The organism is Streptomyces sp. NPDC001157, from assembly GCF_053598255.1.
In genome coordinates, this window is the sequence record NZ_JBSFJW010000003.1 from 1 (window position 1) to 55,978 (window position 55,978).

Below are 55,978 nucleotides of genomic sequence, written 5' to 3' on the forward strand. Positions count from 1 at the left end.
GGCTGGTCTTTCAGCCCGTCCGGCGTTTGAGGACGAGGCCGTTCAGGCCGAAAGCGGGGGTCTGGGGGCGCAGCCCCCAGGGACGGGACGGGTAGGGGCGGCGGGGGCGAAAGATCAAGTCCCGGGCGGGCTGCGGTGCACCGCCCGCGCCAGACGCGTCGCCGCCGCCGCGCGCGGGCGGCTGTCGGGCCCCCGCCGCCGCGGATGCACCGCATTCGCCAGCAGCACCAGAAACGTGTCCGTCGCCGGATCCAACACCACCGACGTTCCCGTGAACCCCGTGTGCCCAGCCGCCCCCCGCCCCGCCAGCTCCCCCATGAACCACGCCTGGTCGACGGCAAAGCCCAGCCCCGGCGGAGCCAGCAGCAGCTCGACGAAGTCCGTACCCAAGATGCGGGCGGGCCCGTAGGAACCCCCCGCGAGCAGAGTCCGGCAGAAGACCGCCAGGTCACGCCCCGTCGAGAAGAGGCCCGCATGGCCGGCGATGCCGCCCAGCGCCCATGCGTTCTCGTCGTGGACGACACCGCGCACCATCCCGCGGTCGGCCTTCGCCCACGGCCGCCGCTGATCCTCCGTCGCCGCCGCCCCCGGACAGGGCCCGAAATCGGTCGACAGCATCCCCAGCGGACGGGTGATCCCGTCGTGGATCAGGACGTCCAGGGTGCGGCCGGAAACCCGTTCCAGAACGAACTGGAGCAGGAGGAAGTTGAGGTCGGAGTACGTGTACGTCCCGGGCACCCCGATCGGCACCTCCGCCCGCAGCCTCTCCAGCCGCTCCGCGTCGTCGGCGCAGTCGTACAGCGGGAGTTCGGGCCGCAGCCCGGAGGTATGGGTGAGCAGCTCCCGCACGGTGATGCCGTGCCGCACCGCCGCGCGGAACTCGGGCAGATACGCCCCGACCCGCGCGTCGATGCCGAGCGTGCCGCGCTCGATCTGCTGCACGGCGGCGACCGCGGTGAACAGCTTGGTGAGGGAGGCCAGGTCGACGGGTGTGTCGACGGTCATCGGAACCCGGTCCGGGGGCGGAAGTTCGACGCCTCGGTCCGTTTCGGGGTCGTAGGCCGAGTATCTGACGGCCCACCCCGCCGCCTCCTCGACGGCGATCACCGGGCCGCGCCCGGCGACGACGACGGTGCCCGCGGCCCAGGGATGGTCCCCGGTGGTGAGGTCGTGGACCTCCTGGACGAGGTGGTGGAGTTCGCCGGGGTCGAGTCCGGCCCGTTCGGGACTGTCCCTGCGCAGTCTCGGTGCGCTCAGCTCCCCGCTCCTTCCACGCTCGTACGACCTGTGTCGTAAGGCTCGCTGCGAGGTCGGCACATTCCCACGAAGCAGCCCAGTGCCACCAGCGCCGCGGCCAGTTGGACGACGGCCATCGGGACGGCGGTGTGCTCTCCGGCGATCCCGACCAGCGGCGAGGCGACCGCGCCGATGAGGAACGAGGAGGTGCCGAGCAGCGCGGACGCCGAGCCGGCCGCGTGCTTGGTGCGCATCAGGGCGAGGGCCTGGGCGTTGGGCAGGGTCACCCCCATCGCGGACATCAGGACGAAGAGGGCCGCGGCGACGGGCGCAAGGCCGACCTTGCCGAAGACTCCGGTGGACATGAGCAGGAGGGCCGTCGCGGCGGCGATGACGACGAGCAGGCCCGCGCCCAGCGCCCGGTCCAGGCGGACCTTTCCGACCAGCAGCTTTCCATTGATCTGGCCCACGGCCACCAGCCCCACCGAGTTCAGGCCGAACAGCAGGCTGAACGTCTGCGGGGAGGCGCCGTAGATCTCCTGGATCACGAAGGGGGAGGCGGATATGTAGGCGAAGAGCGCCGCGAACGCGAAGCCGCCCGCGAGCATGAACCCGGTGAAGGGAAGGTCGGCGAGCAGGCGCCGCATGGTGTGCAGGGCCTCGCCCACTCCCCCGCCGTGCCTCCCCCGCTCTCGGCTTCGCTCGAGCGGGGGGACCCCCATCCGCGCCGCAAGCGTCTCGGGCAGCCTCGCCCAGACGAGCCCGGTCAGCACCGTCCCGACGACCGTGAGCACCACGAACACCCCCCGCCAGTCCGTCACCCGCAGGATCTGGCCGCCGATCAGCGGCGCGACGATCGGGGCGACCCCGCCGATCAGCATGAGGGTGGAGAAGAAGCGGGCCATCGCCACGCCGTCGTACAGGTCGCGGACCACGGCGCGTGCGATGACGATCCCAGCCGCGCCCGCCAGCCCCTGCGCGAGCCGGAACGCGACCAGCGACTCGACGGTCGGCGCGAGCGCACACAGGACGGTCGAGACGACGTAGGCGACCAGGCCGATCAGCAGGGGGCGCCGGCGGCCCCACCGGTCGCTCATCGGGCCGACCACCAACTGACCGAGCGCCATGCCCAGCAGACAGGCGGTGAGGGTGAGCTGGACGGTGGCCGCGGGTGCGTGCAGGGAGTGGGTGACCTCGGGGAGCGAGGGGAGGTACATGTCCATCGCCAGCGGGGGCGTCGCGGTGAGGCCGCCGAGGATCAGGGTGACGAGCAGTCCGGTACGGGGGACGGTGCGGGCGGCGGGCGGTTCCGATGCCGGTCCGGCCGCCTGCTCTATGTGTGGTGTCGACACATGCGGAGTCGACGCCCCCTGCTCGGGCATGTGCCCCTCCCTCTCCGATCTCTCCGGATTCTCCGGATTCTCCGGGTGATGCGCCCCCTATGGTCTCAGCTCGCACACAGTGCCGAATGTCACTTGCGCGTCAGGCCACTCGAACCCGGATGGCGGACGGTCTCGTCCCGCATGCCGGACCCTCGCCTACGCTGCGGGCCCATGAATGCCATGGAGACTGAGAAGCAGGGGACCGGCGGGCAGTCGAGGATCGCGGTGGTGACCGGCGCCGGCTCCGGCATCGGGCGGGCGGTTGCCGTGGAGCTGCTGCGTGCGGGCTGGTCGGTGGCGCTGGCGGGGCGGCGCCCCGGGACGCTGGAGGAGACGGCGGCGCTGATGCCGGGCGGCGCCTGTCTCGCCGTACGGACCGACGTCTCGCGGCCGGAGGAGGTGGCCGCGCTGTTCGCCGCCACCGTCGAGCGGTTCGGGCGGGTGGATCTGCTGTTCAACAACGCGGGGACGTTCGGTCCCGGCGGGGTGCCGGTCGAGGAGCTGGAGTACGAGGCCTGGCGGCATGTGGTGGACACCAACCTCAACGGGGCGTTCCTGTGCGCGCAGGCGGCCTACCGGCAGATGAAGGAGCAGGACCCGCAGGGCGGACGGATCATCAACAACGGTTCCATCTCCGCCCATACGCCTCGGCCGCACTCCGTCGCCTACACGGCGACCAAGCACGCGCTGACCGGTCTCACCAAGTCGCTCTCGCTGGACGGGCGGCCGTACAACATCGCGGTCGGGCAGATCGACATCGGCAACGCGGCCACCGACATGACGGCACGGATGCAGACCGGCGCACTGCAGGCCAACGGCGAGATCGCGCCCGAGCCCGTGATGGACGTCGCCGACGTGGCGCGCACGGTGCGGCACATGGCCGAGCTGCCGCTGGAGGCGAACGTGCAGTTCGCGACGGTTCTGGCGACCGCGATGCCGTACGTGGGCCGGGGCTGAGCGCCGCGGCAGGCCCTCAACTCATCAACTTGCACAACCGGAATTTGAGCGTCCGCACCATTGCAGCCGGTTGTGGACCTATGCTCAAATCTCCTACACAAGAGCTTCACACTTGGGGGAGTGAGGTTCCGTAGGCCGGCAGTCCATGCCGAGGGGGGATGGCAGCCGTTCCACCGCACCGGGTGGGGGTGGATCTCGCGTGGGACCGCGAGGTACGCACCGGTGGGTGGAACGGCTGCCACATACGTCAGTTGGCGTGCCTGCCGCCGCCCTTGCCGCGTCTGCGCAGCGCCCAGACGCCGCCCGCCAGCAGGGCGATCGTGCCGCCCGCGCCCTCCAGCAGCCGCCAGGCCGAGGGGTCCCCTGACCCCGCACCCGGGGCGCCGGCCGCCGCCTGGGCCGTCTTCCGGGTGGGCGTCGCCCTGGCCCCGCCCTCGCTGAGCGGCTCGACCAGCGTGCCCACCGGCTCGGCCGAACCGCCGTGCGTGAAGCCCCAGTCGAGCAGCGCGGCCGTCTCCTCGTAGACGGCGTTGTAGCCGCTCTTGGGGTGCATCACGGTGGCCAGCAGGGTCCGGCCACCGCGGGTGGCGGCACCGGTGAAGGTGTTGCCGGCGTGGCTGGTGTAACCGTTCTTGACGCCGATCAGTCCGTCGTACGTCTTCAAGCCCCACGCGCCGGTGAGCAGGCGGTCGGTGTTCTGGATCTGGAACGTCTTCCTGCCGCCGGCCGGGAAGTCGGCGATCTTGGTGTGGCAGTACTCCCGGAAGTCGGCGTTCTTCAGTCCGTGCCGGGCGAAGAGGGTGAGGTCGTAGGCGGAGGACAGCTGACCCTTCTGGTCGAAGCCGTCCGGGCTGACCACATGGGTGTCCAGAGCCTGCAGATCCTCGGCCTTGGCCTGCATCTCGGCGACCGTCTTCGCCACTCCCCCGTTCATATGGGCGAGCACATGCACGGCGTCGTTGCCGGAGCGGAGGAAGACGCCCTGCCAGAGCTGCTCGACGGTGTACGTGATCCCGGGCTTGACCCCGACCAGGCTGGAGCCGGCCGGAATGTCGGCCAGGTCGGCGTCGGTCACCTTGTACCGCTCGGTCCGGTGGAACTTCTTCAGGACCGTGTCGGCGAACAGCATCTTCAGCGTGGACGCGGGCGGCAGACGCCGGTGCGCGGCGAACGAGGCGAGCACCTCCCCGCTCTCGCAGTCGGCGATGATCCAGGCACTTGCGGTGAGTTTCCCGGGCAGCCCTGTGGCGCCGCTCACCTGAATTCCCTTACGGGCGAGTCGCTCACCACCGACGACGGTGACGGCGGCGGAAGCGGGGGTCGCCGCGGCAAGCGGAATGGCGGCTGCGGCAAGGCCGAGAGCGGCACGCCGGGAGAGGGGGGAAGAACCGTGCACCCCGGGACGGTAACACCCATCCAACAGCGGTTTCCTGGCAGTACGCCGTCCACGGCATAGGAATTGCCTGTCTTACGGAATTCTGACCTGGCATCCGACATTCTCAGCTCTTACACATCCTTTACTCAGTTCGGCTCAAAGGTTTCTCCCTGGCTTGTGGCAGCGCCCACAGCGGGCGCCAAGAACCTTCGCGGAACGAGATGTTCGGCATCTATCTCAAGCGCGAACCGGGCCGCAGAAAGAAGGCGGCCCTGGTCGCCGCCCAGCAGGGCGTGTCCGCCGCGATCGGCGCGATCACCCTGAGCGTCACCGAGGTCGACGCCTCCTTCACCCAGGGCAAGGCGAAGTCTCGCCCCCGCGTCCACCGTCTCCGGCTCCCTGTCCACGGCGGTCGAGGGCGCGCCGGATCGCCCGTACGGACTCCTCGTCGTCGACCTTGCCCCAGCCGAGCGGAACGGTAGGAGTTGGCGCGCGTACGAAGGCAAGGGGGGCGGGGGTACGCGTGTACGTCCGGGTGTGCGCGTGTGACTTACGCCTGGCCGGTCTCGAAGCGGGAGATGCGACCGTCGTCCTCGATCGTGAAGTTCCAGCGGGTGCGCATCTCGCCCCAGGCGTCGTTGCGGTAGTGGGCGAGGAGGGCGCGGCCGCCCTGGGACTCGTTGTCGACGTCCAGGTGACCGTTGGAGGAGAAGATCTCCCGGTCGATCCACTCGTTGAGGTCCCGGTCGGAGCCGTCGTCCGCCATGGTCGCGTTCTCCGTGAGGAGGGCCAGGAAGGCATCGCGGTCGTGGGCGTTGACGGCGGTGACGAACGCACGGACGGCCGGGTCGCTGAGTTTGGCTGGCTGAATCGTCATGCCAGCAGAGTCACACCGCCCGCCGGGACCCGCCACCCGAACGGCTGCGCGGACGGGTCCGGGAGGTGTGAGGAGTGGGACGGTGGACACGCGGAGGGGAGTGTTCCTGTTTGTCCGGACCCGTTATATGTCCTTGTTGTCTGTCCCGGGAGAAATCATGAGCGCTTACGACCGGCGTGATCTGGGCCTGCTGCTGCTCCGGCTGGGTGCCGGCGGCGTGCTGGCGGCGCACGGCGCGCAGAAGTTGTTCGGCTGGTTCGGCGGACACGGCATCGAGGGGACCGGCCAGTTCATGGAGTCGGTCGGCTACGCGCCCGGCAAGGCGAGCGCGACCGCGGCGGGCCTCGCGGAGGCCGGCGGCGGCACACTGCTGGCGCTGGGCCTGGCCACCCCGGCGGCGGGTGCGGCGGCGGCCGGCGCCATGGCCGGGGCGTCCGCGGTGCACGCACCGAACGGCTTCTTCAACGCGGAGGGCGGCTACGAGTACGCGGCGACCCTCGCCCTGGCCGCCACCGGCCTCGCGGTCGCAGGCCCCGGCCGTCTCTCCCTCGACCACGCGCTCGGCCATGTCTTCGACCGCGGCTGGATGGTCCCGACGGCACTCGGTGTGACGGCGGCGGCCACGGCGCTGGTCGTGGGGGCGCGGAACAAGCGGCTGCAGGACAACAAGCAGCCGGAGGAGCAGGAGGCACTGTTCGCGGAGGAAGAGGCGCTGTTCAGGGAGTGATGCGGGCGGGCAGGCTGGGCCCATGACTGATCAGGCCCCTCCCACCGAGACGCCCGCCCTTCCCGAGCCCCCGGCCTGCCCCGACCTCTGGGCGGCCATCGACGACCTGTGGACCTGGCTCGACGCGAACCGTCCGCACGGCGGCAAGGAGGGCATGCTCCTGCGCATGCTCAAGCTGTCGGAGGAGGTCGGCGAGGTGGCGGAGGCGGTGATCGGCGCGACCGGCCAGAACCCGCGCAAGGGGGTCACCCACACCTGGGAGGACGTCCAGGGCGAGCTCTGCGATGTCGTCATCACGGCTCTGGTGGCCCTGCGCACGCTGACGCCGGACACCCGGGAGGTGTTCACCCGGCATCTGGCGAAGGTGACCGCGCGCTCCCTGGGGTCGTCGGCGTAGCACTGGGCAGCAACTGGGCGGCCTGCCACAGGAATTGAGCGGGCGGGGTGGCGTACCGCGGCTCCCGGTCCGGATACTGACGCCGTATCCGACGCGCAGGGAAACCACACTCCGGGGGCTGACATGGTGGCGACGTCGTACTGGGCGGGCGAGTCCGACGAGGAACTCCTGGACGAGACCGTCGGATCACTGCTGCGCCGCGCCGCCCGGCTGGCACCGGAGACGGTCGCCCTGGTCGAGGGCGTGCCGGACCCCGCCGAGCGCCGCCGGTGGACGTACGCCGAACTGCTCGACGAGGCCGAGCGCGCGGCGCGTGCCCTGCTCGGCCGCTTCTCACCGGGCGAGCGTGTGGCGGTGTGGGCGAACAACATCCCGGAGTGGGTGATCCTCGAACTCGCCGCCGCCCTCGCGGACATCACGCTCGTCACGGTCAACCCGGCCCTGCGTGAATCGGAGTTGCGCCACGTGCTCGGCCACTCCCGCGCGGCGGGCGTCTTCCTGCGCCGCGAGTACCGCGGCAACCCGATGGCCCGCACCCTGGACGGCATCCGCGCCGACCTCCCCGACCTGCGCACGAGCGTACTGTTCGAGGACTGGGCGGAGTTCTGCGCCGAAGGCGCGACCGCCCGCACGCTGCCCGAGGTCGACGCGTCGGCACCGGCCCAGATCCAGTACACCTCGGGCACCACCGGCATCCCGAAGGGCGTGATCCTGCACCACCGCGGCATCACCAACAACGCGCGGCTGGCCTACGTCCGCACCTTCGGGCTCCAGCCGGGCGAGGCGGCGCTCAACCCCATGCCGCTGTTCCACACCGCGGGCTGCGTACTTGCCACCCTCGCCTCGGTCATCAGCCTCGGCACCCATGTCCTGCCCCCGCACTTCGAGCCGGGCCTGATGCTCGAACTCACCGAGTCCGAACGCTGCGCGGCGATGGGAGGCGTACCGACGATGCTCATCGCCATGCTCGAACACCCGGCGCTCCCCAGCACCGACCTGTCGTCCCTCCGGTACATCCTGTCCGGCGGCGCCTCGGTCCCACCCGAACTGGTCCGCCGGCTCGAGCAGACCTTCAACGTCCCCATGGCCATCATCTACGCCCAGACCGAGGCCTCCCCGGGCATCACCATCACCCGCCTCGACGACACCCAGGAGGACCGCGCCCACACGGTCGGCAGGCCCCTCCCCCTGTCCGAGGTGAAGATCGTGGACGCGGCAGGAACGGTCGTACCGACCGGGACCACCGGCGAACTCTGCACCCGCGGCTACCACGTCATGACCGGCTACCTCGACGCCCCGGACGCGACCGCCGCCGCCATCGACCCCGACGGCTGGCTCCACACCGGCGACCTCGCCTCGATGGACGAGCGTGGCTACTGCCGTATCGAAGGCCGCCTGAAGGACATGATCATCCGCGGCGGCGAGAACATCTACCCGCGCGAGATCGAACAGGTCCTTGCCGAACACCCCGCCGTCGCCGAGGCCGCGGTCGTGGGCGTTCCCGACCCCGTCTGGGGCGAACGGGTCGCGGCCTTCATCCGCCTCAACCCGGATCACACGGCGGGCGAGACGGTGGGTGAGGGGGAGAGTGTGGTGGAGAAGGAGCTCTTCGACCACGTCCGCGCCCACCTGGCCCCGCACAAGACGCCCCGCACCTGGGTGTTCGTCGAGGCCTTCCCCCTGACGGGCTCCGGCAAGATCCGCAAGAACACGCTCCGGGAGGAGTACGTGGCGGGCCGGCTGCCTAAGTGACGTCGTTCAGAGCGGCGAGGGCGAGCCGACGATGGGTGCGGACCATCATGAGCCGGGCCATGAAGGGATGCACCCGCTTCACCACACCCCAATACAGCTTGGACCGCCAGGCGTTGGTCTTCACGGAGCTGCACAGCACCACGCACTCGGCATCGACAACGATCGACGCCCAGGCATCCAGCCCGCCCGCGCTGACCTCCATGAGCACCTCGCCACCCTCCCGCGCGACAACCGGAAAGGCATCGCGCAAGATGCCCGTCCAGGCGGCCGGATCCCGCGGCATCCCGGGCCGCAGTTCCATGGCGTACGCGTCCTGATAGTCGGGCCGTTCCAGAGCCGCCCTGATCAGCCGAGCCCCCTCGGGAAACCCCACCGCCACGGGCCTGTCCTTGCGCATCGCGCACCTCCATACGCTGGCGTATGGAAACCATACGGTAGCGTATGGAAATGGCACAACGGCAGCAGCAGACCAGGAAGCCCAGGCTCACTGCGCGCGACTGGGCGGACGCGGCCCTCACCGCCATCCGGGAGGGCGGCGGCCTCGCAGCGGTGGCGGTCGAACCCCTCGCCACCCGCCTCGGCACCACCAAGGGCAGCTTCTACTGGCACTTCGCCAACCGCGAGGCCCTGATCGAGGCGGCACTCGCCCGCTGGGTCGAGTCGAACACCGACGAGATCATCGCGGAGGTGGAGACGGACCCGGATCCGGAGCGCCGCCTGCGCGCTCTGTTCCAACGGGTCACCAAGCCGGGCGCGGCCGACCCCCTGGAGCTCTCACTCCTGGCCAGCACCGACCACCCGCAGGTGGCAGCTGCACTACGGCAGGTCACGGAGCGCCGGATCGACTACCTGACGGGGCTCTTCGCCGAGCTGGGCTTCGGGGAGAGCGAGGCGCGGCAGCGCGGCTTGATGGCGTACAGCTTCTATCTGGGGCACAGCCAGTTGGGGCATGCGGTGCCGGGTGTGCTGCCTTCGGTGGGGCAGTTTCCGGGGTATCTGGAGGGGGCGGTGGGGACGCTTTTGCGGCGGGAGTAGGTGCCATTCGTCGTCCACCAGGCCACCCGAGGCGAGGACGCGCATCGGGAACGGGCCCGCTTCCTCACCGAGGTCCGGCACTACGGGCCCAGTTCAGGCTCTCGCTTCCAGGCTTCCAGGCTTCCAGGGTCGGGGCGAGGGTGGGGCGTCGGCGGGAGCCCTGCCCCGGGGGCGCCGAGGATCTCGATCAGCGCGCGCACCACGTCGGCCGAGTTCGTCCAAATCCTGGTGGACGCTGGTCAGCGAGGGGCCGAAGGACGCGGACGTCTTACGCCCGGGCCCATGCCTGGTCAGCACCCTGGCCATGACTCCAGCACGCGGGTGCCCGGGGCACAGCTCTCGCTCAGTTCCTTGAGTTCGGCCGCCGGCAGCCTCTGCGCGGACCCGCGGCGGCTGTGGTCGAGCAGTTCAGACGCAGCGAGCAGCCACTCGGGCAAGGGAGCGACGCCGATGAAGTCGGCCAGGCGGGTCAGCTCTTCGTCAGTACGGTCCAGGAGGTTCTCATAGGAAAGCGTGCTGCGCTGGTCGGCGGGCAATTCGCCGAGGAACCGCATGCCTTCGGTGACGAGTTCCGACCACAGAGAGCCGAACGTCCGCAGAGGGATGTCCCGATCGCGTACGAGCGCGGGATCGAAGCGCTCGTCGAGCAGTGGAGCCAGGTCCGCGGGCAGCGCACGCACGTGCTCGGGCGTCAGGTCACCCATACTGTCGACGCCCGCCCGTGCCTTGATCTCGCGCAGCAGTGAGATCGTGCGGTATCCCGGATGGCGGCTCATGGACAGGGCGCAGTCCGGCCCGTCCCTGAACATGTGCACGAACCTCGCGTGCGGGAACGCGGCCCGCAGTCCTGGCGCCCACCCGGTCGAGTAGCCGGACCGCTCCACGACCGCGGTCCGCCCGAACCGCGCGCACAGCAGACCGAACAGTGCCCGGTGCTGCTCGGCGGCGGCCCGTTCGGGCCACCGGACCACCGCTGCCCCGAGTTCGTCGAGAAGCCCGTCCGGATCGTCCGTGAGATGAGGCAGCACCATGAGGGAGAGCGCGGGGATACCCGTGGTCTCCGCCGTGTACCTTCCCGGGCGACGCGTATAGAGGAACTCGGGCAACGGCAGCCCACTGCGGATCATTCGCTCGAAGTGCGGGGCGGGCCTGAAGAGCGCCTGCCAGAACTCCTCACCGGTCAACTTCCCTTCGGGGAAGGCCGCGTCACCCACCGAGGCCATGAACTCGTTGAGACTCAGTACGTCCGGGTGGGCGTTGAGGATGCGCGACAGCGCGGTCGAACCGCTGCGTCCCGTACCGATGACGAAGGTCAAGGAGCGCATGGTCACCTTTCGCATGGTCCGCCGATCACCCGTGAGGCCGTTCACGTGCCGCCAACTCGGTAACGGCGCCACTTTACGGCGCAGCGGGGTGCACGCCCACCAAAGCTTCCACGGCTGCCGCGCCCCCATATCGAGGACACCCTCAACGCGCAGCCGTCCTCGAACGAATCCACATGGCGCGCCAGGCTGGTCCGAGTCGGCCGTTCCGTGGAGCGTCTCATCCAGCGCGCCGCGTCGATCCCGTGCTTCCTCGTGCTTCCTGGGCGTCGGCTCGTTCACCTCGACCGCCGGTCTCCAGAAGTTCTTCAGTAGCGGTTCGGGGCCGAAGATTCTCATGGGCTTCGGCATCGCTGCCCTGGTCTGGATCGCCTACCAACTCACCACTCTGCTTCGCACCTGGCGGACAGCGTCGGCGCAGCCCATGGGTGAGCTGTTTGCGGTCCACCGTTTTCGTCTCGGCACCGCGCTGGGGGCGGCCACCACCGGGACACTCCTGCTGTGGCGCGGCTTCGGAGACGCAGGCCCCGACGGCAGGACGATCCACACCTTCCACCTGCTCGACGCGCTGAACACCTTCTTCGTGAGGCGGAGTTGTCGGCGCCCTCTCAGCCGAAGCCGCCCTCAACGCCGGCGGGCTCGGTGCCGCCGGTGTCGTACTGATGGCCGTTGGAGCAGGGGGAACGAGTCCGAGCGGGCCGAGCGGTGGGGAGCGAGGGGGGACTCCGCAGTGGCTGCAGGACAAGTGGAACGACGGGCGACAGTTCACTGAAGACAATTGGCCGCGTTACCCGGCCAACGAAGTGTATCTCGAAAACGGGAAAGTCCTCGACTCGTATCGGCCCGGAAAAGGAATCGTATCGCGCAAGCAGAATCAAATATCGAAGATCAAGCCGGATACGTTCAGGAATTATCTGCGCGAGATCCACCAGAAGTACAAGGCGAGAACAAATATCCCGGACACACCGAAGACCCGCACGGAATATCCGCAGTCAATTGGGAAACCCTTGAAGGGCAAGTACTATCTGGCGCGATAATCCGGGACGTGCAGGGCTTCGTCTACCGGCTGCCGAAGGGCACGGGCTGAACCAGCCATGATCTGGCCTTACTGCGAGCAGTGGAACAACCTTACCGAGACACCCATGAACTCACTGACGCCCGAGCAAGCTCAGGCCAGGCACGCGTCCGGCGAACTGTACACCGCTGTCGCCTCCCCCGATGAACACTCCACCCCGACGCTGCGCGTGGAAATGCGACTGGAGACCGGTTACGCCTCACTCATTTTCATGGACGAGTACGGCCGCGACTCTCTCGACTACACCTTCACCCTCATCAATGGTTCCCTTTTTCTGGAGACAGCAACCTCGTACGACTACGGCGATTCGGAGGAGCGAGGCGGATATGCGGACGCAAAACTCACGGAGTCCTACGAGTTCACGACCGAGGGCATCATTCGGCGCACTGCGGAGGTCGACGGCGAGGAATCCAGGGAAAGCCGCCACGGCATTGACGTCGCCGGCAACTGGGAGTCCGTGCCCAATTTCGGCACCTACGACACTTTGATCCGACGCGACCGCGCCTGACGTATCGGCAGCGGAGCCACGCCCTCGTCGAGCACCGAAGAGCCGCCCTACCGCTTCGAAAGAATCGAACCCGCGCGGTGCACGCGGGAGGAGTTCTGGCGTCGTCCCAGCGGAACCCCCCGCAAGGAGTCGCGGCTGACTGCGGACTCCGTCAGTTCGGGACCAGACCGGCAGGCCTACCCCGGCCTGGCGCCCCGGTCCGACCGAGTCGCAAGACGGACTCGACGACCTCCGTGACATCGCGAGACAGGCGCTCTGGAGTCCGATGGGCTCCGTTCCGGCACGGACACGGACTGACGCGGCACGGCCCCTCATGAACTAGATCACGCCACTTCGGCACCTTCTGCGTTTCTGCGTTGCGCCTGCAACGTGTAATGCGAGAAGATGTTCGACGAGCTGTGAGGCGTATGTGACACACGATCACGTCGCGTCGGTCATGCAGCAGTAGCACACAACACACTTACGGGGGTGGGTTGATGAAGTTCGACATGGGGTCGACGACCCTGTCGGAGCTCGGCAAGAGCACCGTCGGTTCCAGCGAGGACCTGGGCGCGCTGATCCGACTGCTGATCCAGGCGGCAGAACCGCTTGAGGGGAAGTTCAACGGGGCGGGCAAGGCTGCGTTCGACGCGTTCAAGGCGCATGCCGACGAGATCACCAACGAGCTGAACAGCTCGCTCGGCGCGATCCTGGGCGGTCAGTCCGGCATGGACACCGCGTTCGGCACCGGTGATGTGGAGTTGGGCGACAACGCGCACCAGAACATGGGCGCCGCCAACTTCGACGCGGCCCGCTTCGGCGCGCGCTGAGCGTCGTAGCCACCACCCGTCAAGCCGCCTTATCCGTCACCAACTTCAGGGGGACACTCGATCATGGCCCAGAACCAGGACCGGCGCTCCTACGACACCGGCGCCTCCGCCGAGGTCCAGAGCAGCCTCACCGGCGTCATCGGCCAGCTGGAGCGCGTACTGGCCGACCGCGACCGTGCGGTCAAGGCCGCGATGGCCGACTTCACCGCGGACGGCGTCGCCGACGAGTACCACGGCAAGGAAGTCCGCTGGCACCGCGCGGCCAGCGAGGTCCGCGAGATCATCCGGCTGGTCCGCTCGACGATGGAGCAGAACGACGGCACCGCCCAGTCGACCCTGGCCAAGGCCAAGGCGGCCGTCGACAACATCGGCTGACGCAGCGGCAGGCGCAGGGCGGGCGGATGCCCGGCAAGTACGGGGACGAGGGGGAAAGTCGTGACGGGGTGGGACATCCATCCGGCAGGCGTTTACGGCGTGCTGTCCAAGACGGCGACCGCGGCGAAGGACATGTCGGACGCGGGCTCGGCGATGCAGGGCAGTCTTGAAGAAGCCGCCTCCGCGGCGGGGACGCTGACCAGTCAGTACGGGCCGTACACCAGCACAGTCGGGCTGGTCGGCTCGGCACTGGGCCAGTTCGCGGAGCACTGGAGCCGGGATCTCCTCTACATCGCCAAGCGGACTTCGAAGTCCCTGAACGGCGCGGACGAGGCCACCCGCCACTACATGGCCGGCTCCCTGGAGCAGGCGGCGAACGCCCAGCAGGCGGCAGCCAAGGAGCCCACGGTGGACATGCCCGGCAAGAGTGAGACGGGTCGTCGCACGGAGGGTCAGTAGCGGTGGGTGACGAGGCGAAGCTCATAGACCCGTCAGGGATCCCGCACTTCATCGGCGACCTGGCCACGCTAGACACCGATGTGATGCTCCTGACCGCGGACGCGGGCCAGTTCCGGGCGTCCGGCTCGGATGTGCACACCGAGTTCCAGGGCCTTTCCGCGTTTTATTCGGCGCCGGAGGCGGAGCAGCTGTTCGCCACCACGCTGCCGGTGAAGCAGAAGTCGGACGCGTTCGCCGACGACCTGGAGAAGGTCGCCACGGCCCTGTCGGACTACAGTTTCGAAGTCCAGCCGCTGGTACAGAAGTTGGACGCGCTCAAGGCCGACGCGACCGCGTTCGTGAACTCGCTGCCGGCCGGTGACGATTGGCGCAAGGACCAGGACAAGGTCGACCACAACAACGACCTGTGGCACGACGTCAACCACACGGTCGCCGCCTTCCAGGCCGCCGAACGCACCGCCTACAACAAGATCATGGCGCTGATCGGCGGAGCCGGGCTGAGCGCTGACGACGGCTCCCACGGCAAGAACACCTACGGCTACAACGCCGACGACCTCGACCACGCCAAGGAAACCCCCTGGGGAGCACCGGTCGAGCGGGAGTACGAGGGCTGGTCCTGGCTGGTCCACCAGGGCAAGCAGGTGTGGGACGGGGTCTGGCACGACGGTGTCATCGGCACCGTCCACGGCATGGGCACCCTGTTCGGCTCGGACGGCTGGGGCGCGGCCGGCGAGGCCTGGAAGAACCTCGCCAAGCTGGGCACCGCCACCTCCCTCACCAGTGCGACGCTGGGCACCTGGTGGCTGATCCCGGACGACCAACTGCCCTCCTGGCTGCGCGAGTCGCGCAAGGTCCACACCCAGGTGGTGAAAGGCTTCGTCGCGTACGACCAGTGGAAGACGAACCCGGCTCGCGCGGCCGGAGCGTTCGGCTTCAACGTCCTGACCGTGGCCGGCACCGAGGGCGTCGGCAGCGCGGCAAGCGGGGCGGGCAAGGCCGGCGCTGCGGCCCGCACCCTGTCGGTGGTCGGCAAGGTCGGCCGGGCCATCGACCCGATGACGTACGTCGGCAAGGTGGGCAAGTTCGCCTTCGTCAAGGTCGGCGACACCTTCAGCACCCTGAAGAACCTCCACACCGGCACGTACCTGGACATGGCGAACGTCGGCGAGAGGTACACGCCCGCCGAACACCCGCTGCCGCCCGCGGAACGCCCGGTCTCCGTGCCCGACAACGCCATCGAGTACGTCGATGCCAAGGGCAATCCGGTCTATCTCACTCAGGACGGCCACGTCCTCAAGGCCGACGGCACACTCCATCAGCACGTCACCCAAGCCAAGGTCGAACTGTCGGCCGGTGACCACCCTTCCTTGGACTCCACCCCGCACCCGCCCGCAGCAGGGGCTCGCGCGCCCGAACTCGTCTCAGTCCACGGCGGCGACAGCCGGCCTGGCACAGGCGCACGCACCCCGGCTGGTGCCGCACCTCACCTGCCTAGCGGCGGTACGGAGGGTTTGACGCATGGCCCTTCGGCCAGCCACGAAACACCCGGCGCCCCCGGCCACTCCACCAGCCACGGAGGCGGCGAGCATGCTCCTGGCGGAAGCCCCGGCCACGACACGACTCTGACGGGCGACCACAGCACTACCGGCCACGGTGCTCCGGGGTCGGGAGGCGACGGCGGCACGATCCCACCCATCGGCGGTCACGACCTGCCGGGTGGCGCGGCACCGGAACCTCCTCGCGGCAATCTTCCCGACGGCTCGTGGGAGGGTGAGAACGGTCTCCGCCTCCCGCCGGACGCGAACGCCGCAGCCGACCACTTCATCCGGCAGTCCACCGAGGCCGAGCCACGCATCACCGAGACGCTGCAACAGATCACGCACAACGTTGACGACGGACGCTTGATCGGCCTTGAGTACCGGCTGAAGGGCGAGGACTCCCTGAAGCGGAAGCTCGCGACAGCACTGCTCCAAAAGGCGAACGCAACAGCAGAAGGCGTGCTTGGCGACATCAAGGACTCGGTCAGGTACACGGTCGAGTTCCCGGCAACCAACTACGCGCACGGTGTGCAACAGGCCGTGGATACATTGCGTACTCAGGGCTTCGAGAACGTCACTTTCAAGGACACCTGGAACAGTCCCGGATACAAGGGGATCAACTCCACATGGAGGGATCCGGTCAGCGGTCGAGTGTTCGAGGTGCAGTTCCACACACCGGACAGCTTCGCCGCAAAGATGGATGGGCACGTCCTCTACGAGAAGGAGCGGCTGCCCGGGGTCTCCCCCGAGGAGCTCACCGCCATCCGAGCGCACCAAGGTGAACTCTTCGGCAAGGTGCCGGTGCCGCATGGAGTCGAGGCAATCAGCCTCGATCATGAATTGCCCGCTGCTCACCCTTCAACCACTGCACATGACACCGGGCTCAGCCACACGAGCGACCCGTCCGCCCATGGCAATGGGCCGCCTATAGAACTGACCCCCGCTGAGCGCACACTCCACGACTCGTATCTCCATGAGCTGGCCGAGCGTTACCACGAGGACTTCGACCAACTGAAGCAAGACCCCGACCATAAGGGCAAGGTCAGACCTTCGGAGATGGACGAAGCTCGAGTCGCTCTCGACATGCGCGAATCCGGAAAGGTTCCCCCGGATATCCAACGACCTCCGGGCGCGGATCAAGGTGACCTCTATTCGCCCAGCACCGGTACATTCTATGACATCAAGGGCGTTCACTCAGATTGGCCGCCGCTGAACAACGTTCGTGACAAATCTCTTCCGTTCAAGGGGGCCTACGACCCGGCCAACAACGGCACCTGGGTCCGCAAGCTCAACGATCAGATCGTGACGAGGGAACGCGTCGTTATCCTCGACATGCGCAATGCAAATCAAGCAGCAATCGACGATGTGAAGGCGATCGTCGAAGAGCACGGTTGGAGTGATCGAGTTGTCTGGTATCCGTGACGTGCATCGACACGTACACTCGATGCCCTCGGATCCGGATGCCGCTGCCGAGCTCACGTCGTGGAGTGGGCAAGAGGACACCACTCTTGATCTTTCCGGCCTCGATGCATCTGGAGCTGATCTCACCGGTACCGACTTGGCCATGGGGCTCTTCACACAGAGCCGTCTGGTGGGCGCCATCCTGGTCGATTCTGATCTGTACCGAGCCCACTTGGAAAGCGCGGTTCTCGACCGTGCCGATCTCACTCGCGCATCGCTCGTCAAGGCAGTACTCGACGGGGCAAGCATGCAAGCCGCCGTGTTGTCCGACACGGATCTGGGCAGTGCCGAACTCGCCGAAGTTGACGCACGCTCGGCTTCCTTCCGTACGGCACGGCTCAACGGTGCCTCCTTCTTGAACGCACGTCTCGAAGGCGCCGACCTCACCGATGCGACGGTGCAGGAAACGACTCTCGACGTTCTGCTCGACGAAGCCACGGCCGTGCAGGGGCTCTCCGGCACGGTGTACGGCCCAGCACGCATCGATGAGCACGGCTCACTCCGGGAACTGGCCGGCCTCGAACTGGAGCTATGGCTGAACCAGCGTGGCGCGTCGGTACAGGTCCTCAACTCGCCTGCAGACATGGTCACCTACTACGCGCTGGTCAGCAACGACTATCCGCGCAGCAATCCCCAAGGCATCGTGCGCCGCCGCCGAGCTGGCGACTTCACTTCTGACGAAGCGTTTACTCGCAACCTGCGCTGGGAGCCAACTGAGTATCTGCGCCTTTACGAACTGGGACACAACGATGACGATCACGTGGAGATCACTGCGGAAGAAGCCCACCGGTTCATTTCCATGGTTACCCGCAAGCTGAGGAACGACGCGACCGACTGACATCCGGCTCCGTGCATGCCGCTTCCCTGCCCGCCTATCCGGTGACGGGCGCCTCAACAAAGCACGCGCCTGAGCACCCGCGCCCAAGGGATCCAAAGGAATCGAGACATGCCAGCCCAGGACTACGACAGCCAACTCCTCGAGTCGGTCTCCGTCCGGCGTCGGCGCCTGCGGGATGCCGTGCTCTTCGGTGGCCAGCGCCAGCGCCGGACCGTGGACGAGCGGCTGGGCAAGGTGTTTGCGGGTGTGGTGATCGCTGCGGTGTTGTGTGCCGGGTGTGTGGGGTGGTCGTTCGTTTCACATCGGGTTCTGGGCAAGGCCTCGGGTCCGTATGGGACCTCGACCACGGCACCGTCCTCACCGTCCGCCGAAACACCCACCGGTGCGCCTTCCGCCCGGTGATAAGTTCGAACGCGTGATATCTACGGGGGCATCGAGCCGTGCGGGGCTGGCGTTGAGCCGGGTCACTCTGGTTGGTGAGCGACGCCGGGTCGATCTTGTACTGCCGTCGCAGGAGCCGATCGGGCGGCTGCTTCCCGAGGTGATGCGGCTGCTGGACGATCGGGTTGGTACGCGGCCGCAAACACGTCATCTGGTGGCGGGCGACGGCAGTGTCCTGGACCCGGACGCCACCTTGGAGTCGGCGGCTGTGGCGGACGGTGCGGTGTTGCGGCTCGTGCGTGTCGAGGACGCACCGTCCGCTCCCGTCGTCCACGACGTGACCGACGAGGCCGCCGACGATCTCGACGTACGGGCCTGGCGGTGGCGGCCCGCCGCGCGGCGCGTCGTCGCCGGGAGCGCGACGGTCGGGTGGGCGCTGGCCGCCTCCCTCATCGCACGGCAGGCGTTCGCCGCGCAGACCGTGGGTGCCGTGCTGCTCGTCATCGCCGCGCTCGCCGCAGCCGCGGGTGCGGCGTTCGGCCGGGCCGGACTGCGCGGGCTCGCCGGCACACTTGTCGTCGCCGGTGGCGCCCTGGGTGTGTTCGGGGTGTGGAATCTGGCCGATGCCCAGGGCTGGTCGGGCGCGGTGCGGCTCGCGGGTGTCGCCGGAGTGGTGGCCGTCTCGCTGCTGCTGCTCGGCTGGTGCTCGCCACTCGGTCGCGGCGGGGTCTTCGGGGCTGCTGCGCTCGTTGCGGGCGGGCTGTGCTGGGAGGTGGCGCTCGCCTTCCAGTCGGCGGGGCGGGCCGGGGCGTTGCTCGCCGTCGTGTCAGTGGTCGTACTGGGGCTGCTGCCTCGGTTGGCGTTGATGGCGTCCGGGCTTTCGGGGCTCGACGACCGGCGCTCGGGCGGCGCATCGGTGAGCCGCTATCAGGTGACGACGGCACTCGCGGCCACGCATCGCGGACTCGCGCTCGCGACCATCGTGACGGCGGTGTCCGCCGCCGTCGCCGGAACACTCGTACTGCGTACGACCACGGTGTGGACGGTACTGCTCGCGATGGCCGTCGCGCTGGTGCTCGCGTTGCGGGCGCGGGCGTATCCGCTGATCCCTGAGGTCGTCGCACTGCTCGTGGCGGCCGCTGTGGTGGCGGTTCGGCTGGCCTGGGTGTGGCTGGAGCACTCTGGTGCGGTCGGGCCGCTCGCGGCGCTGGTGGTGCTGGCGGTCGTGCCGCTGGCCGTGCTCGTGGTGCAGCCGCCCGAGCACGTACGGGTGCGACTGCGCCGGTTCGGCGACGTGCTCGAGTCAGTCGGAGTGATCGCCCTGTTCCCGCTCGTGATCGGCGCCTTCGGCGTGTACGGGCGGCTGCTCGGCACCTTCGCGTGAGCGTGGGGCGGCAGCGATGACCAGGGCTCAGGGCGGCGGTTGGCAGGACGAGGTGCTGCGCGAACTGCGGGGCAGCGCACCGGCGTCGGCCGCTCCGGAAACCGCGGCCAACTCGAACGATGTCTCGGCGCCCGATGGCTTTGGGCGCGGTACTACGGCGGACCACAAGGAAGCGGAAGGCCCCCAGGCACCCCTCCCGGTCCGTCACCCCGACGAACAGCGCCCCAACCCGGGGCAACCGTCTCCCCCGTACACCGACTCGCCTGCCCGCCCCGGTGACATACCGCAGCAGCAGCCCGCGAAGCCGAGCCGACCGGCCGAGCAGCTCCCCCAGCCTCGTCCCCTCACTCCCCACACCACGCCGAACCGCGAGGCCACTGCGCCGCCCGCGCCTGCACGGTCGGGCTCCTCCCCTACCGACCCCCAACCCCAGCTCCCCGAGCCCACCGCCGCCGCCACCGCTCCGGATATGTACGCGCCCCGCCCCGCCCATCCCTCCGCAGCCCCAGCAGCGCCAAGCGCCAGGCCGGTCGTCCGTCACCGCCCCGGCACCCCTGCCCTCCCCTTCCCCACCCCCGAATCCGTCCCCACCATCGACCCGCGCCTCGCCCTCGCGCGGGGAAAACCGTTGCACGGGGACTCCATGGCGCGGCGGACGGGACAGACCATCCGGCGGCTGACCTCGTCGGCCTCCCAGGAGGTCGCCGAGGAGACCCGGATCGGGCGGGAGTTGCAGCAGCCGGTCACCACGGGCCGGGTGATCGCCGTGACGTCGATCCGCGGCGGCGTCGGCAAAACGACGACCGCCGCCCTGCTCGCCCGCGCGTTCAACCACTACCGACACGACCCGGTACTCGCCCTGGAGGCGGACGCCGCGCTCGGCACACTGCCGGTGCGGCTCGGCGCCGAGTCGGTGCGCTGGTCGTGCACCGAACTGGCCCACATCCTCACTCCCCAGATGCAACTCACCGACATCACGGGGTACTTGGTGCCGATCACGGACGGCGGCTGGCTGCTGCCCGCGAGCCAGGGACGCCTCGGCCCCCCGCTGGACATCCGCACGTACCGCACGGTGACGCTCGCTCTGCGCCGCTACTTCTCCGTCACGATCGTGGACTGCGAGACGCTGCCCGGTGAAGTGGCCCGTACCGCGATGGACACCGCACACGCCCGCGTGGTCGTAGCCCCCCTCACCGCCGAGGGCGTCGGCGGGACACGCATCGTCCTCGACTGGCTCGGCCAGCTGCCGCACGAGGCCCTCGCGTCCACCGTCGTCGCCCTCACCTCGGGCACACCCGACATGAACCTCGACCTGAAGACGGCCACAGCGCATCTGCGCGAAACAGGGGTCACCATCGTGCACCTGCCCTACGACCGGCACCTCGCGGCCGGCGGACCCATCCGTACGGAGCTGCTCGGCTCGGGCGCGCGGCGCGCGGCCACGCAGCTCGCGGCCCAGGCGCTGCAGCGGGCGGTGCGGGTCCGATGACGCAACACCTGATCCACCGCCCGGCCCGGGCCACCCGCCCGCTGCCTGCGGCCGAAGCACACACCATCGAGCCGCCGCCGAACCTGCCCGAAGGAAAGATGGGCACCGCGGCCACGGCATTGCTGCCGATGGCCGGTGTCATGTCGTCCGTGGTGATGATGACCGTCATCCGGTCCAGCCAGTTCGCGGGCCTCGGCGCGGTCGTGCTCGTCATCGCGCTGCTCGGGGCCGTGGCGCTGTTCCTGTCGCAGCGCGGCAAGGCACAGCGCCAGCGGCGGGTGCAGCGCGAACGGTATCTGGAGTATCTGGAGGAACTGCGCGAGGAGTTGGGCACGGCCGAGCGGATACGGCGGCAGGCTGCGAGGGAGTTGAACCCTCCTCCCTCAGCCCTGTACGACCTGGTGCGCGATCCGGCGCGGCTGTGGGAACGGCGGCGTACTGACGCCGACTTCCTTCAAGTACGCATCGGCGTGGGTGACGTACCGGTGCAGGACGTGGTGGTCGGCCAGAACTCGGCGAGTGGGGTGCTCACGCCGCCGGACCCGTTCATGCTCAACGAGGCGCGGGCGCTACAGGCCCGGTTCGCGACCACGACCGACCATCCGCTGACGGTGCCGCTTGACCGCGCGGGCAACGTGAGCGTCATCGGCGACCGCGAGGGCGTCCTGCGCGTCGCCCGGGCACTGCTCGTACAGGCCGCCGTCACGCACGCGCCCGACGACGTCGCGCTCGCGCTGGGCGTGCCGGGGGAGCGTATGGCGGAGTGGGAGTGGGCGAAGTGGCTGCCGCACGTCCTCCATCCTGACGAGCTGGACGGGCCGGTGGCCGCCCGACGCATCGCGCCCGATCTCGCTCAGTTGGCGCGGGTCGTCGCCGGCGACCTGAAGAAGCGCTCTTCTTACGCCGCCGAGGTGCGGCGCGGCCTGTCCGACCGCGCAGCGCTGAATCTCAGCAGTCGGCTGCTCGTGGTGAGCGACGAGTTCGGGGAGAACGCGGCCGAACTGCCCCGCCCGGACGCGGCCGTTGCTTTCGGCGACATGGGTGTGACCGTGGTGCACTTGCTCGCCGAGCAGGTGCACGAGCCCGATCAGGTCGCCGTGCGGATCACCGTCGACGGGGACCGGGTCACCGTCGATGACCTGCGGGGCGAGCACGTCGTACGAGTCTCGGGCGTCCTGGATCCGGTGAGTGCCGCCGGGGGCGAAGGGCTGGCCCGGATGCTGGCGCCACTGCGCCTGTCCCCCGAGTCGGCCGCCGACGGCACGCCGGTGTCCGGCCCGGTGGACTTCCCCCAGCTGCTCGGCATCGACGATCCGGCCGCCCTGGACCTGGTCCGGCAGTGGGCGCCGCGTGGCGAGCGTGACTTCCTGCGGGTGCCGATCGGGCTGGACGACCGCCACGAACCGGTCCTGCTCGACCTCAAGGAGTCGTCCGAACTCGGCATGGGACCGCACGGGTTGTGCGTGGGCGCCACCGGTTCCGGCAAGAGCGAGCTGCTGCGCAGTCTGGTGCTCGCGTTGGTGATGACGCATCCGCCCGAGGATCTGGCGATGGTGCTCGTCGACTACAAGGGCGGTGCCACCTTTGCCCCGTTCACAAGCCTGCCGCACGTTGCGGGCGTCATCACCAACCTGGAGAACCAGGCCGGTCTCGTCGAGCGCGTGCACACCTCGCTCGCGGGCGAGATCAAACGCCGTCAGCAGGTCCTCAAGGACGCGGGGAACATCGCCGACATCGGGCACTACCGGGCACTGCGCGCCACCGCCCGCCCGGACCTCGAACCGCTCCCACATCTCTTCGTCGTGATCGACGAGTTCGGCGAACTGATCACCGCCAAACCGGACTTCATCGACCTGTTCCTCTCCATCGGCCGCATCGGCCGCTCCATCGGGGTGCATCTGCTGCTGTCCAGCCAGCGCATCGAGAGCGGGAAGTTGAAGGGCCTGGAGACCTATCTCTCGTACCGGCTCGGGCTACGCACCTTCTCGGCGGACGAGTCGCGTACGGTCCTGGAGACCACCGACGCCTTCAGCCTGCCGCCGCTGCCGGGCTTCGGCTATCTGAAGGTCGACACATCCACGTACACACGGTTCAAGGCCGGCTACGTCTCCGGCGCCTACCGCGGGCCGGTACAGCGCGATGCGGTCGCCGACGACGAGCCGCTGGCCTGGCCGTATCCGCCGTACAACACCCTGGCTACGCCGACCGGGGCGGCGGGTGACGAGACCATGGTCACGCCGCGCGAGCGGGACAGCGGACCGACCGTGCTGTCCACCGTGGTGGACCAGCTGACGGGCGCGGCCGGACCGGTACGGCGGATCTGGCTACCACCGCTGCCCGACGCACTGACGCTGACGGGGGCGGCCGGACCGGTGCAGGCTTCGGCGGACGGTCTGCAACTCAGCGTCCGTGAAGGCCCGTTGCGGATCCCGCTCGGGGTCCTCGACGACCCGGCGCGGCAGTGGCAGGGCCGCTGGGTGCACGACCTGAACACCGCAGGCGGACACACGGCCGTCATCGGCGGCCCGCAGTCCGGCAAGACGACCCTGCTGCGCACCCTGGCCCTGTCCCTCGCCGTGACCCACACGCCGCACGACGTCGCGCTCTACGGTCTGGACCTGGTCGGCGGCGGTCTGAGCGCGCTGTCGGGTCTGCCGCACGTAGGCGGGATCGCGGGACGCGCCGATCACGAGCGCGCCGCCCGCACGGTCGCCGAGGTGCGCAGCATGCTCGCCGAACGCGAGGCCCTCTTCCGCGAACACGGCATCGACTCCGTCGACCAACTACGCGCTCTGCGCGCCAAGGGCGAACTGCCCGAACTCGGTTCCACGGATGTGGTACTCGTCATCGACGGATTCGGCGCGCTGCGCGACGAGTTCGCCGACCTGGACGACGCCGTGGCCGATCTCCTCAAGCGAGGAAGCGGCTACGGCATCCACGTCGTCGCGGGCATGCTGCGCTGGAACGACGTCCGCATCGCCACCCAGTCGATGTTCGGCAGCCGTATCGAACTGCGCCTCAACGACCCAGCCGACTCCTCCGTCGACCGCAAACTGTCCGAGACCCTGTCCGCCGACACCCCGGGCCGCGCCCTCACCGACGGCAAGCTGTTCGCGCACGTCGCCCTCCCCCGTCTCGACGCGCTCGCCCAGACCACCGACCTGGGACCGGCCCTGGAGGACGCCGTACGCTCGGTGCGCGCCACCTGGCACGGCGAACAGGCAGCTCCCGTACGGGTGTTGCCCACCCGGCTGCCCGCACAGCGCCTGCCCTCCACCGTCGAGGTACCGCACGCGATACCGATCGGCGTCGACCAGGAGGCCCTGTCTCCCGCCGTCCTCGACCTGTTCGGCACCGACCAGCACCTGCTCGTCCTGGGCGACAACGAATGCGGCAAGACCAACCTCCTCAAGCTCATCTCCCGCGCGCTCGTGGACCGATACGGCGACGACCAGCTCGTATTCGGTATCTTCGACCCGCGGCGCGGCCTGCGCGGCGTGATCCCGGAGCCGTACCGCGGCGGCTACGCGCACAACGCGAAACTGTCCGCCGCCCTCGCCACCGGCATCGCGACGGAACTGGAGAAACGACTCCCGGAAGCCGCCGATCCCGACGCTCTGAGCGACGAACCGGCGTTCACCGGGCCCCGGATCGTGATCCTTGTCGACGACTACGACATCCTCACCACCGCCGGCCAGCAGCCCCTCGACGCGTTCCTGCCGTACATCTCCTCGGCCCAGGACATCGGCCTGCACTTCGTCGTGGCCCGCCGCGTCGCGGGCGCCTCGCGCGCGCTGTACGAGCCGTTCCTGACGACCCTGCGCGAGACCGGCGCCACGGCCCTCGTCATGACGGGCGATCGCACGGAGGGCCAGCTCTTCCCGGGCCTGTACGCCTCTCCGCAGCCGCCCGGCCGGGGCACCCTGGTCCGCCGCGGCCGCCGCCACCAGCTGATCCAGACGGCCCTCGCAGAGGAGACCGACCCGATGGAGACCCCCGCGTGACCAAGGACGTCATCGCGCTCACCCCGAAGATGCCGGACACCCGCTCGCTCCTGGCCGGCCTGCACGCCGGCGGCCCCGAGCTGAGCCTGACCGCCACCGACGACGGCGCGGTCCTGCAGCTGTGCACGACGGGCGGACGCCCGCTGGTCTCGGTCGAGGCACCGGTCCTCGTCCATCTCCCCGGCGAGGCGGAACGCCTCCTAGGCCCCCAAGTAACAGCGCCCGAGCTGCCGTTCTGGTGGACGGAGATCCGCGCCTCCACGGCCATAGCTGAGGCGGAAACCCTGGCCGGATCCGTCTGCGGACGCCTGACGATGCTGCTCGGCGGAACCAGCTGGCCGCCCGGCGCCGCACACACGGCGCGCGTCCCGGTCCCGGACGACTCGCCGAACGAGCAGCCGACGCAGGCACCCCCCTCGGCACTCCCCATCGTCGACGTCCTGACCGACTCGACCGCGGTCGTCCTGGCCGACCGCCCACTCGTCCCTCTCACCGCCTGGCTGTCAGACCTCCTCCGCACCACCGCACAGACGAACCGCGCCTTCCACCTCGTCACACCACCCCACGTCCGCCTCACCCTGCCGCTGCGGACGGCACTGGGCGGTGCACCCAACCGCTGGGTGGTCCAAGACCCTGCGGGCGGCTACTACGACGGCTTCTCCGGCGTACGACTCGCGTGGCGGGACGGCACGTTCGCGCCGAGCGACACCACGGTCGCCGACGCTTTCACGGCAGCGAGCACACCGCCCGAGCAGCGGCAGCTCACCGTCTCGTTCCGCACGGTGCGCGCGCCCGACGCCGACCTCGTACTCGGCCGAGCTCTCGAAGCAGCCTGGCGCCACCTCACCGGCGCGCCACCCACGGGCTGGGGCACCGCGGAACCCGTCAACCTCCCCTGGTCCCCTCGCCAGCTGACCGACCTGGCCCGCGACCGAGCTCCGTCCCCGACCCACCTCATCGCGATCGGCACCTCCGACCACCCCGCCATCGCCACCCACCGCATCACCCGCACCACGGCAGGCGTCGCCGAGGACACGATCCTCACGCTCGGCTACGCCACACCCGCCGAAGTCCCCCTATCCGCCTTGGAATCCCTAGCCGCCACGCTCGTCGGCTCACATGGCCTGACGACGATGCTCACCACTCTCCGCAACGGCCGCACGGACCTCACCCTGCCCGCACACCTGGAAGCGCCGCCCCTTCCGGTGTCTTTCACCCTGGGCCCGCGGGACGTGCGCGCCGTCGGGCTTACTCACGCGCGCCGCCCGCCTCTCGCGACGCAACCGCGGCAGCTCGGGTCGCCCAGCTATCCGGCGCTCCACTACGCGCTCGGGGACGGAACTGACGCCGAGGCCTGGAGGGCACTTCAGAACCTGACCGGCCACCTCAAGAACGGCCCGGGAGTTGCCAGTTCGGCGTAGCAGCCAAGGCGCTGGGTTGGATGGCTTCAGCCTGGCCGTGAACGACCCGCCGTGCACGAGCTCGCCGATCCCGTAGACACGGGACGTGCTACTCACCCCGCGCCTGGGAGCTGGCGCTCGTTCAATCCGAACAGTCCGTCAAAATTGCGCCACGCCGCCCACCCATCACGCGCCGGGCGTCCATGATCGCCCCCATGAACAGGACCCTCGCCACCGCCGCTCTCGCCACCGCCCTCCTCACGGGACTCACCGCATGCAGCAACGGCACGTCCAACAGCGGCTCGAACGCGTCGCAGAAACCCAGCGCCCCCGGGAGTAAGCCGCTCACCGCCAGCACTGCGTTTGCTTCCATCTCGGGCAAGGTCAGTTCCGCGAAGCTGTCCGGCACGGTCACGGCCGAGAACGACCCGAATCACCTCCTCGGACGGCCGAACCAATACACGTCGAAGGTCACCTTCACGGACACCAGGATCAAGGCGGCCGACGTGACCGGTACGGAGAAGGGCGACGTCGAACGCGGCGGCGCCATCGAGGTGTTCGGCAGTCCGACCGATGCGGCAGCCCGCGCCAAATACATTCAGGCCGTCACCAAGTCGATGCCCGCACTGACCGAGTACGACTACGTCCACGACACGGTCCTCATCCGCGTCTCGCACTACCTGACGCCCGCGCAGGCCGCCTCGTACAAGACCGCGGCCGCACGCCTCTCCTGAGGGGGGCACGGTGGCCGTCCAACGCCTGTACGCCGGGAGGATGACCGGATCGGCAGAACAGGTTGCAGATGGCAAGACTCCCAGGAGACCCGCACGGGGGACGTCAACCACCTCGGCAAGAAGTACAGCGGCGGCGAGGCCGACCCCCGCGACATCACCGCCGACCAAGCGGCTCGTATGCCCGAGCTCCTGGCCGAAGCGGTGCGCGACTTGGTCGCCGAGTACGAGGCCAAGGAGTCCTCGGAAGCGATCTGTGCGCGAGACGCCGACAAGTTGGAGTGCATGATCCAAGGCATCGAATACCGGGACCAGGGTTATGCCAATGCTCAGCGATGGATCGACGACAGCCGGCGGCGGATCGTCCCCAAAACAGGCCAGGCGCTCGCTGACGCAGTGCTGGAGACAGGTTCGCTGGACTGGCTGCGCGCGGCGCTTGGCGAGTGAAGACTCCAAATCGCTGAACCCTCGCCGTCCCCTCCACGTGATCGACTCCCTCACCTAGGATGATGAGCAACCATCTCAGCGGCCCGACGGGCTTCCTGATCCGCTTGCGCGGCGGACATCGGAGGACATGCCCCCACCCGCACGAGTCTTCTTCGTGCTGCCTGGGGGCATTTTCTTGCTGTTTCGTGAGTCCGCGGCATCCGTGGCCGCCCGCCTCCTCGAAGGGTCGCTGGCGCTGCACCTGACCGAGAACTTCCGTCACCAGCATGGCCGGAGCCCCGCACAGTCGGAGATACGGTCCTGGCAACGCAGCCTCCCCGCCCTCGTCAACGCGCTCATCGAGGCCGGGCTCGACGACGTGGAGGTCATCGTCGAGTACAGCCTGCCTCTCACCAGCAAGCGCGCGGACGCCCTGCTCGCCGGTGTGCACCCGACAACCGGCCAACCGTCGTACGTCGTTGTCGAACTGAAGCAGTGGAGCGCGGCTTACCCGGAGGAGGACGAGCCGCTGCTGTGCCGCATCGACGCATACGCGCAGCCCGTGCTCAACCCGATCGAGCAGGTGCGGGGCTACTGCGAGTATCTGCTGTCCTTCAACGGGGCGTTGGAGCGGATGCCCAACTCGCTGGCCGGCGTGGCGTTCCTGCACAACGCGACCGAGTTCCAGATCGCCGGGCTGAGGGGCGTCGAGGAGAACCAGTACGGCCGGATGTACACCGGGGAGCAGCGCGGCGCCTTCCTGGATTTCCTGCGCTCGCGGCTCGCCGCCAAGCCCGGCGCACAGGTGGCCGACGTACTGCTCGACGCCAAGGTACGGCCGTCGAAGCAACTGATGTCCGTCGCGGCGGCCGAGATCCGCGATCGCGAACAGTTCGTGCTCATTGCCGAGCAGCGGGTCGCGTACGAGAAGGTGATGTCCGCCGTCCGTAAAGCCAAGCGCGGCAACCACAAGCAGGTGGTCGTGGTGACCGGCGGTCCCGGATCCGGCAAGAGCATGATCGCGTTGTCGGTCCTGGGTGAGCTGTACCGCCGCGGAGTACCCGCGCTGCACGCAACCGGGTCGCAGTCGTTCACCAAGACGATGCGCAGGGTGGCGGGGCACAAGAAACGTGAAGTGCAGCAGTTGTTCAAGTACTTCAACAGCTTCATGGATGCCGAGCCCAACGACCTCGACGTACTGGTCTGCGACGAGGCCCACCGGCTACGGAAGACCTCCGCCAACCGCTACACCAAGGCGGCACTGCGTACCGGACGACCCCAGGTGGCGGAGCTCATCGACGCGGCCCGGGTCCCCGTCTTCCTGCTCGACCAGCATCAGGTCGTGCGTCCCGGCGAGATGGGAACCAGGCAGGAGATCGAACGGGCTGCCGCGGCAGAGGGCTTGGACTGCACAGTGGTCGAACTGGACGGCCAGTTCCGATGCGGCGGCAGCGACGCGTACGAGAAGTGGGTCATCGACCTGCTCGGCCTGGAGGGCGGCACGCCCAGCCAGTGGGAGCCCGACGGCAAGCTGCAACTGCTCACCGCCGAGACCCCGCAGGAGCTGGAGGACTTCCTTGTCGCGCGCCGGGAGGAAGGCTACGGCGCTCGCATGTCTGCCGGTTACTGCTGGAAGTGGACCACAAAGATCACCCCCGGCATGACGACACTCCCCGCAGACGTCGTGATCGGCCAATGGTCCCGGCCCTGGAACGTGTACGGCGACCGATCCGTGCTCGGCGCCCCGCCCGCACCCCTATGGGCCACGGACCCGGCCGGTTTCAGTCAGGTCGGTTGTGTCTACACCGCGCAGGGCTTCGAGTACGACTGGTCGGGCGTGATCATCGGCCCCGATCTGGTCTGGCGGACGGACCACTGGGTCGTGAACCGCTCGGCTTCGAAGGACCCGTCCTTCACCAAGGCGACGCCGGACGACGACGTCGACCGGCTCATCCGCAACACCTACAAGGTGCTGCTGACGCGCGGAATGGTCGGCACGATCCTCTACTCGACGGACGCGGAAACCCGCGAGAAGCTGCGGTCGCTGATTCATCCGACATCGCGGGCGAAGGTACCCCAGCTCGTGTAGTTCCGCGCGTGCGAGGGGTGGCCATCCTCTGCCACCGGGAGGTGGGCCCGGGAGCCGTTTCGCCGCCCGCGCCGCGCGTGACGCCGTCCGGTGCCGATGCCGCCCCCATGAGAGCGGTGCGCTTCCGTACGACGCAGCCGTATGCCCTGGACGACGAACGGATCCCTCAGTTCCATCCTGGTTCGGCGGGAACCCGGCAACGCACCTGCTTCCCAATGGCGGACCTCCGCACGTGGACTGCCTCAGACTCTCGCGCAGGGTCAAGCCGTGTGACCAGCGGGTTCGCTCTATACAGACGGGCCCTCCGGAGCCGTGTGCGCAGATTTGAGTCGCAGGTAGTACGGGAACTTCCGGAAAGCCAGAACCCCAGCGGCAGACGAGTCGGGCTATACGCCGGGTTCTGTCACCCGACCGCCTCGCGGCGGCCGGGGAGACGGCCATCCATCTAGGACCGGTGTTGCCACCGGCCTCGTGCGGTCTACCCGGGGGCTCGGGCGGGCAGCCCTCGAACGCCTCCGCAGGAGCGCCGGGGCGCTCCCTTTTGACCTTGCTCCGGGTGGGGTTTACCTAGCTGCCCAGGTCACCCTGGGCACTGGTGGTCTCTTACACCGCCGTTTCACCCTTACCCAGCACCTGAGTGCTGGGCGGTTTGTTTTCTGTGGCACTGTCCCGCGGGTCACCCCGGGTGGCCGTTAGCCACCACCCTGCCCTGTGGAGCCCGGACGTTCCTCGGGGAGCCCCTCAAGGGGACTCCACGCGGCCGTCCGCCCGGCTCGTCTGCCGTGTGGACCATGCTACCGGGCGTCCACCCTTCGCCGGACCGGAGGCCGCCGTCGCCAGGACCGAGCCCGCCAGGATGAGGGTGAAGGCGATCCCTATGCCTACGGTGAAGGGCTCGTCCAGCAGGAGGGCTCCTGCCGCCACCGCCACCGCCGGGTTGACGTACGTGAACACCGTCGCGCGGGTCGGGCCGACCTCCTTGATCAGCTCCAGGAAGGCCACGAATGCCAGTGCCGTGCAGATTGCTCCCAGGCCGATCAGGGCCGTCAGGACAGAGGCGGATGGGGTGGTCGATGGCCAGGTCGCCGCCGCCGGTGTTGCGTAGACGACTGCCGCCAGTGCCAGGCACGGTGCCGTCAGTTGCAGGGTCGGGACGTCCTTCAGGCGGCGTGCCGCGATCAACGGTGCCGTCGAGTACCCCAGCACCGTCAACATGACCTCCCCGAGCGAGCGGGCGTCGCCTCCGGTCAGGTGCGGGACGGTCAGTACGCCTACGCCCGCCAGGCCCAGTCCGAGGCCCGTCATCCGTCGTACACCCAGGCGCTCCGTGTCGCCGAAGAAACGCGCCAGCACGACGCCCACGATCGGTACGCCCGCGATCAGCAGGCCCGCCGTGGAGCTCGACAGGTGCCGTTCCGCGTCGGTGAGCGTGAACCACGGGCCGATGATCTCTATGCACGCGAAGGCCAGCATCGGCAGCCAGTGGGTGCGGACCGTGCGGATCAGGCCGCCCTGTCGTATCGCGAACGGGAGCAGGAGGAGTGCGCCGAGTGCGCAGCGCGTGAATACCACCATCGATGGGGAAAGGGGGGCGTCCACCGCCACCTTGATCATCAGGTAGGGGATGCCCCAGATCACTCCCATCAGGGAGAAGAGGAACCAGCCGCGTGCAGTCATGCGGACAGAATCGGCTCACCGGCTACCTGGCGTCTTGAACGCTGTTGCGGTACGCCGCCGGGGTCACCCCCAGCACACGGCGGAACCAGCGCGTCAGGTGGGCCTGGTCCGCGAAGCCGACCAGGGTGGCCACCTCGGCCGGGCGCAGGCCCGACTCCAGCAGCCCGCGCGCCCGGCTCACCCGGTGCTGGGCCAGCCAGGCGTACGGCGGTATCCCCATCGTCGTACGGAAGGCTCGCAGGAGTTGGTAGCGGGAGAGGTCCAGGTCCCGTGCGAGGTCGGCCAGGGACGGGGGGTCCAGGAGTTCGTCGGCCAGGCGGTCGCGGACCACGAGAGCGATGTGGTCGGCGCCCGGCATCGCGTCCGGGGCCGAGCGGGCCGTCGAGTGGCGGCGGGCCAGGGCCGTCAGCAGCCACGGGAGGCGGGATTCCGTCTCCAAGGGGTCCGGGCAGGCGCTGAGTTCGGTGTGGGCGAGGCGGAGGGCGGTGACCAGTTCGGGGTCGTCGATCACGGGTTCGCGGAAGTGCGGGAGGCCGCCGAGGATGCCGTCGGTGAGGAGGGTCGGGTCGGCGTACAGGGCTCGGTAGGCATAGCCGTCGGTGGTGGTGTCGGGGCCGCCGGTGTGCATCTCGCCGGGGTCGAGGACGACGATCGAGCCGGGGCCGGTGCGGACGTGGCCGCCGCGGTAGTCGATGACCTCGGAGCCGCCGACGCAGACGCCGATGGTGTACTCGGCGTGGGCGTGGGGGGCGTAGACGTGCCGTTGGAAGCGGGCGGTCAGCAGGTCGAGGGGCGGGCCGCAGCGGCCGAGGCGGGCGCGGGTCCACAGTGCCTGCTCGCTCACCGGGCGCCCCCATCAGTCGGTCTACGTCTCCGTCGTCGTACGGGGTGCAACAAACCCCGGGCCTCTTCCATGCCCCGCCCCCCCGCGGCGGGCTCTATGGACCCATTCGCTCCAGTACGTCGAAGGCCGCCTCGATGCGTGCCCGGTGGTCCGCGATCAGCTCGGCCGCCGGTTCCCCGGCGAGCAGGCGGCGTGCGGTGGTGACGTAGACCGAACGGTAGGCGGCGACGGTCAGGGCCGCGAGCAGGTGCGGGTCGGCGACGGATGCTTCCGCCAGCGCCTCCGTCAGGGCCGTCTCCACCTCCTCCAGGCCTTCACGGGCGCGGGCCCGCAGGCTGGGCGACTCCATGACGACTCGCCAGAAGGTCGGGAAGCGGTCGTTGACTCCGGCCAACGGGTGGCTTTGGTCGAGGAGTTCGAGTGCCAGTCGGCGCAGGGCGGCCAGCGGGGTCTCGTCGGGGCGGCGCCCGCGGACGGCGCCGGCGAAGGTGGCGGCGGCCTCGGGGATGCGGTCGAGGTAGAGGTCCTCCTTGCGCGCAAAGTAGTTGAAGACGGTCATGGCGGACACGTCCGCGGCGCGGGCGACCTCCGCCACGGTCACCGCGTCGAAGCCGCGCTCCTGGAACAGCCCCGTCGCGATGTCGGAGATCCGCTGCCGGGTCTCCCTCTTCTTGCGCTCGCGCAGCGGCAGGTCCGCGCCCGTGCGTTCGTCTTCAACTGGCATGCAAAAAATTATAGCGAACAAAAAGTTTTAGTGACTACACTCAGGCTCATGAACAAGCTCATGAACAAGCCCATGGACACGAAGACGTACGACGTCGTGGTGGCCGGTGCCGGGCCCGTCGGCCTGCTGCTCGGCTGTGAGCTGCGGCTCGGCGGGGCGCGGGTGCTGGTCGTGGAACGGCTGGCCGAGGTGGACGAGACGATCAAGGCGGGGGCGATCAATCTGCCCTCCGCCGAGGCGCTGTACCGCCGGGGGTTACTGCCCGCGCTGGCCGCGGTGCAGGAGGAGGCGATGCGCGGCTTCCGGAAGTTCCGCCGGGCGCAGGGTGAGGACGAGGACGCACCGCCGCCGCCCAGGTTCGCCGGGCACTTCGCCGGCATCTGGCTGCACGGCGAGCTGCTGGACGAGACCGACCCCGACTTCGGTGGATCGGGTCCCGCCGAGCGGGTCGGCTTTGTCCCGCAGGCCACGCTGGAGCGGATCCTCGCCGGGCGTGCGGAGGCACTCGGAGTGGAGGTGCGGCGGGGGGTCGAGCTGACCGGGTTCGAGGCGGACGACGAGCAGGTGGTCGTCCGCGTCACCGATGCGGACGACACCTCCGCGACAGAGGAGATCCGCGCCGGCTGGCTCGTCGGCTGCGACGGCGGGCGCAGCAGCGTGCGCAAGCTCGCCGGGTTCGACTTCCCGGGGACGGACCCCGAGATCACCGGGTATCAGGCGCTCGTCGAGATGACCGGCGCCGAAGGACTCAAGACCGGCTGGAACACGACGGACGTGGGGACGTACGTGCACGGGCCGATGCCGGGGCGCATCCTCACCGTGGAGTTCGACGGGCCGCCCGCCGACCGTCAATCCCCCATCACCGCCCGGGAGTTGGAGGGCAGTCTGCGCCGGGTGACCGGGGTGGAGGTCACGGTGACCGCGGTGCACTCGGCGACCCGGTTCACCGACAACTGCCGTCAGGCGAGCAGCTATCGCAAGGGGCGGGTGCTGCTTGCGGGCGATGCGGCACATGTGCACTCGCCGTTCGGCGGGCAGGGGCTGAACCTCGGCATCGGGGACGCGATGAACCTCGGCTGGAAGCTCGCGGCCGTGGTGCGGGGGCGGGCGCCCGAGGGACTGCTCGACTCGTACACCGCCGAACGGCATCCGATCGGCGCCTGGGTGCTCGACTGGACGCGGGCCCAGATCGCCCTGATGCGGCCCGAGTCGCACGCGCGCGCCCTGCGCGAGGTGATCACCGAGCTGTCGCGGACGGTCACCGGCACCACGTTCTTCGCCAAGAAGATCTCCGGTGTCTGGCAGCGCTACGACCTGCCCGGCGACCACCCGCTCGGAGGCCGCAGCGCCCCCGACCTGGAACTCTCCGACGGCAGCCGCCTCGCCGACCATCTGCACGCCGGGCGCGCTCTGCTGCTGGACCTCGCCGACGACCCGAAGGTCCGGGCCCGCGCGGAGGGATACGGCGACCGAGTTGACGTCCGCACCGTCGCCTGCGACGACCGGCCGGGGCTCGCAGGGCTGCTGGTGCGCCCGGACGGCTTCGTCGCCTGGGCAGCGGACGAGGACGACGAGGGCGGGGACGCGCTCGACCGGGCACTGGAGCTCTGGTTCGGAGCTTCCGCCGTGCTTGACCCCGCCCCGCGGGCGTAGACGGGCTGCTGGAAGCGGGCGGTCACCAGGCCGAGGGGCGGCCCGCAGCGGCCCAGGCGTCGGCGACTCAGAGAAAGTCCGTCGTCTCCAGATCGAAGGCGAAGGGGGCGGGGAGGGTGAGCGGTTTGCCGAACGGGCGGGTGCAGAGCCCTCGGTAGTCGTCCTTCTCTGGGTCGCTGAACAGCGTGACGGAGGCGGCGTCGCGGTCGACAAGCAAGTAGAGGGGAATGCCGCCGCGGGCGTAGCAGCGGCGTTTGGCCTCGCGGTCGGCCTTGGGCTTGGTGGAGGTCACCTCCAGCACCATGGCGACGCCATTGCACGGCATCCAGGAGTCGGCGCCGCCGAAAAGGTCACGCTCAAGGGGCGCGAAGGTGACATCCGGGACCACGTGGTTCTTCGGGCAGGCCTCGCCGCTCCTCAGCCTCAGGCCCTTGTTCCCGGAGAAGTCCATCTCGGTCGAAGACCGCTTGATCACTTGCCGCACGATCCGGCTGATGTACTTCTCGTGCTCCCCGTCCGGCGGCGGCGTCACAACGATCTCCCCCTCGATCAGCTCGCCCCGGAAACCCTCCGGGGTGTCCAGGGCGAGAAAGCCCTCCAGCAGGACCTCTTCCTGCGTGAGTGGCTCGTGGGCGCTGGCAGTCATGTCACGCCCCTCCTTCGGTCGCTCGCCAGACTGGGACATCGGAAGATCACCTGTCCGAGAGATCGGGAACCGTTCCCTCGATCGTGGCACACGATCGCCATGGTCGTCAGGAGCCGACCCGCCCGCTTGACCCTCCCGCAGCGTCAGCGTTTGTACTGGCCCCATGCGGATCGGAGAACTCGCCGCGGCCGTCGGCGTCACCACGCGGACCGTGCGGCACTACCACCATCAGGGCCTGCTGCCGGAGCCCGAGCGGCTGGGCAACGGGTATCGGGACTACACGCTGCGGCACGCGGTCGTGCTCGCCCGCATCCGGCGGCTGACCGAGCTGGGGCTCGGGCTCGCCGAGGTGCGGGACGTGCTCGCCGACGATGTGGGGCGGGACCTCGCCGAGGTGCTGGACGAGCTCGACGAGGACCTGGCCCGGCAGGAGGCGGCGGTCAAGGAGCGGCGGGCGCGGCTGCGGGCGCTGCGGGAGTCGGAGAACGGTCTCACCGCCGAAGGGCCCGTTTCGCCTCAACTCGCGTCCCTGCTCGGCGACTTGGCGCAGGTCGCGTCCGACTCCCCCATGGCTGTCAAGGACCGCGAGATGCTCGCGCTGATCGACAGCGTGGCGGCCGTGGAGGACCGGGAGCGTCTGATGGGCCTGCTGCGTGATGCCCTCACCTCCCCCGAGGGCATCGCGCGGGCGGTGCGGGCCTACCGCCTCCTCGACGAACTCGCCGACACGGAACCGTCCGACCCACGCGTCGAGGAGGCCGCCCACGCCCTGGCCGAGTGCCTGCCCCGCGACCTGCTCCCGGAGGCGACGATCAACGAGGAGGACAGCTTCATGCGCGCCTTCTACGCCGACTTCACCCCGGCCCAGGCGGAGGCGGTCCGCCGCACCCTCCGCATCCTGACGGGGGATCGGCCGTGAGGACGGCGTACGTCCTCGTCCGCCACGAGCTGCGGCTGCTCGCGAGTCTCGCGATGTGGGTGACCCGGCGCACCCACGGGGCGGACGACGGGCGGGCCTTCGGGTACGCACGGGGGCAGGGCGCGATGATGTTCGGTCTCGCGTTCGTATGCCTGGTCGAGACGGTCACGATGTCCGTGCTGCTACGGGACTACCCGGCCGCCCACCGGACGCTGCTCGTACTGGACGTGTACACCATCGTGTTCGTCGTAGGGCTGCACGCGGCATCCGTCGTACGGCCGCACGTGCTCACCCCCGACACCCTGCGCATCCGGCACGCGGCACACGTCGACCTGTCCATACCCCTCGACCGGATCGCGACCGTGCGCCGCGAACTGCGCACCACCCACGAACGGACGGACGCGGAACTTGACCTCCCCGTCGGCGCCCAGACGACCGTCACTCTCCAACTCAACCAACCTGTCGCCCACTTCACCTTCCTCGGCCGTCGGCGACACATCCACCTCGTCCGCTTCCACGCCACCGACGCCGACAGCCTCGTACAAGCCCTCACGCAGGCGCGAAGCGCACTTTCGCCGCCGCCGGATCCGCCTGGGTGAGCCGCACCCGTAGCCGCTCCCCCAGTGGCAGGTGTTCACCCTCGATGCGCCCGATGATCGCCGGAGACTCCAACTGCACGGTGCCGATGGTGGGGTGGTGCTCCTCCACGTCCACCACGCAGCCGTCGAACACCTCCCCCACCCGGCCCGCCAGCAGCGCCGCCTCCACGATGTCCACGCACTCCCGCTCCACCGTGCCTGCGCGGCGGCTGCCGTCGGCCATTTCCTGCGGCAGCGCGTCCAGGGCAGCCAGTACCCAGTCGGGCGGGGTCTCGTCCGCCGCCGTCGCCAGGCAGATCTCGGATGCGTACCGGTCGGCCAACCGCCGCAGCGGGGCCGTGCAGTGGGCGTACGGCGCCGCCACGGCGGCATGTGTGGTGATGGGCGGGATCCTGGCGTCCTTGAAGACGGTGTAGCCGGCGCCGCGCAGCAGTGTCGTGCACTCCTGGAGGAAGGCCGCGTGGTGTGGGCGGTGTGGGTCGAGGGAGCGGATGAGCTGGGCGTACGAGACGTGGTGGGGCCAGTCGATGTGCAGGGCGTGCGCGGTGCGGCGGAGGCGGCCCACGGCACCGTCCGGGGCGGCCGGGAGGGTGCGCAGGATGCCGGTGCCGGCCGACAGCATGAGATCTGCCGCCGACATCCCCGTCAGCAGGGAGATCTGGGCGTTCCAGCCGTCGGCGGGGAGTGGAGCGCGATAGCTGAGTTCGTACGCGTGGTCGCGTTCCACGATCTCCTGTTCGGGGACGCTGAGCGAGATGCCGCCCCGTTCCACCTCCAGCCGCTCCCGCGCCTCCCCGATCTCCTTGAGCAGCGCCAGCGGCTCCTCGGCCGTCTTGTCGTCGATCTGCTTCTGTACGGCGGCGTAGTCGAGCTTGGCCCTGCTGCGGACGAGGGCGCGGCGGACGTCGACGGCGAGCGTGTGGCCGTCCGCGTCGAGGTCGATCGTCCAGAGGGCGGCCGGGCGGGCCTGGTCGGGCAGCAGACTCGCGGCGCCCTCGCTCAGCAGCGCCGGGTGCAGCGGGATCCGCTCGTCCGGGAAGTAGAGGGTCGTCACGCGTCGGTGGGTTTCCGCATCCAGCGTTGATCCGGGTGCGACGAAGGCCGCGACGTCCGCGATGGCGTACCGCACCCGGTAGCCGGTGCCCTGCCGGGACAAGTGCATCGCCTGGTCGAAGTCGGTGGAGGTGGGCGGGTCGATGGTGAAGAAGGGGATGTCCGTCGCGTCGTACGACGGCAGGGCCGGGGTCTTCGCTGATCGCTCGGCCTCTGCCTGCGCCTCCGGCGGGTAGCTCTCGGAGACGCCGAGTTCGGTGCGGAGCGCGGTGAGGGCGGCCCGGAGGGGGGCTTCGGGAGCGCCGGTCACTCGGATGTGGCGGCGGGGCATACAGCGAGGGTAGGCGCATCGGGCACCGTACGCTGTCCCGGAGCTCAACCGAAGGAGATCACCCGTGCTTGTCCTGCTGCCTCCCTCCGAAGGCAAGGCGTCCTCCGGCCGTGGCGCCCCGCTGAAGACGGAGTCGCTGTCGCTGCCGGGCCTCACGCCCGCCCGTGAGGCCGTGCTCGGCGAACTGGTCGAGCTGTGTGCCGGGGACGAGGAGAAGGCACGTGAGGTGCTCGGGCTGAGTGAGGGGCTGCGGGGCGAGGTCGCGAAGAACGCCGAGCTGCGGACCGCCGGGGCGCGGCCCGCCGGGGAGATCTACACGGGTGTGCTGTACGACGCCCTCGACCTGGGCTCCCTGGATGCGGCCGCGAAGAGGCGGGCCGCGCGCTCCCTGCTGGTGTTCTCCGGGTTGTGGGGTGCGGTGCGTGTCAACGACCGCATCCCTTCCTATCGCTGCTCGATGGGTGTGAAGCTGCCGGGGATCGGGGCGCTGGGTGCGTACTGGCGCGCGCCGATGGCCGAGGTGATGCCCGAGGCCGCCGGGGACGGGCTGGTGCTGGACCTGCGGTCCTCCGCGTACGCGGCCGCGTGGAAGCCGAGGGGCGAGGTCGCCGGGCGCACGGCGAGCGTCCGGGTGCTGCATGCGCCCACCCGGAAAGTCGTCAGCCACTTCAACAAGGCGACCAAGGGGCGGATCGTACGGAGTCTGCTGACGGCGGGCGCGGCACCCAAGGGTCCGGCGGAGCTGGTGGAGGCGCTGCGCGAGCTCGGTTACGTGGTGGAGGTGGAGCCGCCGACGGGGGCCGGGAAGGCGTGGATGCTCGACGTGTTGGTGGACGAGGTCCACTGACCGACCCGCACGATCCTCCGACCCACCCCACCACCCTGTTGCAGCATGCGCAATGAGCTTTGCGCATGCCGCATGACCCCGGGCACGATGACGGCATGGCTGCCTCATCGGTCCTCGACCTTGCTCCCGTCGTGCCCGTCGTCGTCATCGAGGACGCCGCCGACGCGGTTCCGCTGGCGCGGGCGCTGGTGGCGGGGGGACTGCCCGCCATCGAGGTGACGTTGCGGACGCCGGCCGCGCTGGACGCGATCCGGGCGATCGCCGAAGCGGTGCCGGACGCGGTGGTCGGAGCCGGGACCGTGATCACGCCCGAGCAGGTGAAGGAGTCGGTGGCCGCCGGGGCGCGGTTCCTCGTCAGCCCGGGCTGGACGGACGTACTGCTGGAGGCCATGAAGGCGTCCGGGGTGCCGTTCCTGCCGGGCGTGTCGACCACCTCGGAGGTGGTGGCGCTGTTGGAGCGCGGGGTGCGGGAGATGAAGTTCTTCCCGGCGCAGGCGGCGGGCGGCACGGCCTATCTGAGGTCGCTGGCAGGGCCGTTGCCGCAGGCGCGGTTCTGTCCGACCGGCGGGATCGGTGCGGCGAACGCCCCCGAGTATCTGGGGCTGCCCAACGTCGGCTGCGTGGGCGGCACTTGGATGCTCCCCGCGGATGCCTTCGCCGCCCGCGACTGGGGGCGGATCGAAGGCCTGGCCCGCGAGGCAGCGGGACTCAGCGCAGGTGGGACGTGTCGTTGAAGAGCCGGACGCTCGCGTTGCCGTCGGCGTAGTAGGCCACCGCGGAGAGTGCGGCCGCCGACAGTTCCATGCGGAACAGGGACTCGGGCGGGGCGCCCAGAGCCAGGCGTACGAACGTCTTGATCGGGGTGACGTGGGAGACCAACAGGACCGTGCGGCCCGCGTACGCCGCCACCAGCTTGTCCCGGGTGGCCTCGATACGGGTCGCGGTCGCCGCGAAGCTCTCGCCGCCGCCCGAGGGCTGGGCGTGCGGGTCGGCGAGCCAGGCGTTCAGGTCGTCGGGGTAGCGCTCGCGGACCTCGGCGAAGGTGAGGCCCTCCCAGGCGCCGAAGTCGGTCTCGATGAGTCCGTCGTCGATGCTCACCTCCAGGCCGAGGTGCCGGGCGACGATACCCGCCGTCTCGCGGGTACGGGCCAGGGGCGACGCGACGATCGCCTGGATCGTGCCGCGCCGGGCCAGTGCGGCCCCGGCGCGCTCGGCCTGCTCGCGGCCGACGTCGGACAGGGAGGGGTTGGTGCCGCCGCTGCCCGAGAAACGCTTCTGCGGGGTCAGCGGGGTCTCACCGTGCCGCAGCAGGACGAAGGTCGCGGGCGCGCCCAGGTCGGCGGGGGCCCAGCCGGGGGTGGCTACGGCCGTGGCGGCCCGCACATCGGCGTCGGCCTTCTGGACATCGGCGGGGGCAGGCTCAGCGACCGCAGCCCTCGCGGCGGACGCCTCCAGCTCCGCCGTCGAGGCCGCCGGCGACCACTGCTCGCCCCGCTTCCCCGCGTCCATCGCCTCGTTCGCCAGCCGGTCCGCGTGCTTGTTCTGCTCCCGCGGGATCCACTCGTACGTCACCTGGTCCGGCGGGAAGACGCGGGCCGCCACCGTCGCCAGCGGCTTCATGTCGGGGTGCTTGATCTTCCAGCGGCCCGACATCTGCTCGACGACCAGCTTGGAGTCCATGCGGACGTGAACCTTGGCGGAGGGGTCCAGTTCGTGCGCGGCGCGCAGGCCCGCCAGCAGGCCCCGGTACTCGGCGACGTTGTTGGTCGCGACGCCGATGTACTCCGCGGCCTCGACCAGGGTCTCCCCCGTAGCCGCGTCGAGCACCACTGATCCGTAGCCCGCGGGTCCCGGGTTGCCCCGCGAACCGCCGTCGGCCTCGACGATGAACTCCCGCACGGTCAAGGCTCCTAGAGGCCGGACTCGGCCGTACGCACCAGGATGCGACGGCAGTTCTCGCAGCGCACCACCGTGTCGGGGGCGGCCGCGCGGATCTCGTTGATGTCGGTGATCGCCAGTTCCTGACGGCAGCCCTGGCAGGTGCGCTGGTACAGCTTGGCTGCGCCGATGCCGCCCTGCTGCTCGCGCAGCTTGTCGTAGAGCTTCAGCAGGTCGGCGGGGATGGCGCCCGCGATGACCTCGCGCTCCTTCGTCACCGTCGCCACCTCGCCGTCGATCTCCTCGAAGGCGGCGTCACGGCGCGCGGTCGCGTCGTCGATCTTCGACTGGACGGAGGAGACGCGCTCGGTGAGCTCGGCGACCCGCTCCTGCACGGACTCGATGCGCTCCATGACCTCCAGGACGACGTCCTCGAGGTCGCTCTGCCGCTTGGCCAGGGAGGCGATCTCGCGCTGGAGGTTCTCCAGGTCCTTGGGGGAGGTCACGGCACCGGAGTCCAGGCGCTTCTGGTCGCGGGCGGCACGCTGGCGCACCTGGTCCACGTCCTGCTCGGCCTTGGTCTGCTCGCGGGCGGTGTCGCTCTCCTCGGTCTGCGCGGCCACCAGGAGGTCGCGCAGCTGGGTGAGGTCCTTGGTGAGCGAGTCGATCTCGGCGTGCTCGGGCAGGGACCTGCGCCGGTGCGCGAGCTGCTGCAGGCGTACGTCGAGGGCCTGGACGTCGAGGAGTCGGATCTGGTCGGCGGGCGCGGCGTTCAGTTGGGGGCTCCTGCAGTCGGATCGGGGGAGGCCGCGTGGGCCGTCCAGGGGTCGGTGACCGTCTTGGAGACATGGACCCTGAGGTCCCATCCGTGGCGGTCGGAGATCTCGTCGAGCTGGGTGGCGGCCAGCTCGCACCAGGGCCATTCGGTGGCCCAGTGCGCCGCGTCGAGCAGCGCGAGGGGGCTTTGGAGTACAGCCTCGGAGGCCGGGTGGTGGCGCAGGTCCGCGGTGAGGAAGGCGTCGACACCGGCCGCGCGCACCTGGTCGAAGAGGCTGTCCCCGGAGCCGCCGCTGACGGCGACCGTGCGGACGAGCGCCTCCGGGTCGCCGGCGACGCGGATGCCCTGGGCGGTGGCGGGCAGCCGGGCGGCGGCCTTCTCGGCGAACTCGCGCAGCGGCAGCGGGTGGTCCAGCTCGCAGATGCGGCCGAGGCCGCGGCGGCCGGACGGATCGGCCGGGTCCGGCACCAGGGGGCGTACGACACGCAGGTCCAGCGCACCGGCCAGCGCATCGCTGACTCCGGGGTCGGCCGTGTCCGCGTTGGTGTGGGCGACGTGCAGCGCGATGTCGTTCTTGATCAGGGTGTGCACCACGCGGCCCTTGAAGTGCGTGGCCGCGACCGTCGTCGTACCGCGAAGGTAGAGCGGATGGTGGGTGACCAGCAGATCGGCGCCCAGCTTCACCGCCTCGTCGACGATCTCCTGCACGGGGTCGACCGCGAACAGGACCCGGGCGACCTCCTGGTCGGGGTCGCCCACGACGGTGCCGACCGCGTCCCAGGACTCGGCCCGCTCGGCGGGCCACAGGTTCTCCAGCGCGGCGATGACTTCAGACAGACGGGGCACGGACAAAAGGCTACCTGGCTGATCTGCGCCGCTGAACCGATGTCCGTGGTCGGCCTGCACCAATGCCCGTGGCCGGGTGGAGGAGACCGGCGCTCCGGGGCTCACCCCGGCCCCCTTCAGCACATCCGCCCCCGTTCCCTCAGGCGAATCGTTCCCCCGCCACCCTTATGTGTGAAGCAGGAGCCTCGTGGTCCCACGTGTGTGCGTGCGAAAACTAGCTTCGTCGCCGGAGGTGACCAGACCATGACGGCGTGTGCGATCGAGCCCGAGGCTGCTCCCGAGGACGGCGCCCCGCAATCCGGCTGCACCATCACCGTGGACGGCGCCTACGCCGCCCGGCTCGCGCCGGCCGGGGACTCCTGGTTCCCGGAGCGCTGGACGCTGGACGGCCCCGAGCCGTACGCCGTGCCGCTGCCCGGCAACCAGCCCGAGGAGCCCGGCACCGAGGTGCAGCCGATGGGTGACGGGCGGGTCCTCATCCGCCGTCGGGCGGAGGGGCGGCACCTGTTCTCGCTGCTGTATCCGACCGGACCGGGCACGGGCGAGCTGCTGCTCGGCGCGGTGGAGTGCCCGGACGAGAGCGCCCGGCTGCGGCTGCTGCCGCCCGCGCCTGGCGGGGAGAAGGCGTACGCCCTCGCCGTGGGCCGGCGCTCCAGCACGGTGTGGCTGGTGGCGGGCGGCGCCTTCGGGCCTGAGCACATGGCGGAGATCCCGGGGCGCTGCTCGGGCGGGGTGTGGCTGGACCGCACGGGGCGGCTGCTGGCCCTCGACCGTGAGACCGGCGGCCGGACCAAGACGATCGTGGTCGACCTGGAGCGGGGCGGCGAGGCCTCGCCGCTGCTGCAGATCGCCGAGGCCAGCGACGACCGGCTGCTGCTCGCCGACCCGGACAGCGGTCTGCTGCTGATCCGCTCCGACGCGCCCTCACCGGGCGAGGAGCGGCTGGGCTGGGGCGTGCTGGGCAGCACACTGCCGGTGCGTTTCCCGGAGTGCCTGCGCCTGCCCGACTGTGCCGTCACGCCGTTCGCCATCCAGCCGGGGCAGGTGCTGCTGCCGGAGAGCTGCGGGGTGGCGCTGCGCATCGACGGGCCCGTCGGCAGCTGGGTGGGCCTGTGGCGGCCGGACCGGCGGCAGGTGCACCATCTCGCCGCGCCGTACGGGTGGTTGGCGGGCGCGGGGGTCTGGACCACGGACGGGGTGCTCCAACTGCCCTACGCCACGGCCGAGGTGCCGTGCGGCGTGGCGCGGGTGGCGGCGCCCTCGGGGGAGACGGGGGAACCGGGGGATGCAGGGGGATCGGGGGGCGCGGGGGGCGCGGGCCCGGAGGATCCGGTGCGGGGCGGGACGGTACAGCCGGATCCTCCGGAGCCCGTGGCACCACGCCCTGTGCCGTTGCAGCAAGCACCCTTGGGACGTCTTGTAACGAAATAGTGCCGATGGGCGTGCCCGTCTGGAGTCGCGAGGAGGGTGGCCGGTTAAACTCGCCCGGCTGTTTGAAAGATCATGTTGACGGGGTGAATCCTTCCGATGAGCGACACAAGCACCATGCAGCCGCTGTCCGCCGAGTCCCGGGAAGACGCCGGTCACGGCCGGCACCGGGGTCCGAGTTCGGCCCAGGACGGTGACACGGCCCCTCACGGCCGGCACCGCAAGCCGGCCGAGGACAGCGAAGCGGCTGCCTGAGGGTACGCAGGGAAGGGGCCCGCACACCTGACCGGTGTGCGGGCCCCTTCCGTATGTCTACGCCTGCTTGATGTCTACGCCCCGCTTGAGTCCCAGCACTTCCGCCGCCGCGAACGTCTCCCCCGGCGGCCGGTCCGCGTAGTGCGGAGTGAGTACGGCGTCCAGCTCGTCGTAGGTGAAGGTGTCCTGCTTGCTGTCGAACTTCGCCTGCACCCGCGGCCGGTCGACGACGGCCACCATGCCGCCGTGCACGACGAGCAGCTGGCCGTTGACGCGGGCCGCGGCGGGCGAGGCCAGGTAGCCGACGAGCGGGGCGACATGCTCGGGGGCGAGCGGGTCGAGGCCCTCGGCCGGCTGCTCGAAACCCGCGAAGACGTCCTCGGTCATCCGGGTGCGGGCGCGTGGGCAGATCGCGTTGGCCGTGACGCCGTACTTGGCGAGGGCGAGGGCGGTGGAGGTGGTCAGACCGACGATTCCGCCCTTCGCGGCCGCGTAGTTGGGCTGTCCGGCCGAGCCCGCCAGAAAGGCCTCGGAGGAGGTGTTGACGATCCGCCCGTAGACCGGCGCTCCCGCGGCCTTGGAGCGCTCGCGCCAGTGCGCGGCCGCGAAGTGGGTGGTGTTGAAGTGGCCCTTGAGGTGGACCCGGATCACCGCGTCCCACTCGCCCTCGGTCATGGAGAAGACCATGCGGTCGCGGAGGATGCCCGCGTTGTTGACCAGGATGTCCAGCTTGCCGAACTCGCCGACCGCCGACTCCACGAGTTCCCGGGCCTGTTGGAAGTCGGCCACGTCCCCGGTGTGGGCGAGCGCCTTGCCGCCCGCCGCGCGGATCTCGGCGGCGACCTCTTCGGCGGGGCCCGCCGAAGCCTCCCCCGAGCCGTCCCGGCCCGGCTGACCGAAGTCGTTGACGACGACGGCGGCGCCGAGCCGGGCGAGTTCGAGCGCCTCGGCCCGTCCCAGGCCGCGACCGGCCCCGGTGACGACGGCGGACAGCCCTTCCAGCGGCCCTTGCTGTGGCAACGACACAGGCACCCCCGTCAGATCTCGATGCACGTGCGCAGTGCCGTGCCCGTCCGCATCTGGTCCAGCGCCTCGTTGATGTCGGCCAGCGGCACCCGGTGCGTGATCAGGCCCTCCAGGTCGACGCGGCCCGCCCGCCACAGCGCGATGGTCCGCTCGTAGGAGCGCAGGACGTCGCCGCCGCCGTACATCGACGGCAGGATCCGCTTCTCGTCGAAGAACAGCTCGAACATGTTGAGCTGCAGGAAGTCGTCCAGGGCGCCCGCGCCGACGACGACGAGCGTGCCGCCGCGCCGCGTGTTCTCGTACGCCGTGCGGGCGGTGGCCGACTTGCCGACGACCTCGAAGACGTAGTCGAAGCCCTCGCCGCCGGTGACGTTCTGCTTGGCGTCGGCCAGCTCGTCCGGCGAGACCGCCTTCGTGGCGCCGAACTTGAGGGCGGACTCGCGGCGCGAGGCGACCGGGTCGACGGCGACGATCTCGGCGGCGCCCTTGAGCCGGGCCCCCTGGATCGCGGAGATCCCGACGCCTCCGCAGCCGATGACGGCGACCGACGAACCGGCCTCCACGTCGGCCGTGTTGAGCGCGGCGCCGAGCCCGGTCGTGACGCCACAGCCGATCAGTGCGGCGATGTCGAAGGGCACGTCGCCCGGTATCGGCACCGCGCAGCCCGCATCGACGACGACCTCCTCGGCGAAGGTGCCGGTGCCCGCGAAGCCGAACACGTCACCGCCGGGGCGCTTGAAGTTGGGAGTACCCGCGTTCATGAACCCGGCCAGGCACAGCTCGGTCTGCCCGCGCTTGCACGCCGGACAGGCACCGCAGGCCGGCAACCAGCAGACCACGACCCGGTCGCCCGCCTTCAAGTGGCTTACGTCCGCCCCGACTTCGACTATCTCGCCCGCGCCCTCATGCCCCGGCACGAACGGCGCCGGCTGCGGCAGCACCCCGCTCATCGCGGACAGGTCCGAGTGGCACAGCCCGGTGGCCCGCACCCGGATCCTCACCTTGCCGGGCCCGAAGCCCGTCGCCTCGACGTCCTCGAAGACCTCGAGTTTGTCCTGGCCGATCTCGTGCAGTACGGCTGCGCGCATGGTGCGGCTCCCCTCAACTGCCTACTTCAACTTCCGGCTGGATCAAGAGTGTTCGACGATCGTGTCGGCGAGGACGGGCGCGTCGTCCCGCTCCACGGCGCTCACGGCGACCCTGACGGACTCCGATGCCTGCCACATCCGGATGCGCAGGGTCTCCCCCGGGAACACGACGCCCGCGAACCGGGTGGCGTACGACCGCACCCGCGTCACGTCCCCGCCGAGCAGCGTGTCGACGACCGCCTTGAGCGTCATGCCGTAGGTGCACAGCCCGTGCAGGATGGGCCGTTCGAACCCGGCGGTCTTGGCGAAGTCGGGGTCGGCGTGCAGGGGGTTCCAGTCGCCGGAGAGGCGGTAGAGCAGGGCCTGGTCCTCGCGGATCGGGCGCTCGACGGTGCGGTCGGGTTCCCCGGTGGGCGACTCCAGGCGGGTCGAGGGTCCGCGGTCTCCGCCCCAACCGCCTTCCCCTCGTACGAAGATCTGGGCGTCGTTGGTCCACAGCGGGCCGTCGGCGTCGGCCACCTCGGTGCGCATGACGAGGACGGCCGCCTTGCCCTTGTCGTACACGGCGGCGATACGGCCGGTGGCGGTCGCGGTGCCCTCGACGGGGATCGGGCGGTGCAGCGTGAGGGACTGGCCGCCGTGCAGGACACGGGCCAGGTCCACGTCGATCCCGGGCATGGACAGGCCGCTGATCACCCCGGGCGAGCCGTTGCCCGCGACGGTGGCGAAGCTGGGCAGGACGTGCAGCCGGGACTCCAGGGTGTAGCGCAGCTCGTCGGGGTCGGTGGCGGGGATTCCTGCTCCGATGCCCAGGTGGTAGAGCTGGACGTCCTTGCGGTCCCAGGTGATCTCGCCGGAGCGGGGTTCGGCGGCGAGGGCCTTCGCTGCGTCGATGGGCATACGGCTCCTGGTGGCTCGGATGGTTCAAGACCTCGGCGCGGCCGTCCGCACCGTCGGCCGCGACCGAGGTCGTCACGAGTGCCGATCTAGAACGCGTTCCAGTCCGGCGCCCTCTGTATAGCCCAGCACTCCGCACTTGTGAAGGCTCCTGACACTGTGTCAGCTGAGCGCTCGGCCGACCGTGACATTTGTCCTGCCGGAGTCCGTACGAGCGCATCTGCCGGGCGGGTACCTGGTCTCCGTAGCGTCATAGGCATGACGAAGACGACGGGGATGAAGACTGGCAGGACGGCCGGGGTGACGACCGGGGCGCCGCCCGCCGTGTCCTTCACGGGGGCGGTCAAGACCTTCGGCGCCGTGCGCGCCTTGCAGGGCGTGGACCTGGAGATCTCGCAGGGCGAGACCGTGGCCCTGCTCGGCCGCAACGGCGCCGGGAAGTCGACGGCGATCTCGCTGCTGCTCGGCCTGAACGAGCCCGACGAGGGCACGGTACGGGTCTTCGGCGCTCCCCCGGAGCAGTCGGTGCGCGCCGGGCGGATCGGCGCGATGCTGCAGGAGGGGCGCGCGGTGCCCCGGGTCACCGTGCGGGAGCTGGTGGCCTTCGTGGCCGGCCGCTACCCGGACCCGATGCCCGTCGCGCATGCCCTGGAGCTGGCCGGGATCACCGAGCTGGCGGGGCGGCGGGTGGACCGGCTGTCCGGCGGCCAGACTCAGCGGGTGCGGTTCGCGGTGGCGCTCGCCGGGAACCCCTCGGTGATCGTCCTGGACGAGCCGACCGCCGCCCTGGACGTGGAGGCGCGGCACGCCTTCTGGGCGTCGATGCGGTCCTACGCCCGCCTCGGCCACACCGTGCTGTTCTCCACCCACCATCTGGAGGAGGCGGACGCGCATGCCGACCGCATCCTCGTCATCGACCAGGGCCGGATCGTCGCGGACGGCACCGGCGAGCAGCTCAAGCGGTCGGTGGGCGGCAGCCTGGTCGCCTTCGACCTCGCGGAGCAGGGCACGGAGGGTCTGGAACTGCTGCCCGGCGTGCGGTCGGTGGAGGTACGCGGGGAGCGGGCGCGGTTGCGCACCGACGACCCGGACGCGACGGTGGTCGCACTGGCGGAACTGGGTGCGATACGCCGCCTGGAGGTCGCGCCCGCCTCGCTCGACGACGCGTTCCTGGCCCTCACCGCAGGCGTGACGGAGGCGGCGTGATGCTGGACTATCTGCGGCTCGAAGTGCGCCGGACCCTGCGCGACGCGGGTTTTGTGATCGGCGGGATCGCGATGCCGGTGCTGATGTATCTGCTGTTCACCAACCTCGGTGCGGACGACGGGAGTTGGAAGACAGGGGCGATGGTCGGCATGGCGGGCTACGGCGCCGTCGGCTGCGCCCTCAACACCGGCGGCGGGGTCGCCGAGGACCGGGCGATCGGCTGGCTGCGGCAGCTGCGGGTGACCCCGATGACCCCGCGCCAGGTCGTCGTCGGCCGGACGCTGACCGGCTCGGTGACGGTGCTGCCGGCGATCGTGGCCGTGCTCGCGGCGGGCGGCCTGGTCAACGGCGTGCGGATGGAGGCCTGGCAGTGGGCGGCGGTCGCGGCGCTGCTGTGGCTGGGCTCGGTGCCCTTCACCCTGCTGGGCCTGGGCAACGGCTACCGGCTGACCGGTCAGACCACCGGCGTGACGAACATGGCGTGCAGCATGGGCCTCGCGGTGCTCGGCGGCCTGTGGTTCCCGGTCACCCTGTTCCCGGACTGGCTGCGCACGCTGTCGGCGTACACACCCACCTACCGCTTCGCCCAGCTCGGCACCTCGGCGGCGGAGGGCCGCGCCCCGGCCCTCGCCGCGATCGCGGTACTGACCCTCTGGCTGCTGGCCTTCGGTTCGTACGCTGTGCTGTCGTACCGGCGGTCCGGACGGACCGCCTGAACGGGGGAGCGAAGACATGTCCTGGATACGAGGGGTCGCCTGCCAGGTGGACCACTGGCGGGCGGCGCGGGCGCGGTGGAAGGCGGGGATGGCGGAGTTCAAGGCCGCACAGAAGGAGGCCGTCGGGACCGGGAGGCGGCCCGAGCACGCGGGCCCGCCGCCGACCGGCTTCGGGCTGCTGCCCTGGCTGCTGATGGGGATGGGCGCGTTCTCCAACGTCATCCAGGGCAAGAACGCCAACCCATGGATCGGCGGCCTCGGCCTGCTCGCCTTCAACTCCCTCTACATCTATGTGACGTTCCGCTCCTTCGACCGGTGCAAGCGCGAGGAGCGGTCCACCCGGGTCGCACTGCTGCTGATGGCCCTGATCACCACGGCTCTGGCCCTCGGCTACGGCGGCAACTGGCTGATGTTCTTCCCGCTGCTCGGCCTCGCCACGGGCGCGGTCCTGCGCGGACCGTGGCTGGGCAGGACGGGGATCCTGCTCGCCGCGTTCGCAGGTGCCGTCTCCGTGTACCGCGACGGCTCGGACGCCGTGACCATCGCCTATGGCACCTTCCTGTCGACGATGGTCACCGCCGCGATCCTGTCCCTCTCCGAGGCGGTACGCGAACTGCAGGCCGCCCGCGAGAAGCTGGCGCACCAGGCGGTCGAGAAGGAACGCCTGCGCTTCTCCCGCGACCTGCACGACCTGCTCGGGCACACCCTGTCGGTGATCGTGGTGAAGTCGGAGGCGGCCCGGCGGCTGGCCCCGCGGAACATGGACGCCGCGCTCACCCAGATCGGCGACATCGAGTCCGTCGGCCGGCAGGCGCTCACCGAGATCCGCGAGGCCGTGACCGGCTACCGCGAGGGCAGCCTCGCCACCGAACTGGACCGGGCCCGCTCGGCGCTGACCGCCGCCGGCGTCGAGCCGGTGGTGAACCGCTCGGGCCCGCCCCTCGCCCCGCAGACCGAGGCGCTGCTGGGCTGGGTGGTGCGGGAGGCGGTCACGAACGTCGTGCGGCACGCCGGTGCCACGCGCTGCGAGATCACCGTGCACAGCAGCTCAGAGCGCGTGAGCCTCACGGTCGCGGACAACGGGGAGGGCGTGCCGTCCACGCCCCTCGCGCCGCCCCTGCCGGGCATCGGCGGCACCGGTCTGAAGGGACTCACCGAGCGCCTCGCGGCGGCCGGCGGCTCCTTGCGGGCCGGCCGTTCGCCGCGAGGCGGTTTCACCGTCACCGCCGAACTCCCGGTGGAGGCCGACGACGTGTCCGCACCGGTGGCGGCTACGGCGCCCACGGCGAGCTGACGACCCAGCTCACGTCGTCCACCCAGGAGGTGGAGCTGTCCCAGGTGTTGGAGCCGCCGTCGCTCGCTATGTAGACGTTGAAGTCGTAGTGGCGGAGGAACTTGGCCGGGTAGTTGTACGAGGCGAACGGGGTCCCGGTGCCGCTCTTTCCGGTCGTCGGGCAGAAGGTGGCGTCGGATCCTTTTCACGACGTGTTGGGCGGCCTGCGCGCCAAGTCACCAGCGAGCCTTGATCTCGCCATAGGTGTGCTCGCGCAGCGCGAAGTTCCGCTTCGCATCCTTCTCGAACGCGATTTTGCTGGCCCAGGTGACTGCCTTGTTGCAGGCGCGCAGAGTCGCCTCAAGTGCCGCCGCCTGCTCCGGCGTCGGCAACAGCCTGACCTGCACCACCAGCTTCACGATCAAGGAATCTACATGTGTGTACGACCGCCCGCCATGCGTTCACCATGCATCACCCCGACCGAGTGAACCCACCACCACATGGACGCAGCACCGGCCCCGCCGGAAACGACACCCGACCGCTTCCCAGCCGAGTTGCACGGGGGATACCGCGGCGCTCCCGCGCCGCAACCACAAGGATGCGATTCCTCCCAGGCTGAAGCCCCGGGGTTCCTCGCAAGAACAGCGCGTGCCGTCCATGGGTCGGCGCATCAACTGGTAGTTGCAGTGGCGCCGAAAGTCACGAAGGAGACGCAAGAGTCGCTCGCCAGGCCGCGACGTCCGGCATCCCGGACATTATTCGACCGAAATGCCGAACCATTTTACGACCGGAATTCCGAGCAATTGCGGGTGGGGATACAGGCATCAGGAATTGCAAAAGCGAACCTCCAATGCAGACGCGCTTGTTGGGTCGAACCGGTGGGCCGTCAAGACTCGCGGGACGGAACAATGACAACTCTTTAGACGGGCCTTTAATCGGGCCGCGGTCCCGTCCGGGCCCTACTCTTGGACCGTGAACGAGATGCCCCGGGATCACCGGACGTCGAAGAACGTGCGGGTCCTGCTCGCCGAGGACCAGGGAATGATGCGGGGCGCGCTCGCCCTGCTGCTCGGTCTGGAGGAGGACCTGGAGGTCGTCGCCCAGGTCGCGGCGGGCGACGCGATCGTGGACGCCGCGCTGACCCACCGGCCCGATGTGGCTCTGCTGGACATCGAACTGCCGGGCATGAGCGGCCTGGACGCGGCGGCCGAGCTGCGCGATCAGGTCCCGGACTGCCGGGTGCTGATCCTCACCACCTTCGGGCGGCCCGGCTATCTGCGCCGCGCGATGGAGGCCGGAGCGGCCGGCTTCCTGGTGAAGGACGGCCCCGTCGAGGAGTTGGCCGCCTCGATCCGCCGGGTGCTGACCGGCGAGACGGTGATCGACCCCGCGCTCGCCGCCGCCGCGCTCAGCGCCGGGCCGAGCCCTCTCACCGCCCGCGAGTGCGACGTCCTCAAGGCGTCCGTGGACGGTGCGACGGTCGCCGACATCGCCGCCAAGCTGCACCTGTCCGAGTCGACGGTCCGCAACTACCTCTCGTCCGCCATCGGCAAGACGGGCACCCGCAACCGCATGGAGGCGATGCGGGAGGCCCGCCAGCAGGGGTGGCTCTGACAGTCACCCCAACTTCGTCACGAACACCGACTTGAAGCCCGTGGTCTTCGGCGCCAGGCACACGAACCAGTTGTCCGGGGAGCCGGCGGCCGGCCGGATGCCCTGCTCCCGACCCTCGGCCGCGGCGTTTGCCGAAAGCCTGTGGAGCTTGGTGCGAGTGCCGTCCTGCCAGGTGCAGGTGACCTCCTCGGCGGACTTGGCAACCCGGCCGATCACCATGCGCACGGGCCCCCCGGAGGCGGGCTGCAAGCGGGTCGAGCCCGATTCCAGGTCCGTGTCCTTCTGACTGCTCCCTTCGGGGAGTGTGCTGTACATCACCAGCGACTGCTCGTCCCCGTAGCTCCTGTGCACGAAGTAGGCGCTCTTTCCGATCAGGTCGGAGGCCTTGCGGACATCCCCGGGGAACTCCCCGGCATCGGTCATGGCGGTCAGCTGGATCTGCGCCTCCGCCGCATTGCGCGGTGCGCCCCACACGTCGACGGAGACCGCCCAGTCCTCGCCGTCCTCGGTCCCCTGCGCCAGCATCGTTCTCTGCGACTCTCCGAGCCGCGGCGCCACGCTCGTCGGCGGGTGCGTGGCCACCTGCGCTCCCCGGTGCCCGTCCCCGTGACCCGGCAGCCCCGCGAGCGCCAGCGTCCCCGTCGAGCCGACGATCGCCAGTGCCGCCGCCGTGGCCACCGCCCAGCGCCGGGCCCTGCGCCGCCGTCCACCGCGGATCACCGCCTGGGTGGGGGCTATACCGATCTCGACCCGGTCCGCGGCCTCGGCCAGCAGAAGGGCGATGTCGGAGTTCGTCATGTCGTGGTTCGTCTCCCGGTCCGCACTCATCACTTGCGCCCTCCCCCACTGATCACCATGTCCGCCAGTCCCGGTATGGCGCGGAGTTTCGCGATCCCCTTGGCCGCGTTGCTCTTCACCGAGCCGACGCTGCAGCCCATCGCCTCCGCCGTCTGGGTCTCGGTGAGGTCCTCCCAGTACCGCAGGACCACCGCCTCCCGCTGCCGCACGGGCAGTTGGCCGAGCGCCTTCAGCAGCACGCCCCGGTCCTCTGCCTGCGCGATACGGTCACCCGTGTCGGCGATCTCGTGCACCAGCCCCGAGTCGTCCTTCGGCGCCAGGAACTCCCGCAGTTTTCTGCGGTGTTTGCGCGCATGCGCGTTGATCATCACGCGCCGTACATACGCCTCCGGGTCGTCCGCCGAGCCGACCCGGCGCCAGGCCACGTAGACCTGCTCGAGCGTCGACTGGACCAGGTCCTCCGCGGCGTGCTGCTCCCCCGTGAGGAGAAAAGCCGTGCGCAGCAGCCGCGGCCAGCGGCCGGTGACAAAGCTCTGGAACTCCTTGTCCCGAGCTTCCTTGCGATCCCCCATGGGCACCTCCTAGATGTGTAAAGGAGTCCATGGGCAGCTCAAACCGTTGCCTCGCTCCCCCGACTACTTCGCCGGCTTCGCGGAAATTCTGCGCGGCAGCCACACCAGCATCAGCACCGCCCCCGCGAGCAGCACCCCGGTGCCCGTCCGGAACACCAGCGCGTACCCCTCCGTGAGCGCCCCCGGAGCACCGCTGCCCGCCGTGCGCGTCGCCGCGATCGTCGACATCACCGCCAGCCCCAGCGACCCGCCCATCGTGCGCGAGGTGTTGACCAGCCCGGACACCAGCCCGGCCTCCCCCGGAGCCGCCCCCGACGTCGCCAGCGCTGCGAGCGGGGTCGCCGTGAGCCCCGCCCCCAGCATCATCAGGATCCCCGGGAACATGATCTCTGTCACATAGTTGCCCTCGGGCGTCATCATCGACTGCCAGGCGAAGCCCACCGCCGCCAGGAGAGTCCCGAGCACGGCCACGTTCCGCGCGCCGAACACCGGCATGAATCGGGGCGCCGACTTGGACCCGAGCAGCACCGCCAGGGAACTCGGCACCAGCGCCAGCCCGGCCTCGAAGGGCGTGTAGCCGAGCACGTTCTGCGCGTACAACGTCATGAAGAACCACATGCAGAACATCGCGGACCCGTTGACGAACATCGCCGCGTTCGCGGACGACACGGCCCGCACCCGGAACAGCCCGAGCGGCATCAGCGGGGCCGCCGTACGCGCCTCCACGACCAGGAACAGCGCGATCAGCGCAAGCCCGGCGGCCAGCGGCACGATGGTGGCCGCCGCCGTCCACCCCTCCGCCTCCGTCTGCGAGATCCCGTACGCCAGCGTCCCGAGTCCCGCCGTCACCAGCAGCGCGCCCGGCAGATCGAGCCGCCGCCCGTCCCCGTTCCGGCTCTCCACCAGCCATCGTGTCGAGCCGGCCAGCACCAGCGCGCCGACCGGCACGTTGATCAGCAGTACCCAGCGCCACGACAGCCCGTCCACCAGCGCCCCGCCGACCAGCCCGCCGGCGGCTCCACCACCGGCACCGACCGCGGTCCAGGTCGCGATCGCCCGCGCCCGCGCGGCCCCCTCCGGAACGGCCGACGTGAGAATGGTCAGCGTCGAGGGCGCGAGCACCGCAGCCCCCAGCCCCTGCACGGCCCGCGCGACCAGCAGCTGACCGCCCTCCTGCGCCAGCCCGCCGCCCAGCGAGGCCGCCGTGAACAGGGCGAGCCCCACCAGAAACATCCGCTTGCGCCCGTACAAGTCCCCGGCCCGCCCGCCGAGCAGCATGAACCCGGCGAAGGCGATCGCGTACGCGTTCACCACCCACTGCAGCCCCTGCGGGCTCAGCCCCAGGTCGGCCCGCATCGACGGCAGCGCCACATTGACGACCGACACATCGAGCACCACCAGGAACTGCCCGGCGCAGGCGAGCGCCACGACCAGCCAGGTGGGAGGGGCGGTACGGCGGGACGAGCTTCGGGTGACGTCAGCGGCTTCCAACATGTCTGTCATGCTCTCAACCGGCTTACGCCCCTTGCATCGGGATTTCGCCCCACGGGGTCCTCCTCCGCAGGACCTACACCGCCCGCAGGAGCGTCACCACAGCCGCTCCGCCCAGCCCGATGTTGTGCGCGAGCCCGATCTGCGCCCCCGGCACCTGCCGCTCTCCCGCCTCCCCCCTCAACTGCCACACCAGCTCGGCCACTTGGGCAATCCCGGTCGCCCCCAGCGGATGCCCCTTGGAGATCAGCCCGCCGGACGGGTTCACCACCCACCGCCCGCCGTACGTCGTCGCCCCCGACTCGACGAGCTTCCCGGACTCCCCCTCCCCGCACATCCCGAGCGCCTCGTACGTCAACAGCTCGTTGACGGAGAAGCAGTCGTGCAGCTCTACGACGTCCACGTCACCGATCCCGAGCCCGGACCGCTCGTACACCTGCCGCGCCGCCTCCCGGGACATCGGCTGCCCCACGACGTCGATGCACGACCCGGACGCGAAGGACTCCTCCGTGTCGGTCGTCATCGCCTGCGCGACGATCTCGACGGCCTTCGCACCCAGCTCCCGCCGCTCCACGAACCGTTCGGAGACGACGAGCGCGGCCGCCGCGCCGTCGGACGTCGGCGAGCACTGCAGCTTGGTCAGCGGCCGGTGGACCGTGCGCGCGGCCAGGATGTCGTCCACCTCGTACACGTCCCGGAACTGCGCGTACGGATTGTGCGCCGAGTGCCGGTGGTTCTTGGCGGCCACGGCGGCGAGCTGCGCCTCGGTCGTGCCGTACCGCTCCATGTGCT

52 protein-coding genes, 1 other RNA gene and 3 pseudogenes (1 of these 56 cut by a window edge) are annotated in these 55,978 nt (G+C 70.1%); 32 read left to right on the plus strand and 24 right to left on the minus strand.

The window, feature by feature from the left end:
- Positions 1–114: 114 nt before the first annotated feature.
- Positions 115–1,317 (minus strand): serine hydrolase domain-containing protein, encoded by a 1,203-nt coding sequence (locus tag ACWDAG_RS06080; RefSeq protein ID WP_450694403.1) that lies wholly within the window; start codon positions 1,315–1,317, stop codon positions 115–117.
- Positions 1,254–2,618, minus strand: coding sequence for a multidrug effflux MFS transporter (locus ACWDAG_RS06085; RefSeq protein WP_450694404.1), 1,365 nt, complete (start codon positions 2,616–2,618; stop codon positions 1,254–1,256). The genes ACWDAG_RS06080 and ACWDAG_RS06085 overlap by 64 nt, the downstream gene beginning before the upstream one ends.
- A gap of 171 nt (positions 2,619–2,789) precedes the next feature.
- On the opposite strand from ACWDAG_RS06085, the gene ACWDAG_RS06090 reads away from it, so the two are divergent.
- A complete protein-coding gene (locus ACWDAG_RS06090; RefSeq protein ID WP_450694405.1) occupies positions 2,790–3,575 on the plus strand; it encodes an SDR family oxidoreductase in 786 nt (261 codons plus the stop codon).
- A gap of 247 nt (positions 3,576–3,822) precedes the next feature.
- On the opposite strand, the gene ACWDAG_RS06095 is transcribed toward ACWDAG_RS06090, so the two are convergent.
- Complete coding sequence (locus tag ACWDAG_RS06095) at positions 3,823–4,971, minus strand: D-alanyl-D-alanine carboxypeptidase family protein (protein WP_450694406.1); 1,149 nt, start codon at positions 4,969–4,971, stop codon at positions 3,823–3,825.
- Between the two features lie 200 nt (positions 4,972–5,171).
- Between ACWDAG_RS06095 and ACWDAG_RS06100 the strand changes: the two genes are divergently transcribed.
- Complete coding sequence (locus ACWDAG_RS06100; protein ID WP_450694407.1) at positions 5,172–5,432, plus strand: hypothetical protein; 261 nt, start codon at positions 5,172–5,174, stop codon at positions 5,430–5,432.
- Between the two features lie 68 nt (positions 5,433–5,500).
- Here the strand turns inward: ACWDAG_RS06100 and ACWDAG_RS06105 are convergent, their stop codons facing one another.
- Positions 5,501–5,827, minus strand: a complete 327-nt coding sequence (locus ACWDAG_RS06105; RefSeq protein ID WP_450694408.1) for a nuclear transport factor 2 family protein — start codon at positions 5,825–5,827, stop codon at positions 5,501–5,503.
- 157 nt (positions 5,828–5,984) lie between these two features.
- On the opposite strand from ACWDAG_RS06105, the gene ACWDAG_RS06110 reads away from it, so the two are divergent.
- The 3 genes from ACWDAG_RS06110 (at position 5,985) to ACWDAG_RS06120 (ending at position 8,703) form a co-directional block, all read left to right on the plus strand.
- Positions 5,985–6,554: a DoxX family membrane protein gene (locus tag ACWDAG_RS06110; protein WP_450694409.1), complete on the plus strand. Its 570-nt coding sequence runs from the start codon at positions 5,985–5,987 to the stop codon at positions 6,552–6,554.
- Between the two features lie 22 nt (positions 6,555–6,576).
- Positions 6,577–6,951 (plus strand): MazG-like family protein, encoded by a 375-nt coding sequence (locus tag ACWDAG_RS06115; protein WP_450694410.1) that lies wholly within the window; start codon positions 6,577–6,579, stop codon positions 6,949–6,951.
- Positions 6,952–7,074: 123 nt separating this feature from the next.
- Positions 7,075–8,703 carry an AMP-binding protein gene (locus ACWDAG_RS06120; RefSeq protein ID WP_450694411.1) on the plus strand — a complete coding sequence of 543 codons (1,629 nt, stop codon included), beginning with the start codon at positions 7,075–7,077 and terminating at the stop codon, positions 8,701–8,703.
- Here ACWDAG_RS06120 and ACWDAG_RS06125 read toward each other — a convergent pair.
- Positions 8,696–9,100 carry a hypothetical protein gene (locus tag ACWDAG_RS06125; protein WP_450694412.1) on the minus strand — a complete coding sequence of 135 codons (405 nt, stop codon included), beginning with the start codon at positions 9,098–9,100 and terminating at the stop codon, positions 8,696–8,698. The two genes, ACWDAG_RS06120 and ACWDAG_RS06125, sit on opposite strands and share 8 nt — an antisense overlap.
- 50 nt (positions 9,101–9,150) lie before the next feature.
- Between ACWDAG_RS06125 and ACWDAG_RS06130 the strand changes: the two genes are divergently transcribed.
- Complete coding sequence (locus ACWDAG_RS06130) at positions 9,151–9,738, plus strand: TetR/AcrR family transcriptional regulator (protein ID WP_450694413.1); 588 nt, start codon at positions 9,151–9,153, stop codon at positions 9,736–9,738.
- A 290-nt stretch (positions 9,739–10,028) separates the two neighbouring features.
- Here the strand turns inward: ACWDAG_RS06130 and ACWDAG_RS06135 are convergent, their stop codons facing one another.
- Positions 10,029–11,063: a sulfotransferase gene (locus ACWDAG_RS06135; protein ID WP_450694787.1), complete on the minus strand. Its 1,035-nt coding sequence runs from the start codon at positions 11,061–11,063 to the stop codon at positions 10,029–10,031.
- Between the two features lie 659 nt (positions 11,064–11,722).
- Between ACWDAG_RS06135 and ACWDAG_RS06140 the strand changes: the two genes are divergently transcribed.
- The 15 genes and pseudogenes from ACWDAG_RS06140 (at position 11,723) to ACWDAG_RS06210 (ending at position 30,027) form a co-directional block, all read left to right on the plus strand.
- On the plus strand, positions 11,723–12,097 hold the full coding sequence (locus ACWDAG_RS06140) for a hypothetical protein (RefSeq protein ID WP_450694414.1): 375 nt from the start codon (positions 11,723–11,725) through the stop codon (positions 12,095–12,097).
- A 105-nt stretch (positions 12,098–12,202) separates the two neighbouring features.
- Positions 12,203–12,643, plus strand: coding sequence for a hypothetical protein (locus ACWDAG_RS06145; RefSeq protein WP_450694415.1), 441 nt, complete (start codon positions 12,203–12,205; stop codon positions 12,641–12,643).
- 476 nt (positions 12,644–13,119) lie between these two features.
- Positions 13,120–13,452: a hypothetical protein gene (locus tag ACWDAG_RS06150; RefSeq protein WP_450694416.1), complete on the plus strand. Its 333-nt coding sequence runs from the start codon at positions 13,120–13,122 to the stop codon at positions 13,450–13,452.
- A gap of 63 nt (positions 13,453–13,515) precedes the next feature.
- Positions 13,516–13,827: a pore-forming ESAT-6 family protein gene (locus ACWDAG_RS06155; protein ID WP_450694417.1), complete on the plus strand. Its 312-nt coding sequence runs from the start codon at positions 13,516–13,518 to the stop codon at positions 13,825–13,827.
- 60 nt (positions 13,828–13,887) lie between these two features.
- Positions 13,888–14,286 (plus strand): DUF6507 family protein, encoded by a 399-nt coding sequence (locus ACWDAG_RS06160; RefSeq protein ID WP_450694418.1) that lies wholly within the window; start codon positions 13,888–13,890, stop codon positions 14,284–14,286.
- A 2-nt stretch (positions 14,287–14,288) separates the two neighbouring features.
- Positions 14,289–17,246: a hypothetical protein gene (locus tag ACWDAG_RS06165; protein ID WP_450694419.1), complete on the plus strand. Its 2,958-nt coding sequence runs from the start codon at positions 14,289–14,291 to the stop codon at positions 17,244–17,246.
- Complete coding sequence (locus tag ACWDAG_RS06170; protein WP_450694420.1) at positions 17,221–18,123, plus strand: pentapeptide repeat-containing protein; 903 nt, start codon at positions 17,221–17,223, stop codon at positions 18,121–18,123. Before ACWDAG_RS06165 ends, ACWDAG_RS06170 begins: the two co-directional genes overlap by 26 nt.
- Positions 18,124–18,231: 108 nt before the next feature.
- Positions 18,232–18,525 carry a hypothetical protein gene (locus ACWDAG_RS06175; protein WP_450694421.1) on the plus strand — a complete coding sequence of 98 codons (294 nt, stop codon included), beginning with the start codon at positions 18,232–18,234 and terminating at the stop codon, positions 18,523–18,525.
- 13 nt (positions 18,526–18,538) lie between these two features.
- The gene (locus ACWDAG_RS06180; protein WP_450694422.1) at positions 18,539–19,888 is read left to right on the plus strand and encodes an EsaB/YukD family protein; all 1,350 of its coding nucleotides are present in this window, start codon (positions 18,539–18,541) and stop codon (positions 19,886–19,888) included.
- 16 nt (positions 19,889–19,904) lie between these two features.
- Entirely contained in the window at positions 19,905–21,377 is a 1,473-nt protein-coding gene (locus ACWDAG_RS06185) for a nucleotide-binding protein (protein ID WP_450694423.1), read from the plus strand.
- Positions 21,374–25,381 (plus strand): type VII secretion protein EccCa, encoded by a 4,008-nt coding sequence (gene eccCa / locus ACWDAG_RS06190; protein ID WP_450694424.1) that lies wholly within the window; start codon positions 21,374–21,376, stop codon positions 25,379–25,381. Before ACWDAG_RS06185 ends, eccCa begins: the two co-directional genes overlap by 4 nt.
- Positions 25,378–26,802 (plus strand): DUF6177 family protein, encoded by a 1,425-nt coding sequence (locus ACWDAG_RS06195; protein ID WP_450694425.1) that lies wholly within the window; start codon positions 25,378–25,380, stop codon positions 26,800–26,802. Before eccCa ends, ACWDAG_RS06195 begins: the two co-directional genes overlap by 4 nt.
- Positions 26,803–26,996: 194 nt before the next feature.
- The gene (locus tag ACWDAG_RS06200; protein WP_450694426.1) at positions 26,997–27,515 is read left to right on the plus strand and encodes a hypothetical protein; all 519 of its coding nucleotides are present in this window, start codon (positions 26,997–26,999) and stop codon (positions 27,513–27,515) included.
- A gap of 69 nt (positions 27,516–27,584) precedes the next feature.
- A pseudogene (locus ACWDAG_RS06205) lies at positions 27,585–27,959 on the plus strand (HD domain-containing protein); the annotation flags it as partial.
- Positions 27,960–28,134: 175 nt separating this feature from the next.
- The gene (locus ACWDAG_RS06210) at positions 28,135–30,027 is read left to right on the plus strand and encodes a DNA/RNA helicase domain-containing protein (RefSeq protein WP_450694427.1); all 1,893 of its coding nucleotides are present in this window, start codon (positions 28,135–28,137) and stop codon (positions 30,025–30,027) included.
- 373 nt (positions 30,028–30,400) lie between these two features.
- On the opposite strand, the gene rnpB is transcribed toward ACWDAG_RS06210, so the two are convergent.
- The 4 genes and pseudogenes from rnpB to ACWDAG_RS06230 form a co-directional block, all read right to left on the minus strand.
- Positions 30,401–30,803, minus strand: an RNA gene (gene rnpB, locus ACWDAG_RS06215) — RNase P RNA component class A.
- 118 nt (positions 30,804–30,921) lie between these two features.
- A pseudogene (locus tag ACWDAG_RS06220) lies at positions 30,922–31,704 on the minus strand (DMT family transporter); the annotation flags it as partial.
- Between the two features lie 22 nt (positions 31,705–31,726).
- The gene (locus tag ACWDAG_RS06225) at positions 31,727–32,548 is read right to left on the minus strand and encodes a helix-turn-helix domain-containing protein (protein WP_450694428.1); all 822 of its coding nucleotides are present in this window, start codon (positions 32,546–32,548) and stop codon (positions 31,727–31,729) included.
- 94 nt (positions 32,549–32,642) lie between these two features.
- A complete protein-coding gene (locus ACWDAG_RS06230; protein WP_450694429.1) occupies positions 32,643–33,272 on the minus strand; it encodes a TetR/AcrR family transcriptional regulator in 630 nt (209 codons plus the stop codon).
- 48 nt (positions 33,273–33,320) lie between these two features.
- Between ACWDAG_RS06230 and ACWDAG_RS06235 the strand changes: the two genes are divergently transcribed.
- The gene (locus ACWDAG_RS06235) at positions 33,321–34,925 is read left to right on the plus strand and encodes an FAD-dependent monooxygenase (RefSeq protein ID WP_450694430.1); all 1,605 of its coding nucleotides are present in this window, start codon (positions 33,321–33,323) and stop codon (positions 34,923–34,925) included.
- Between the two features lie 67 nt (positions 34,926–34,992).
- Here ACWDAG_RS06235 and ACWDAG_RS06240 read toward each other — a convergent pair whose 3' ends face one another.
- Positions 34,993–35,571, minus strand: coding sequence for a Uma2 family endonuclease (locus tag ACWDAG_RS06240; RefSeq protein ID WP_450694431.1), 579 nt, complete (start codon positions 35,569–35,571; stop codon positions 34,993–34,995).
- Positions 35,572–35,734: 163 nt separating this feature from the next.
- On the opposite strand from ACWDAG_RS06240, the gene ACWDAG_RS06245 reads away from it, so the two are divergent.
- Positions 35,735–36,490, plus strand: a complete 756-nt coding sequence (locus ACWDAG_RS06245) for a MerR family transcriptional regulator (RefSeq protein WP_450694432.1) — start codon at positions 35,735–35,737, stop codon at positions 36,488–36,490.
- A complete protein-coding gene (locus tag ACWDAG_RS06250) occupies positions 36,487–37,089 on the plus strand; it encodes a hypothetical protein (protein ID WP_450694433.1) in 603 nt (200 codons plus the stop codon). The genes ACWDAG_RS06245 and ACWDAG_RS06250 overlap by 4 nt, the downstream gene beginning before the upstream one ends.
- On the opposite strand, the gene ACWDAG_RS06255 is transcribed toward ACWDAG_RS06250, so the two are convergent.
- On the minus strand, positions 37,040–38,473 hold the full coding sequence (locus ACWDAG_RS06255; RefSeq protein ID WP_450694434.1) for an RNB domain-containing ribonuclease: 1,434 nt from the start codon (positions 38,471–38,473) through the stop codon (positions 37,040–37,042). The two genes, ACWDAG_RS06250 and ACWDAG_RS06255, sit on opposite strands and share 50 nt — an antisense overlap.
- 64 nt (positions 38,474–38,537) lie before the next feature.
- Between ACWDAG_RS06255 and yaaA the strand changes: the two genes are divergently transcribed.
- Positions 38,538–39,320: a peroxide stress protein YaaA gene (yaaA, locus tag ACWDAG_RS06260; RefSeq protein WP_450694435.1), complete on the plus strand. Its 783-nt coding sequence runs from the start codon at positions 38,538–38,540 to the stop codon at positions 39,318–39,320.
- 95 nt (positions 39,321–39,415) lie between these two features.
- Entirely contained in the window at positions 39,416–40,054 is a 639-nt protein-coding gene (locus ACWDAG_RS06265; protein WP_450694436.1) for a bifunctional 4-hydroxy-2-oxoglutarate aldolase/2-dehydro-3-deoxy-phosphogluconate aldolase, read from the plus strand.
- Here ACWDAG_RS06265 and ACWDAG_RS06270 read toward each other — a convergent pair.
- The 3 genes from ACWDAG_RS06270 to ACWDAG_RS06280 are packed head-to-tail and all read right to left on the minus strand — an operon-like array spanning position 40,029 to position 42,822.
- Positions 40,029–41,219 carry a bifunctional RNase H/acid phosphatase gene (locus tag ACWDAG_RS06270; protein WP_450694437.1) on the minus strand — a complete coding sequence of 397 codons (1,191 nt, stop codon included), beginning with the start codon at positions 41,217–41,219 and terminating at the stop codon, positions 40,029–40,031. The genes ACWDAG_RS06265 and ACWDAG_RS06270 overlap by 26 nt on opposite strands.
- Before the next feature lie 11 nt (positions 41,220–41,230).
- Positions 41,231–41,974, minus strand: a complete 744-nt coding sequence (locus tag ACWDAG_RS06275) for a zinc ribbon domain-containing protein (RefSeq protein ID WP_450694788.1) — start codon at positions 41,972–41,974, stop codon at positions 41,231–41,233.
- Positions 41,971–42,822 (minus strand): Nif3-like dinuclear metal center hexameric protein, encoded by an 852-nt coding sequence (locus tag ACWDAG_RS06280; RefSeq protein ID WP_450694438.1) that lies wholly within the window; start codon positions 42,820–42,822, stop codon positions 41,971–41,973. Before ACWDAG_RS06280 ends, ACWDAG_RS06275 begins: the two co-directional genes overlap by 4 nt.
- 243 nt (positions 42,823–43,065) lie before the next feature.
- Between ACWDAG_RS06280 and ACWDAG_RS06285 the strand changes: the two genes are divergently transcribed.
- Positions 43,066–44,253, plus strand: a complete 1,188-nt coding sequence (locus tag ACWDAG_RS06285; RefSeq protein ID WP_450694439.1) for a hypothetical protein — start codon at positions 43,066–43,068, stop codon at positions 44,251–44,253.
- Positions 44,254–44,349: 96 nt separating this feature from the next.
- Entirely contained in the window at positions 44,350–44,505 is a 156-nt protein-coding gene (locus ACWDAG_RS06290) for a hypothetical protein (RefSeq protein ID WP_389069901.1), read from the plus strand.
- A 57-nt stretch (positions 44,506–44,562) separates the two neighbouring features.
- On the opposite strand, the gene ACWDAG_RS06295 is transcribed toward ACWDAG_RS06290, so the two are convergent.
- From ACWDAG_RS06295 to ACWDAG_RS06305, 3 genes are read right to left on the minus strand one after another with little or no spacing between them, the layout of a single operon-like run.
- On the minus strand, positions 44,563–45,525 hold the full coding sequence (locus ACWDAG_RS06295) for a 3-oxoacyl-ACP reductase (protein WP_450694789.1): 963 nt from the start codon (positions 45,523–45,525) through the stop codon (positions 44,563–44,565).
- A 17-nt stretch (positions 45,526–45,542) separates the two neighbouring features.
- Positions 45,543–46,619 (minus strand): Zn-dependent alcohol dehydrogenase, encoded by a 1,077-nt coding sequence (locus ACWDAG_RS06300; RefSeq protein ID WP_450694440.1) that lies wholly within the window; start codon positions 46,617–46,619, stop codon positions 45,543–45,545.
- 42 nt (positions 46,620–46,661) lie between these two features.
- Entirely contained in the window at positions 46,662–47,519 is an 858-nt protein-coding gene (locus ACWDAG_RS06305) for a MaoC/PaaZ C-terminal domain-containing protein (RefSeq protein ID WP_450694441.1), read from the minus strand.
- Positions 47,520–47,792: 273 nt separating this feature from the next.
- Between ACWDAG_RS06305 and ACWDAG_RS06310 the strand changes: the two genes are divergently transcribed.
- From ACWDAG_RS06310 to ACWDAG_RS06320, 3 genes are read left to right on the plus strand one after another with little or no spacing between them, the layout of a single operon-like run.
- Entirely contained in the window at positions 47,793–48,722 is a 930-nt protein-coding gene (locus ACWDAG_RS06310; RefSeq protein WP_450694790.1) for an ABC transporter ATP-binding protein, read from the plus strand.
- On the plus strand, positions 48,722–49,438 hold the full coding sequence (locus tag ACWDAG_RS06315; protein ID WP_450694442.1) for an ABC transporter permease: 717 nt from the start codon (positions 48,722–48,724) through the stop codon (positions 49,436–49,438). The genes ACWDAG_RS06310 and ACWDAG_RS06315 overlap by 1 nt, the downstream gene beginning before the upstream one ends.
- 16 nt (positions 49,439–49,454) lie before the next feature.
- Positions 49,455–50,732 (plus strand): sensor histidine kinase, encoded by a 1,278-nt coding sequence (locus tag ACWDAG_RS06320; RefSeq protein ID WP_450694443.1) that lies wholly within the window; start codon positions 49,455–49,457, stop codon positions 50,730–50,732.
- Here ACWDAG_RS06320 and ACWDAG_RS06325 read toward each other — a convergent pair.
- Positions 50,710–50,898, minus strand: a pseudogene (locus ACWDAG_RS06325) (AbfB domain-containing protein); the annotation flags it as partial. The gene ACWDAG_RS06320 and the pseudogene ACWDAG_RS06325 sit on opposite strands and share 23 nt — an antisense overlap.
- Positions 50,899–50,947: 49 nt before the next feature.
- Positions 50,948–51,130, minus strand: a complete 183-nt coding sequence (locus ACWDAG_RS06330; protein WP_450694444.1) for a helix-turn-helix domain-containing protein — start codon at positions 51,128–51,130, stop codon at positions 50,948–50,950.
- 562 nt (positions 51,131–51,692) lie between these two features.
- Here ACWDAG_RS06330 and ACWDAG_RS06335 point away from each other — a divergent pair.
- Entirely contained in the window at positions 51,693–52,325 is a 633-nt protein-coding gene (locus ACWDAG_RS06335; protein ID WP_450694791.1) for a response regulator, read from the plus strand.
- 3 nt (positions 52,326–52,328) lie between these two features.
- Here the strand turns inward: ACWDAG_RS06335 and ACWDAG_RS06340 are convergent, their stop codons facing one another.
- The 4 genes from ACWDAG_RS06340 to ACWDAG_RS06355 form a co-directional block, all read right to left on the minus strand.
- The gene (locus tag ACWDAG_RS06340; protein WP_450694445.1) at positions 52,329–53,153 is read right to left on the minus strand and encodes a hypothetical protein; all 825 of its coding nucleotides are present in this window, start codon (positions 53,151–53,153) and stop codon (positions 52,329–52,331) included.
- Positions 53,153–53,695: a SigE family RNA polymerase sigma factor gene (locus tag ACWDAG_RS06345; protein ID WP_450694446.1), complete on the minus strand. Its 543-nt coding sequence runs from the start codon at positions 53,693–53,695 to the stop codon at positions 53,153–53,155. Before ACWDAG_RS06345 ends, ACWDAG_RS06340 begins: the two co-directional genes overlap by 1 nt.
- Before the next feature lie 63 nt (positions 53,696–53,758).
- Positions 53,759–55,198: an MFS transporter gene (locus ACWDAG_RS06350; RefSeq protein WP_450694447.1), complete on the minus strand. Its 1,440-nt coding sequence runs from the start codon at positions 55,196–55,198 to the stop codon at positions 53,759–53,761.
- 64 nt (positions 55,199–55,262) lie between these two features.
- A protein-coding gene (locus ACWDAG_RS06355; protein WP_450694448.1) for a lipid-transfer protein crosses the window boundary here: on the minus strand, positions 55,263–55,978 show its 3' portion. Its footprint extends 475 nt past the window's final position; the window shows 716 of its 1,191 coding nt (coding positions 476–1,191); its start codon lies beyond the right edge, outside the window; it ends in the stop codon at positions 55,263–55,265.

What these genes read in the sequence shown, in the direction of transcription:
- ACWDAG_RS06115 (WP_450694410.1), top strand. Translation starts at nt 6,577, where the DNA reads ATGACTGATCAGGCCCCTCCCACCGAGACGCCCGCCCTTCCCGAGCCC.
- ACWDAG_RS06310 (WP_450694790.1), top strand. Translation starts at nt 47,793, where the DNA reads ATGAAGACTGGCAGGACGGCCGGGGTGACGACCGGGGCGCCGCCCGCC.
- ACWDAG_RS06090 (WP_450694405.1), top strand. Translation starts at nt 2,790, where the DNA reads ATGAATGCCATGGAGACTGAGAAGCAGGGGACCGGCGGGCAGTCGAGG.
- ACWDAG_RS06200 (WP_450694426.1), top strand. Translation starts at nt 26,997, where the DNA reads ATGAACAGGACCCTCGCCACCGCCGCTCTCGCCACCGCCCTCCTCACG.
- ACWDAG_RS06255 (WP_450694434.1), bottom strand. Translation starts at nt 38,473, where the DNA reads ATGCCCCGCCGCCACATCCGAGTGACCGGCGCTCCCGAAGCCCCCCTC.
- ACWDAG_RS06300 (WP_450694440.1), bottom strand. Translation starts at nt 46,619, where the DNA reads ATGCGCGCAGCCGTACTGCACGAGATCGGCCAGGACAAACTCGAGGTC.
- ACWDAG_RS06315 (WP_450694442.1), top strand. Translation starts at nt 48,722, where the DNA reads ATGCTGGACTATCTGCGGCTCGAAGTGCGCCGGACCCTGCGCGACGCG.
- ACWDAG_RS06130 (WP_450694413.1), top strand. Translation starts at nt 9,151, where the DNA reads ATGGCACAACGGCAGCAGCAGACCAGGAAGCCCAGGCTCACTGCGCGC.
- ACWDAG_RS06265 (WP_450694436.1), top strand. Translation starts at nt 39,416, where the DNA reads ATGGCTGCCTCATCGGTCCTCGACCTTGCTCCCGTCGTGCCCGTCGTC.
- ACWDAG_RS06335 (WP_450694791.1), top strand. Translation starts at nt 51,693, where the DNA reads ATGCCCCGGGATCACCGGACGTCGAAGAACGTGCGGGTCCTGCTCGCC.
- ACWDAG_RS06245 (WP_450694432.1), top strand. Translation starts at nt 35,735, where the DNA reads ATGCGGATCGGAGAACTCGCCGCGGCCGTCGGCGTCACCACGCGGACC.
- ACWDAG_RS06290 (WP_389069901.1), top strand. Translation starts at nt 44,350, where the DNA reads ATGAGCGACACAAGCACCATGCAGCCGCTGTCCGCCGAGTCCCGGGAA.
- ACWDAG_RS06100 (WP_450694407.1), top strand. Translation starts at nt 5,172, where the DNA reads ATGTTCGGCATCTATCTCAAGCGCGAACCGGGCCGCAGAAAGAAGGCG.
- ACWDAG_RS06235 (WP_450694430.1), top strand. Translation starts at nt 33,321, where the DNA reads ATGAACAAGCTCATGAACAAGCCCATGGACACGAAGACGTACGACGTC.
- ACWDAG_RS06345 (WP_450694446.1), bottom strand. Translation starts at nt 53,695, where the DNA reads ATGGGGGATCGCAAGGAAGCTCGGGACAAGGAGTTCCAGAGCTTTGTC.
- ACWDAG_RS06340 (WP_450694445.1), bottom strand. Translation starts at nt 53,153, where the DNA reads ATGAGTGCGGACCGGGAGACGAACCACGACATGACGAACTCCGACATC.
- ACWDAG_RS06150 (WP_450694416.1), top strand. Translation starts at nt 13,120, where the DNA reads ATGAAGTTCGACATGGGGTCGACGACCCTGTCGGAGCTCGGCAAGAGC.
- ACWDAG_RS06175 (WP_450694421.1), top strand. Translation starts at nt 18,232, where the DNA reads ATGCCAGCCCAGGACTACGACAGCCAACTCCTCGAGTCGGTCTCCGTC.
- ACWDAG_RS06155 (WP_450694417.1), top strand. Translation starts at nt 13,516, where the DNA reads ATGGCCCAGAACCAGGACCGGCGCTCCTACGACACCGGCGCCTCCGCC.
- ACWDAG_RS06135 (WP_450694787.1), bottom strand. Translation starts at nt 11,063, where the DNA reads ATGCGCTCCTTGACCTTCGTCATCGGTACGGGACGCAGCGGTTCGACC.
- ACWDAG_RS06085 (WP_450694404.1), bottom strand. Translation starts at nt 2,618, where the DNA reads ATGCCCGAGCAGGGGGCGTCGACTCCGCATGTGTCGACACCACACATA.
- ACWDAG_RS06230 (WP_450694429.1), bottom strand. Translation starts at nt 33,272, where the DNA reads ATGCCAGTTGAAGACGAACGCACGGGCGCGGACCTGCCGCTGCGCGAG.
- ACWDAG_RS06185 (WP_450694423.1), top strand. Translation starts at nt 19,905, where the DNA reads ATGACCAGGGCTCAGGGCGGCGGTTGGCAGGACGAGGTGCTGCGCGAA.
- ACWDAG_RS06140 (WP_450694414.1), top strand. Translation starts at nt 11,723, where the DNA reads ATGGCCGTTGGAGCAGGGGGAACGAGTCCGAGCGGGCCGAGCGGTGGG.
- ACWDAG_RS06305 (WP_450694441.1), bottom strand. Translation starts at nt 47,519, where the DNA reads ATGCCCATCGACGCAGCGAAGGCCCTCGCCGCCGAACCCCGCTCCGGC.
- ACWDAG_RS06350 (WP_450694447.1), bottom strand. Translation starts at nt 55,198, where the DNA reads ATGACAGACATGTTGGAAGCCGCTGACGTCACCCGAAGCTCGTCCCGC.
- ACWDAG_RS06110 (WP_450694409.1), top strand. Translation starts at nt 5,985, where the DNA reads ATGAGCGCTTACGACCGGCGTGATCTGGGCCTGCTGCTGCTCCGGCTG.
- ACWDAG_RS06285 (WP_450694439.1), top strand. Translation starts at nt 43,066, where the DNA reads ATGACGGCGTGTGCGATCGAGCCCGAGGCTGCTCCCGAGGACGGCGCC.
- eccCa (WP_450694424.1), top strand. Translation starts at nt 21,374, where the DNA reads ATGACGCAACACCTGATCCACCGCCCGGCCCGGGCCACCCGCCCGCTG.
- ACWDAG_RS06125 (WP_450694412.1), bottom strand. Translation starts at nt 9,100, where the DNA reads ATGCGCAAGGACAGGCCCGTGGCGGTGGGGTTTCCCGAGGGGGCTCGG.
- ACWDAG_RS06320 (WP_450694443.1), top strand. Translation starts at nt 49,455, where the DNA reads ATGTCCTGGATACGAGGGGTCGCCTGCCAGGTGGACCACTGGCGGGCG.
- ACWDAG_RS06105 (WP_450694408.1), bottom strand. Translation starts at nt 5,827, where the DNA reads ATGACGATTCAGCCAGCCAAACTCAGCGACCCGGCCGTCCGTGCGTTC.
- ACWDAG_RS06145 (WP_450694415.1), top strand. Translation starts at nt 12,203, where the DNA reads ATGAACTCACTGACGCCCGAGCAAGCTCAGGCCAGGCACGCGTCCGGC.
- ACWDAG_RS06240 (WP_450694431.1), bottom strand. Translation starts at nt 35,571, where the DNA reads ATGACTGCCAGCGCCCACGAGCCACTCACGCAGGAAGAGGTCCTGCTG.
- ACWDAG_RS06120 (WP_450694411.1), top strand. Translation starts at nt 7,075, where the DNA reads ATGGTGGCGACGTCGTACTGGGCGGGCGAGTCCGACGAGGAACTCCTG.